The following is a 57671-nucleotide window of genomic DNA, read 5'->3' on the forward strand; positions in this document are numbered from 1 at the left end:
GACCTTCATCGTCAAGCAATCGCTCCCGTGAATGTCCAGCCCATGGTTGAAGGCAACATGCTCTACGGATTCGACCAAAAAGGAACCTTCATCGGAGCAGAACTGCCTTCGGGGGAACGCCTCTGGGAAACGGCGTTGCCACTCGCCGAGCGACCGGTGCAAACGGGCACGGCGTTTCTTATCTCACCGCAGGGCGATGACCGCTACGCTCTCTTTACAGAACAAGGCGACCTGGTATTGGCGGACCTCAGTCCGAAAGGGTTTCGTGAGATCGATCGAACGCATTTGATCGAGCCGGCGGGAGTCGCTTTTGGACGAAAAGTTGTCTGGAGTGCTCCCGCTTACGTCGGCTCACGGATCTATGTTCGCAATGACAAACAAGTGCTTTGCTACGACCTGGGAAGCTGAGCGGATCTCTTCGTGGTAGACGCATCACGAGCAAGGACGCTTCTCGAAATGCCTCGCCGATCGCGTCCATCGACCGCTCGGTACCACAGAGAGAAACCTTGAGTCCTACATTTTCTATAGGGTCGTCGATTCCAATTCGAGGAGCACTCCATGAACGTTGCGTTGTATGCAATACGAGAATGCATTGCCACAAAGCGTTTTGATTCGGCAATGACAATGTTCGATTTTTCATTGCGTTCAGTCCGCTGATCTCAGCGACAACGCCAAAGATGTCAATTGGTTCATGCTGGCTTGGAAGTTGGTTTCGTGATGAAAGTTTTGCTTCAGACGCTGCTACTTGGTTGTCTGGCTGCAGGCGGTTTGGCAGCAGACTTGCGCGCCGAACGTTTCAACGTGGGACCAGATGATGACTGGTTCTCGCTACTCAACGGAGACGCTCTGCAACCCGGTGACACTGTGTCGCTGCAATCTGGTATCTACAGCGATTCAAGGCGGCTGGTGCTTTCGCACCGCGGCACACCAGCCAGTCCAATTGTCATCCAAGCAATGGGGGGTGCTGAGGTGGTGTTTCGCCGACCCGATGCCCGGCAGAACACATTCAACCTCGAAGGAGCTCAATATCTAACCCTTCGAGGTTTGTCGATCACCGCTGGTGCGGCTGGGATCAGAATCCGCGGCACAACAAACCATCCGGCCAAAGCGATCACAGTGGAGGAGATGCACATCCACCACATCAATGGTGTTGCGGTCACCTGCAACCATCCAGGCGACGACTATTCCGGGATGATCTTTCGCCGGAACCACATTCATCACACCGCGGGACACGGCGAGGCGTTCTATCTGGGCGGCAACAATGGATCGGCCATCTTCCATGATTCCGAGGTGAGCGAGAATTACATTCATCACTTGGACGCTCCCGAAATCAGTCAAGGAGATGGGATCGAGATCAAGCAAGGCAGCTACGGCAATTTGGTCGCACGCAATGTGATCCATAACACCAACTATCCCGCAATCACCGTCTATGGTGCGTCAGGACGGACGGTGAATCGAGTCGAAGAGAATGTGATTTGGAGCACGAATGACAGTGCCATGCAAGTCGCTGCTGACTGCGTGGTCCGCGGCAACTGGATTGCGAACGAAGGGCACTGTCTTTACAGCCGAAATCACCAGCAAGCGGTGGTCGGAAATCTGGACATTGATGGCAACATCCTCATCGCCAAAGGAACCGCATCCGCCATCCGGATCATCCACCCTCGCGACTCATCAGGATCCAATCAACTCAGTGGACCAGTCCGCATTCATCGCAACCGAATTGTCGTGAGTGAACCAGCTACCGCCATTCGTATTCCAAACGACAAGCTCATCCAAACCGGTGACAATGTTGTCAATGAAGTGCGTCTCGAACAGCGGAACGTGACCGCAAGCATGATTGAGCCGTCAGCGTTGTCCTCTGTTCTCACCGCCGAGCATCCCGTCTGGAAGGTCCTGACGAACGCTGACCTACTGAGGCAATTCCAGGCACGTTGCACCAAGCAGACTGACTGAATTGGTCTAGTCTGCCGAGCATCCCTTTGGCAATCTTCGCCTGGTCCCGCATTCACTGATAACTCAGATTTCTCAAAACCGCCTGGGCCTGTTTCTGACAGCCAAGTTTACAGCGGAAGCACCATTCCCGCATTGAAGCAGTGTTATCAGCGATCAAGAGAAGGCCCCGGTCCACTAAAGCCGCGAGTTAGTTTTTTCGATGGGGTACGTTTGAGACTTCAATCGGCGATCCGATCGGCCCGAATGTGACTCGGTCACGATCCCCGCTTGAATTGGATTTACTTGTAGTTCAAGCCTTCATCTTTAAAGGCTCGTTTGACGTGATGAAGCGTGGGATGCTTCTTCACGATTCTCTCGGCCGCGTCGTTCGCAAGGCGTTCACCTTTTTCACCACCGATCGCAACTCGGAGTTCTGACAGCAACTTTGCTGCTTGCTGGTAACTGGTTGTCGACCGCTTTTGGATCAGCTTTTCCGCTTCCGATATCGCTGCAGATGGATCTTCGCGTATTTTCGCAAGGCGTTTCTTCAGTTTGCGTTGCTCAGCGGCCAGCTCTCGTTTCTTTCTTTGGTCGGATTCTGCAGAGGCTTGTTCTCGAAGCTCGGCAAGCGTTCGAGTGCCCTCCGTTGTTGGCCACGTCTCCATGCCGGAAGCGTTTCGAATGGCGGCTAACGACTCGGCTCGAACAGCGACTGCATCTCCTTCAAGGACTCGCCGCATGAGCTTTTGAAGATCGCCACGAGATTGCTCGGTCAGCCACGCGTCGAAACTCGCTTCTCCGTCACTAGGGCGGTTGGTCGCATCAGAAGATTGGGTGCTGGCCGCGGCAAGTAAATCACGATCAATTTGATAGAAGTCGGCAAACTCAGCGAGCTCAGCCGGTAAGCTTTTCAGTCCAGCAGGTACGGGTGGTTCGAGGTCATCTTCATCCCAGTTGAAAGCAAGCCAACCTAGATAGAACGCCCGGATATCGCCAGCCATCAAGGCTTCGCGAATTCTCGGTAGCTGCTCCGTAAGATGGTCGAATTCGAAATAGTCTTCGGCGTAGGTTCCAGCGTCACCATCGGGCTGGATTGACAGCACGCCTCCCTTTCCGCGTTTGTCTTTCTTCCATTCAATGCGATACTTCATCGCGTACTCGTTGAATTGTTTCTGTTGCATCGGCAATCCAAATGGCAGCCGGAACATCAGCTTGCGAATCCCGAAGTTTGCGTAGTGCAGGTGCACGTCGTACCCACGCCGCATCATCTCAAGTGCATCGCCGCGAAAGTCACCGTAGTGGTACTCGTTCTGAAAGCTCCAACGTGTGACCTCTGCCCGCGTCGACTGGTCCTGCATGTATTCGAGTTGCTTGTCGTTCAACGGCTTATCCACCGCGGCGAAGTGGATGTACTGATACTCACTCATTGTTCGTGACTCCGTTGCATTGCGGACGCTCAATCGACTGCAAGGTGATGGGCATCACTTCACAATTCAAGATGAATAGAGTTTTTGCACGGTTTCCATCGGCAGGAATAGATGGGACTTCATCTTCAGTAGCGAGATGAATCCGAATCTCGAATAGAAATCCGCGGCCGATTTGTCTTTCGCATCAACGACGACAACCGCGGCGGCGATCTCTTTCGCCGATCGGGCACAACGTGATAAGGCGTCTGCGAGGAGCAATCGCCCAAGTCCTGGATGCCCTACATCGCGGGCTAAACGCCCGATCAAAATTCCGGGTACCTGTGGATAGCGAGGTAAACTCTTAACTGCTTCCTCGGGCAGGCCCCTCAGTTCCACCGATGTTGCGCAAAGTGTGTAGTAGCCGACGACACGATTGGGTTCCCCCGACGCCGTGAAAACGATAACTGCGGCCACTTTCCGGTTGACGTCTTGGCTAGCGAATCGCACCAAGTAGTCGTTGAGAACATCGACGCCGCAATCAAAGTCTTTTCGATTGTGCTTTTTGGTGAGTGCCTCGCAAACGTATTCGCTCACCGACTTGTCACCTTCTTGCGATGTTCCTTCGCGGCAGCTCGCAGCTCTTTGTTTGGTGACGGTGGTGATAGAAGTGCATCGACAAGCATACGGCTCTGGGTTCGGTCAAGCTGAACCCGCTCGTGCTCTTCAATAACCGCCTTGGCAGCTTGTTCCGCGTTGCCCAGCACAAAATCGGACACACTGCGCCCAAGATAGGCTGCAGCGCGCTCAATAAGCGCCTTCTGCTCAGTGGAGAGTCGTGTCTCAATGCGGGCGGATTTGGTTTCCATCGCTATTTCCCGAAATCGGATTGTTACAGCCTCTTAAGTGTACGGCAGAATTCCGTACAAGGCAAGCTGATTTTATAGGAAGCAAAACGGCGATCTACGTCACGCTCTGTGATCTGAAACAGCCTCCGCTAAAATACGATTCTCATTACATGCGACTCGATTGCATCCACACTGTTTCTGGAACCATTCCTTATGCATTCGCCCGCGGTCACGGCCATCTATGCGCGGAAGTCTCGTCCGAACGAGAGTGTGCTTGGTTCCTGTGAAGTGCAAGCAGCCATCTGTCGTGACACCGCCGAGGCGTTCAGCTGGGAGATCAAAGAAGTCTTCGCCGATGATGGTGGTTCGAGCGAAACGCTGGATCGGCCTGCGATGTCTCGACTGATCGAGCAGATTGAGCTGGGCGTGATTCGACGACTGATCGTGGATCGTGCAGATCGATTGTCACGCAAACTCCACGTGACTGCCCAACTGATGGAACTGTTTGATCGCTATGAAGTGGATTTGATTGTCGTCACCGATCCGAACTTTGGTTTGTCGGCGGCGAGTCGACTGTCCAGCAATATCGTGGCAGCGGCCAGCGAGTTTCAACTCGAGATGACTCGGGAACGCATGGCCGATTCACGCGCGGTGCTGAAGTCGAAGGGCAAACGCGTGGCGGGACCGGCACCGTTTGGATACCGCGCCGATCCATCAACGAAGCAGTTGGTTCAGGATATTGAAGAGGCAGTGATTGTTCGCGAGATCTTTCAATTGGCGGCTGACGGCGCAACACCGAGCTCGATCGCGGCGCTTGCGAACTTGAGGCGTTGGCCAGACGGAAAAGGCAAGATTGGGAGTTGGAACAGCGGGAGGATTCGCGACTTACTCAACAACCCGGTGTACGCCGGTGAGATACGTAACGGAGACTCGACGCTGCCCGGTTCGCATCAAGCAATGGTTTCGAAGGATACCTTTGAAGCTGCGCAGCGACATCTGAAGAAGCGACGCACACAAACGAGTGCAAGCCGCAACGCGTTGCCGCCTGTGTATTTGACGGGTGTTGTGATCTGTGGATCTTGCAACCGTCCGATGTCGACCAGCACTTCGCAGCGCAAGCTCGACGCTACTGGAAAAGTGCTGTATCGCTACTACCGCTGCCGCAGCGAATCGGGCGGTCGGCCTCCGTGTCCTGGTGTGAGTGTCAAAGTGCACGACCTCGAACAAATGCTTGTTCAATCGTTGGCAGACATTGACGGTATGGATGGCCAGATACCGCATCGATTCCGCGAGCACTTTGCACAGATGCCGGAGAAAGAACAGCTCGAGACTTTGCCCAAGGTCTTCGAGCAGATCGTCTACAAGCACGATGAATGCAAGATCCAGATGACGTTCCGTCCGGACGCTTTTGACCTACCCGACGTCGACGTTTCTTAACGGTGCGAACGTGGCATATTCGGCGTGAGATTTGGCCAACAGAGAGTTCGCGCGCGAGCCAAGGGTTTTTGGAGAGAGATCCCCGCTGAGGAGCGGTTCGCGCGTAGGTGCAAAAGTTCGCGCGCGAACCTCTCTGCCGATTCAAGAGAGGTTATAAGGGCGACTCTTCGCGGAGTCCGTTGGGCAGCATCAAAGAGAGATCAGGCGTTAACCCTGGTGGCTCAGTGAAACAGAGAGAATGAGATCTCACACCGGTATTTGCAGGGGTTCCGGCGTAATCTTGGGTTTCCCGCCCGCCCGAGAGAAGTTCGATCGCGGACGCGCGAGAACTTGAGAGCGAGGACGATTATCGCGTCGTGCCGCGAAAATCGGGGCCAAAACGAACAACGCCCACCGGCCATTTCTCGGCTCTGCGGGCGTTAACTATACGGTTGAAGTTCCGTAGTTTTTCAAAAAGCTCCCCCGACAGGACTCGAACCTGTGACAAGGCGGTTAACAGCCGCCTGCTCTACCAACTGAGCTACAGGGGATTGCGAGCCGGTTTCGACTCGTGTGGGGCGAATGTTAGCTACTGCTCGGCGGCGATTCAAGGCGGGTTTTCTCTGGATTTTCATTCCTTGAGGATTCGTTTTGACGACGCTTGCGGATTCGGAACCGGAAAACTGCTAACGTGGACATGTGTACGCCTGCTTGCGGGCTGACGTGTACGCTCGGCTTCTCTCGAACTGAATTCGCCATGCGACCTGACGTTCCCTCCCCTCGGCGTGATTTGGCCCATCGCAGCGATTCGGTTCCAACGAATCATTCGCCCGCGATGCAGTCACCGGCTTCCGGTGCATGCAGGGCCGCCGAACGAGTTGAATTGGCGACTCTGACTGACTTGGCGACCCGGCGTTGGAATCGTCTGCACCAGTTGTTGCCCGAAGTGGCCGAGCGTTGGACGCCGGAGACCGTGGGCGAATTTTGGCGGGGCATGGGTTTCGGCAACGAACCTGTGTTGGCTCCGGTCAGCAGCCGATTGGGCAATCGTCCGGTTCGACATCGGGCGATGGCCCGGCAATTGGCGGCGTCCATGATGGATGCTCGGCAGCGACGACAATCGGTGGCCACCGTGGTGAAGTCGGCTGCCGACCCTTGGGTGACTCATGCGGCGAGCACGTTCGATGTGCCGCTGGTTCGGATAAATCCGGATGACACGTCGTTGGAGCGGTTGCTTCCACCGAACGACCGAATGCGGCTTTGCATGGAACGAGACGAATGGATCGTCGCGTTGGCCGACCGAATGGATGTGTTGCACCTGCGCCGAGGTGGCAAGATTGAACGGGCCGTGCTGAAGCGATTGGAGGTGGACCCGTTCGGTGTGCGAGTGGCGATGGAGGATGCGAAAGCAGCCAAACGATTGTTGGCCGCCGGTGCGTTGGGACGTTTTCTGCCTCGGTCAACGGAGGACCTTGAACGCGAGCGAGAGCAGGCTGGCAAGCGTGAGAGTGGGTTGGAGGCTAACTCGTTGAATTGGAACGACGAGGAATGGTTGGTGCATTGCACTCGGCGTTGCGATGGGCCTTGGCCGGGACAGTCGTGGTCGCAATACCGCGATGAGATGTTGCTGGGTTCGGATGAGGCGGCTTCGCGTGAGCCGTTGGATACGCTGCGACGGATTGTGAGGATGCGTCGTCTGATCTCGGGAGCGACAACGTCGAAACAGACGCACCGCGTGGTTTGCTTTTCGGCGGTGCCGTTGCCGGAGTTGCTGCGTCGGCGAACGTTTCGATCGCATGTGTCTCGTTGGGATTACGAGCCGTATGGAATCGCGATCCGGCGGCGTGCTGCGATCGATTGCGGATTGAAGCCGGTGGTTTACGGAAGGGCTTTTGAAAGAGATGCGATGGCCGAAGAAGATCGGTTTTTGTTTCAGTCCGCCGGCCGAGATGGCGAATGGCAATCTGAAAAGGAGTGGCGCGGGCTGGGTGATTTGGATCTTGCGTCAGTCGATCCGGCAGACGTGCGAGTGTTTGTGCGGAGTGAGCGCGAGGCGGCAAAGATCGCTGCCGTGAATGGGTGCGATTGGCAGGTGATTTTTGTGAGCGGGATGCTGCGGCAGTAGCTGGGATTGAGAGTTGAAGGTTCCGTTGGTGAGCGAGGTGCCTTGGAGGCGGAGTCCGTTTTGAGTAGGAACATTCGGCGGCGGGGTGGCGTTGGTTGTGGAACAGTTGGGGACAACTGTTCTACTCTGAGGTCCGAATTCTTAGCGAATTCGGCTACGGGCTTTTGCGACCATGGTCCGGATGCTTGACGAATCCGGCTACGGGGTTTGGCGATGTAGGGAGATGAGCTCGAGAGACTACTTAGCCGATGTGCGTTAGCACCGGTTGTCGGGGACTGGCGAGTCTGTCGGCCAAACCGAGAGGAGTGAGCTACGACATGGGTGCTGCGTGTCGCTCGGGAGCGTCGTGTCGGTCAATCATGTCGCGAAGGTTTGGTAGGCACCGGCCAACCGCGGCTAAGGCCGTTCGGCTACGGGGCGGTTTGGCAATGTAGGAATGAGAGCTCGAGAGACTACTTAGCCGATGTGCGTTAGCACCGGTTGTCGGGGACTGGCGAGTCTGTCGGCCAAACCGAGAGGAGCGAGCTACGACATGGGTGCTGCGTGTCGCTCGGGAGCGTTGTGTCGGTCAATCATGTCGCGAAGGTTTGGTAGGCACCGGCCAACCGCGGCTAAGGCCGTTCGGCTACGGGGTTGGGCAGGCTTGGTGCGGCGACGCGTTAGTAGGCCAGGGTTGGCTGGGGGCCTTTAAGCGACCTGGTTTGGTAGATCTGGCGAGCGGGTGCCGAACGTCGGTTCTTAACTGTGCGAGCGGCGACGGTGTTGGTTTGGCCGTGAACGTTTTGACTGATGATGGATTCGCCTTCGTGCAAGATCACACCGTCGGTCGAATGCCCCATCGTTGCACCGGAGCAGGAGTCACATCCGCCGCAAGAATCGCATCCGCCCAAGTCGGCTGGCGGAAACAGTGGCCGTCCACCCGCACAGCTGTCACATCCGGTGCTGCAACCATCGTCGCATTTGTATCCCCAGATGCTCTTGATGCCCGTGAAGACGGCTCGACACTTCCCGCAGGATTGGCCGTTGAAGTTGCCGCACGAATCACACGGGTCGTAGCAATCGGCGGGTTCGTTGATCCAGGGGTCGATGTACAGTTCGCCGCAACCGTCGCAGGCTCCGCATCCGTCCCCGCAACCTCCATCGCATCCGACGCCAGGACCGCATGGTCGACAGGCATTCCACATGGGGCCTACACAACCAGTGGTCGCAAACAAACAGACCAGGGTCAACACGACAGCACAGGAGGTTTTCATCGGGACAATCCGTGTCTCGAACAGGTGGGGGACCAAAAATGAGGCAATCAAAGGACTTGAATGATTTGCCTGGTTTCGTCATCGACATCTCAGCCGGAAAACTCCACCTAATTTGACATGGGTTCGAGAAATGAGTTGCGGGCTGGAGTCAGTGGGCGGCGATTTGTGTGGACGCGGGGTGGTGTTCGGGAGCGTCAGGTCGCTCGGTGGTGCGGTGGAGGTTTGGTAAGTACCGGCCAACCGCGGCTAAGGCCGATCGGCTACTTGGGCGGAGCCCGTTTTGAGTGGGAGCGTTCAGAGGCGGGGTGGGGTTGGTTGCGGAACAGTTGGGGACAACTGTTCTACTTTGGGGGCCGAATTCTTGACGAATTTGGCTACGGGCTTTGCGACCATGGTCCGGATTCTTGACGAATCCAGCTACGGGGCGGTTTGGCGTTGTAGGGATGAGAGCTCGAGAGATTACTTAGCCGATGTGCGTTAGCACCGGTTGTCGGGGACCGATGAGTCTGTCGGCCAAACCGAGAGGAGCGAGCTACGACATGGGTGCTGCGTGTCGCTCGGGAGCGTCGTGTCGGGCGGTGGTGCGTTGAAGGTTCCGTAAGCATCGGCCAACCGCGGCTAACGCCGGTCGGCTATTCGGAGCATAGGTAAGTCGCTTGCTGATGGGGACGTGCAGAGAGCAGCAGCGAGATCAGCCTGGTGGCCAGGTCATTTTGCGGCCGCCCAGGAGGTGAAAGTGGACGTGGGGGACTTCTTGGCCGCCATCGGATCCGGTGTTGACGACGAGCCGGTATCCGTCGCTGAGCCCCTCCGCCGCGGCGACTTTCGAGGCCACCACGACGCAGTGCCCCATGACATGTTCGTCCTCGTCCGTCAGATCCGCGAGCGAGACGATCTCGCGTTTGGGAATTACCAAAATGTGCGTGGGGGCTTTCGGTGCGATGTCACGAAAGGCCAGGCACAGGTCGTCTTCGTGGACGATGTCCGCGGGAATTTCTTTGGCAATGATTTTGGAAAAGATCGAGGGCATGATACTTCGCCGGATGAGTTTCCCTGGGCATCATTTTGCGGCCCAGGAACGAAAGAAAGGTTGGCTTAGGGTATCTTCGCAGTGTTTGGATTTCTAGCACGACCGCAAGCGAGCACCACCGATGAGCCAAGCCAGACGACAACGTTTGCAAGCCTTGTTGTATCCCTTGGCGTATCACTCGCGATTCTGTCAAAGCGAATTGGCGGATCTGGTCGAGGAGACTCAGCCAGCGTTTGTGACTCGAACGATCAACGCGGTGGTGCGAGCGGGTGTGTTGGAAAAGGTCCAGGACGAAGACGATCTTCACTACATGTGGACCTCCACCCAGCCGATCGAACAGATCGACCGTTGGATCCAAGATCACATTCATGGTGATCAAGTGAAGGAACGGCCGGAAGAAGAACGACCGCGTGAACGGTTGCTGCGTGAGGGGGCCGCGTCGCTTTCCAATGCGGACCTGTTGGCGATCTTGATCCGCGTGGGTGTGGTGGGTGAGTCAGCAACGACGGGCGGAACCAAACTGGCCAATCATTTTGATGCGGAGTTGGACGCGCTGCGCGAACAGGGTGTCGCTGAGTTGAGGCACATCACGAAAGCGGTGACGAAGGCGAGCTATTGCCAAATCATGGCGGGCATCGAACTGGGACGTCGCGCGACCGAGGCGGCTCGCGAGCGTCCGGTTCCAATCGTAAAGATCACCAGCACGACGGAAGCGGTCGAGTATTGCGCGCAGAAGTTTGCGTACTTGGCGGGAGATGCGGTTCAAGAAGAGTTCCACATTGTGACGCTGGATACAAAGCACAAACCAATTCGCACGCACCGGATCACAGTGGGGACGCTGGACAGTTCGTTGGTGCATCCGCGGGAGGTGTTTCGACCGGCGATTCGTGATGCGGCCGCAGCGATGTTGCTGGTGCACAATCATCCGTCAGGGGATCCAACGCCGAGCCGCGAGGATCACGCAGTAACGAAACGTTTGACGGAAGCGGGCAAGTTGATCGGGATCACGGTGTTGGATCACATCGTGGTGGCGAAGGAACGGTGTTTGAGTTTGCGCGAGTGTTGATGAGAGCCAGTGGCTGAAACCAGTGTCGAACGTTTGTCCCCAAACGTTTCGTGAGTGGATGTGGCGTTGGTGAGCGAGGTGTCTCGGAGGTAGAGCCCGTTTTGGGTTGGGATGTTCGGCGGCGGGGCGATGTTGGTTCCGGAACAGTTGGGGACAACTGTTCTACTCTGGGGTCTGAATTCTTGACGAATTCAGCTACGGGCTATTACGAACATCGATCGAATTCTTGACGAATTCGGCTACGGAGTGGCAGGGCGTTTTGGTGATGTAGGAATATGAGCTCGAGAGATTACGTAGCCGATGTGCGTTAGCACCGGTTGTCCGGGACTGCATTGGATCGATGTTGTCGTTGGCGAGTTTGTAGGCCGTACCGAGCGAAGCGAGCTACGGCGCAGGTTCGCTTGGGGTGTCGCTCGGGAGCGTCGTGTCGGTCGATCATGCCGGGAAGGTTTTGTTTGAACCGGCCAACCGCGGCTAAGGCCGATCGGCTACTCGGAGGAACGAGCAAGCGTTGGATGGATTGAGAGTGGAACGTTTGTCCCCAAACGTTTCGTGAGTGGATGTGGCGTTGGTGAGCGAGGTGTCTCAGAGGCAAAACCCGTTTTGGGTTGGGACGTTCGGCGGCGGAGCGATGTTGGTTCCGGAACAGTTGGGGACAACGGTTCTACTCTGGGACTGAATTCTTGACGAATTCAGCTACGGGCTATTACGAACATCGATCGAATTCTTGACGAATTCGACTACGGGGTGAGGCGCTGTCTTGCGGGACGTGCGGGAGTGCCTTGCTGGTGGGTTATTGCGGCAGGAGCTTGGCGGCTTGGGTGCAGAGATCGGCGGCTTCTTGTTCGGTGGGGGCTTCGGCGATCAGACGCACAATTGGTTCGGTGTTGCTGCCGCGGACGAGCAACCATCGATCGGACCACTGCAGACGCAGCCCGTCTCCGGTTGCGGCTTCGGCATCCGAGAATTGCGACTGAAGTTTTTCAAACACCTTGGGCAATTGATCGGCCGAGACACCCGCCTTGCTCTTGTGAATGCTGAGTTGAGGAAGCTCATCGGCCAGTGCGCTGAGTGGTTGGTCGGTTCGTGCGAGCAGGGCCAATGTTTGTGCCATGCCGACGAAACTGTCGCGAACATAGCCGACCTTGGGATCGATCGGTCCGCCGTTTCCCTCGCCCCCGTAAGCCGCCTCTTTGGCGATCATCAAATCGCACACGTTGGCTTCCCCGACCGCGCTTCGGAACGTTTCAACGCCATGTTGTTTGGCCACCAATGTGCTCATGGAACTGGTGGCTCCGTTGATCACGATCGGTCCCGACGTGCGCCCCGTTTCCATCGCTTGCCGAACGCACAACGCCAACGTGCATTCCTCGCCAATGTAACGACCGGTTTCATCAATCAGTGCTAGTCGATCCGCGTCGGGATCTTGGCAGAATCCGACCACACAGTTTCGGCCAGTAACATCCGCAGAGATCCCTTGCAGGTTTTCGGCTGTTGGCTCCGGAGTGTGTGCGAACTTGCCGGTTGGTTCGGCCCCCATGGCTTCGACGGTGCAACCGAGTGATTCCAACAAACGCACGCCGAGCAGCCCACCCGCGCCATGGTTGCTGTCGAGCAACACGCGAAACTGTTTGGCTCGGATGGCTTCCACCTCCACGGTTGCCAAGACCTTTTGCAGGTGGGCTTCGTGGGGATCGTTGACGCGTTGGACGGAAGCGACTTGATCATACGTTGACCAACGATTGGTGCCCGCAAAATAGGCCTCGCGGATTTTGGCACCTGACTTGGCGTCGAGCACTCGTCCATCGGAACCAAACAGTTTGATGCCGTTGTATTCGGGTGGATTGTGCGACGCGGAGATCGCGATTGCTCCGGCGGCACCAAGGTCTCGAACGAGAACACCAATGGTCGGCGTTGCGGCGACATCCGCGTCGAGAACTTCTCGGCCAGAAGCGGTCAATGCAGCAACGATGGCGCTGCGCAGCATGGGCCCGGTGGTTCGACCATCACGTCCGACGATGATCTTGCCTTCTGGCATGGAAGCGGAGAAAGCGGCGGCGAATCGCAGGGCGACTTCGGGGGTCAGTGTTTCGCCGATGATGCCGCGGAGACCGCTGACGCTGATGATCAATTCACTCATGAGGATGGTCGGAGTTGAGGCTTTTTGAGGGGACGAAGTTAGGCGTGAAGTGTTTCGTTGGGTTGCGAAAGGTGGTCACTGGCTGATGCCACATGCTGGCAGGGGCGTTGTGGTCGGGCAGCGATGTGTGCTCGTGAGTTCACGTATCCATTGTGCATGAGCATCGGTTGTTGCGGCCGTTTGGTGGTGCGTCGTTTGCTTGCGGCGTAGTTTGTAGGCCGTACAGAGCGAGGCGAGCTACGGCATGGGTGCTGGTTGTTGCTCGGGAGCATCGGGTCGGTCGGTGGTGCGGTGAAGGTTCGGTAGGCACCGGCCAACCGCGGCTAACGCCGATCGGCTACTGGGTGGAACGAGTGAGTTGCGGAATGGTGGAGAGTCGAACGTTTGTCTCAAACGTTCCGTTGGTCGATGTGGCGTGGGTGGGTTTGGAACGGGGTGAGCCGGTTTTGAATTGGAGTGTTGGTTTGCGGAGTGGCGTTGGCTTCGGAACAGTGGGGGACAACTGTTCTACGATGGGGGCGGAAACTGAATCGGGTGTGGGTTGGAAAGCCTGAATTGCGATGATGGGCCGCATCGTACCAGCAAGGTCGGAATTGGCGTATATTCACTCGAGAAACTTTCACGACGAGCTCGCCGTGATGTGAGATTTCGCTGCTTTTTTCTTTCCAACTCTTCTTCTCCGTTTGCCATGCTGACTGTTCTGCGAGGAAGCCGACTGATCGACCCGTCGGTTCCGGGAACCAAGTCGAGCGGCGAGATCGCGGATCTGTGGTGGAAAGACGGCCGGATCGTCGAGGCACCTGAACCGGGCGTCGTCGCGGATGAAACCATCGACGGCAGTGGTTGTCTAACGATGGCGGGTGGGATCGATTTGCACACCCATATCGGCGGCGGCAAAGTCACGCTGGCCCGAATGTTGTTGGGCGATCAAATGCCGCCGTGGCGTGAAGCCAGACGATTCGACGGCGACGACCCTGCGTCTTGCGAATTTTTGCCATCGGCCTCGGTCACCGCGTCTCGTTATTTGGACATGGGCTACACGACCTGTTTTGAGCCCGCGGTGATCCCGTGCAACGCTCGGTCGGCTCATGCGGAAATGGCGGACGTTCGAGGATTGGACACCGGCGGTTACTGCTTGCTCGGCAACGACGATGTGCTGCTGAGTCTGATCGCAAGTGGCGAACCGCAAGAAGTCATCAACGCTTACGTGGCATGGATGGTTCAGGCGACTCGTTGCATTGCGGTGAAGGTGGTGAACCCAGGCGGCATTAATGCGTTCAAGTTCAACGAACGTGAAATGGATGTCGACACACAGCATCCCAAGTACGGCGTGACACCGGGACAGATCATTCGCACGCTTTGCCGAGCCGTGTCGGAGATCGGATTGCGTCATCCACTGCATGTCCACTGCAGCAACTTGGGAGTCCCAGGCAACATTGAATCGACGTTGGCCACCATCCAAGCCGCCAATGGATATCCGATTCATTTGACACACGCACAATTCCACAGCTACGGCACCGAAGGCCCTTACAAGTTTTCTTCCGCTGCGGCGAAGCTTGCCGATGCTTTGCGTGCCAATCCGAATGCGACGTTGGATGTCGGTCAAATTCAATTTGGTCGAACCGTCACGATCAGTGCGGATGCCATGCATCAGTTCGAAAACCGCAACCATGCCAAGCCTCGCAAGTCGGTGATTTTGGACATCGAGTGCGAAGCCGGCTGCGGCGTCGTGCCGTTCCGATACGCACGTCGCGAGTTTGTTCACAGTTTGCAGTGGGCGATCGGGTTGGAGTTGTTCTTGATGGTGGACGATCCCTCGCGAGTTTTCCTCACGACGGATCATCCCAACGGCGGACCGTTCACGGCCTATCCTCACCTGATCGCTTTGCTGACCAACAAGTCACTTCGCGAAACGGCACTTTCGGAGATTCATTCCGATGCGTCCGCAGCCAGTTCATTGGGTGGCATCGATCGAGAGTATTCATTGCATGACATTGCCGTGATGACGCGAACGGCGCCGGCGTCGATCCTGGGTTTGTCCGATCGAGGAAGCTTGCAACCGGGCTGCATTGCCGATGTGGTGGTTTACGAAGAGAGCGACAACGTCGAAGCCATGTTCCAAACGCCTCGCGATGTTTTCAAACAAGGCCGGCGAATTCGCTCGCGAGGCAAAGTGATCGACTCGAGCCAACCGATGCCGCGAGACCAAACGTTGGCGGCGCGGGTCGAAGTCGACTCGCGGTACGTTTCCAAGTTCCGCGACCTGCACGCTCGGACAGGCACTTACGCGATGGATCGTTTGCAGATTTCCAAAGGTGAGATGGATGATGTGATCGGAAGTGAGCTAGTGGAAATGGTCAAAGGAGGCGGCCAGCATGTCTGAATTGAATGCCACCTCTGATTCGGATGCTGTGATGCAACTGCACGGTGTGACCATCGAAGACACGTTTGCCGAAGCGTTTGATATGAAGGCAACGCGGTTAATTTTGACCGCGGATGATCGTCGATGGTGCGACGAATCTGCCGCGGCAATGTGCGGGTTTGGAACCAGTGTGATCGCGTGTGGGATCGAAACCGCGGTCGAACAAACGTTGTCGCCAGAGCAGACTCCGGATGGTCGTCCGGGCGTAGCGATTTTGGCGTTTGCGGTTTCAGGTAAAGAACTGGAGAAACAAATCCCGCGTCGCGCAGGCCAGTGTGTTTTGACTTGCCCAACGACCGCGCTGTATGCGGGAATTCCGGGCGGCCGCGACGTGCATCCCAAACGGGTGCCCATCGGAAAGTCACTGCGTTACTTTGGCGATGGGCACCAAATCAGCAAACAGGTGCAGCAATTGGATCCCGATGGCAAAACGCGGCCCGTTCGGTACTGGCGAATTCCAGTGATGGACGGTGAGTTTGTGTGCCAACATGACGTGGGGCGGGTGGATGCCATCGGTGGTGGCAACTTCATTTTGGTCGGGCGATCGATGAACTCCGTCACGGTGGCTTGCCGTGCGGCGATCGACGCGATGAGAGAGTTGCCTGGCATCATCACGCCATTCCCCGGCGGCGCGACACGCAGCGGTTCGAAGGTGGGATCGAAGTACGCGGCACTGTTCGCGTCGACCAACGATGCGTTTTGCCCAACATTGCGTGAGGTGGCCTCGTCTGAGCTGCCCGCCGAAGCCAATGCAGCGATCGAAATTGTGATCGATGGAATGTCGTTTAGCGAGATCGCGGAGTCGATGCGAGTCGGCATCACAGCGGCTTGCGAAGCGGCAGCTTCCGAAGGATTGCTTCGCGTGACCGCGGGGAACTACGGCGGCAAACTGGGCCGACATCATTTCAAGCTGAAGGACCTCTTCTCCGGTGAAAGCCTTGGTCAACCGGAGGGTTCGCCATGAGTCAAATTCATTTGCGGTTGCGATCCGAGTTGTCGGCCAAGGTGGATGCTGCCTCCATTCGTTTAGATGAATGGGCTTCGAAGTCGGCGAAGGAAATTGAGCGTGTGTCGCTACCAAGTTCAACGGGTTCGGTGACGGTGGGCGATTGTTTCAGCGTCTCGGTTCAATCGGGATCGGAGATGCCACGGTTGGTGCTGGAGGGCTGTCTGAAGTCGGTGACCGGGATCGGCTTTCAACACAAGGTTGGCGAGATCGTTTGCGAGTCCAATGTTGGTGATTACGCGGGGAGTTGTTTGTTAGGTGGCCGAATGATCGTTCGCGGTGACGCGGGAGATCACCTGGGTGGGCCGATTGGGTCGCGTGGCGTTGGGATGAATGGCGGGCAACTGATCGTTGAAGGCTCGGCGGGAGACGATGCTGGGCATCGAATGCGTCGTGGCGAAATCTGGATCGGCGGCGATGTGGGCGATCAGCTGGCAGGATGGATGGTCGCTGGGACGATCGGTGTGAAGGGCGATGCCGGCGAGCAGATCGCGTACGGGATGCGTCGGGGAACGCTGATCTTTGGGTCGCGGGTGGCACTGGATGAGCGTCGATTCTCGAAACCGATTCCGTTTCGGTCGGCGTATCTAGGATTGTTGGAACGCGGTGCGGCGACGAATTGGCTCCATGCGGATTTGCTGGACCGGTTGGAGGTTTGCCGTGGGGATCGGAATATCGATGGACGCGGCGAGGTTTGGATGCCGCGCGGGTGATGGATCGAGAGTTGAACGTTTGTCCAAAACGTTGTGGTGTTTGTCTGCAGTATTGTTGTTGGCTCCGGAACAGTTGGGGACAACGGTTCTACTCTGAGTCCGAATTCTTGGCGAATTCGGCTACGGGGTGGCAGGGCGTTTTGGCGATGCAGGGATGTGCACTCGAGAGACCTCTTAGCCGTTGTGCGTTAGCACCGGTTGTCAGAGCCGCATTACGTCGACGTTGTCATCGGCGAGTTTGTAGGCCGTACCGAGCGGAGCGAGCTACGGCACAGGTTCGCTTGGGGTGTCGCTGTGGAGCGTCGGGTCGGTCAGTGGTGCGATGAAGGCTCGGTAGGCACCGGCCAACCGCGGCTAACGCCGATCGGCTACTCGGTGGAATGAGCGAGTTGCTGGATGGATTGTGAGTTGAACGTTTGTCCCAAACGTTTTGGTGTTTGTCTGCGGTTTTGTTGTTGGCTCCGGAACAGTTGAGGACAACTGTTCTACTCTGGGGCCCGAATTCTTGACGAATTCGGCTACGGGGTGGCAGGGCGTTTTGGCGATGCAGGGATGTGCACTCGAGAGACCTCTTAGCCGTTGTGCGTTAGCACCGGTTGTCCGGGACTGCATTGGATCGATGTTGTCGTTGGCGAGTTTGTAGGCCGTACCGAGCGAAGCGAGCTACGGCGGGGCGTGCGCGGGTGTTGCTCAGGAGCGTCGGGTCGGTCAGTGGTGCGATGAAGGATCGGTAGGCACCGGCCAACCGCGGCTAAGGCCGATCGGCTACTTGGTGGAATGAGCGAGTTGCTGGATGGATTGTGAGTTGAACGTTTGCCCCCAAACGTTGTGGCGTTTGCTTGCTCGGGTGACGTTTATTCCGTAACAGTTGGGGACAACGGTTCTACACTGGTTCCGAATTTGGCTACGAGGTGACAGGCGTGTGCATACGAAAACAGGGGACTCCTTGGATGGAGTCCCCTGTGTCGTTTGATTTGGATTTCGTGGAAGCCGATCAGACTTCGGCGAGCTCGTCGGCTTCTTCGTCGCTCCAGCTTTCTTCGCTTTCAGGTGCATCGACCAATCCCAACTCTTCGAATTGGTCGTCGCTTAGTTGGACGTAGTTGAGTGAGCGGAGCACTTCGAGGACTTCGCTGCAGGTTGGGAACATGCGACCCGAGTCACGTTTGTAATCGTCCATGGCCTTCATGAACTCGACTTCTTGTTCGCTGTAGTCTCGCTCGCAGGTGGTGGGGTCGATATGACGACGACGTTGTTTCTTGCGGCGAGGTTGATCCATCATGCCCGCATCGCTAGCGGTGGCATCACCTGCACGTCGTTCGCTTCGACGTCGGTCGATGGTCACGACCTCATCACCGGCTTTCTTCGTTGCGGCGGATGCTTTGGACGATGTCTTGGCGGTCGTTGGCATGGATATCCTCGTGCGATAAGAACCAGTACGAAAAGTCATCAGAGACGAAAGACTCTGTCTCTCATGAAAATCTTGAAGCGTGTGACCGAGAGTTCTTGGCCGTACAATGAGTAGCACGCGGGTGAGGCTCGGGTTGAGCGTTCCGTGAAGTTTGCCGATCAGCGAGACTCTTCCGGCCGAAAACATGCCGGATGTGCGGATTATGCCGGCAATTGTCGTGGGCTCGCAACTTTTTCAAGGATTTGACTTCAGAATGCGGCAAGGCAGGCTCACGACTCGGCACTTGGCGGAATTCCCCAGCCGCCAACCGCTGACCATCGTGGCCATGGTCGCTTTGGTGGGTCTCGCCCTCGACCATCAACTCGCCCAAAGCATCTCGGTATGGATGGTCGCCACCGCAGTCACAACACTGGCGTGGTTGCTCATGTGTTGGCGAACGTCGAAAAACGAGTCGCCAAGACATCAGCTGCTGCGGACCGCGTGTTGGTTGGGCATCGTGTGTTTTGTATTTGCCGCTCGACATGCGTCGGACGAGGCTCGGTACCGCGGGGCGACGATTGACGATGTTCTGACAACGGCGGAAGAGCCAACGGTCATGGTGGCGATCGTGGACGAACCGGTTCGGTTGCAACGCGATGCACTGGAGAACGCCATCGCGCGCGTCGGGGTCAATGCAAATTCAGATACAAGCGGCAATCTGCCACCCTTTCAAACACGGTTGATTGTTCGTACAGAAAGTCTGCGTCGAGGGACTGAACAGGTCCCATTCACCGGACGCGTGATGGTCATGGTGGACGGCGAACGCGAAGACTTGTTACCGGGAGATCGTGTCAAGCTCTATGGACGGATTCAGGCGATTCCGCCGCCGACCAATCCTGGCGAACGCGATCCCAGAGTGGCCGCTCGTCGTCAAAACGTTCACGCCAGGATGCGAGTGGATTCGGCTGGCCAAGTCGAACGAATTGGGGCGGAGGGCGGCGCGTCTTCGTTCTCACTGGTGACACGGTTGGAACGTTGGATGGCGGAACGTGCTGCTTCGGCGCGGCAGACAATATTGCACCAGGTTGATTCCTCCCAAAGAGGCTTGGCATTGGCGTTGACCCTGGGCCAGCGCGACGGTTTGGACCGGACCACCAATGAACGCTTGCTGGTCACCGGCACGGCTCACCTCTTGTCAGTCAGTGGTCTGCATCTGGGAATTGTGGTGTTGCTCGCGGCGGCGGTGGCCGGGTTGCTGCGATTGCCCACCGGAGCGTCTGTGACACTGATCGTGGTTGTGATGTTGTTCTACGTTACAATCACGGGCGCGCGACCGCCGGTGACTCGCGCGGCAATCTTGCTGTCCACGGTGATCTTGGCTCGGTTGCTGGCTCGCCCTCATCATCCTCTCAACTCCCTTTCGTTGGCCGCGATTTTGTTGATGTGGTGGATGCCTTCTGAGATCTTCGGCATTGGCGTCCAGTTGTCGTTCTTAGCGGTGGCCACGTTGTTGATGTGCGGCCAACCCTTCGCGAAGGCTTTGACACCGGCGGCGGAAACCATTCGTGTGGAAGAACGTTTTGATGAGTTGGCCCGAGACTCGCATGCCCGTTGGCGACGCGTGCTGTTGGTCACCGGTGCCTACGTCGGACGGGTGCTGTGGTACAGCGGAGCGGTCACGATCATGGCCTTGCCGTTGGTCTGGTCTCAGTTCCACGTGGTGTCGCCTGTCAGCGTGATCATCAACGTGTTGCTATCACCCTTGATGGCGTTGGCTCTTTCGGCAGGAGTCGCCACGGTTCTGGCGGGATGGTGGTTGCCATCGCTCGCATGGTTGCCCGGCCAACTCTGCGGCCAATTGTTGTCCATCATGCAAGAGATGATTGACACGGCAGCATGGATACCAGGTGGGCACGTTTGGTTGCCGTCACCTCCCACGGCTTGGGTACTGGCTTTCTATGTTGGGCTGCTGATCTGGACGGCTATCCGACCATCGTTGTCATTACGAATGATCCCGCGGCGAATCACGGAGACCGGTTTACTGATCGGATGGATCGGGGTCGCCTACGCCTTGGCAACCAATCCGGCGGCGCTGCCCAGTGGAACGCTGGAGGCGACCTTCGTTGACGTCGGACATGGAACCGCGACCATTCTGCGGCCCAATCAGGACGAAACATGGTTGTACGACTGCGGCTGGATGGGAAATGCCAATGCGACCAGCCGAGGCATCGAAGACGCGTTGTGGGAGCTGGGCGTGACACATGTCGACGGCATCTTTCTGTCGCACGCGGACGCGGATCATTTCAATGCACTACCTGGGTTGGCCAATCGATTTTCGATTGGGTGCGTGGTGGTGCCACCGGAATTCTTGAATGGCGAGGGATACGCTCTCGAACAAGTCCGCCAAACGATTCGTCGGCACAAAATCTCCGTTCACACCGTTTGTCGCGGGCAGCGGCTGAGTCATCCCGACCCAAGCTGGTTGGACCAGATCGAGGTGCTGCATCCGCCTGAGAAGCGAGTCGATGGCAATGACAACGCGAATTCGATGGTGCTGAAGATCCGGACTCCCGACCGCGACCTATTGCTGCCGGGTGATTTGGAACCACCGGGGACGGCGGTGCTGACCAACACGCCACGTCCGCGACCAGGCGGCGTGATGATGGCACCGCACCACGGCAGTCTAAGAATGGACGCCGAGGCGGTTCTGCGGTGGGCTCGACCATTAGAAACCGTTGTCAGCGGCGGTCGACGAGCGGCCCAACCCGAAGTCACCGAAATGCTTTCGGCGGCGGGAGGCGGCGTCCATGTGACCTCCCTCGAAGGAGCCATCCGCGTTCGCATGAGCATCGACGGAGACCTTCAAATCCAGGCTTTCTCGACCCAGCCGTGGTAAGCGAACCGCTGCAGGCTGACAATTTTTCTCGTCGGTGTACGATACAGCCATCATGGACATTTTGCGTCAAATTTCGGTCACTTGCTTCTCGACCAGCTATCTCGTGGTGCTGGTATTAGAAGCACTGCGTTTCCTCGGTCGGGTTCCCGGTCGGGGTTTGGCGGTGATCGTGATGATGTGTCTGGGGATTTTCACCCATGTGACCTATCTGATGCTGCGGGCCGCCGCGATCAGTAGCGAAGACAACATCGGACGATTGGCGACTTGGACCGATTGGTCCCTGATGGTGGCGTTGGGATTGGCCATCGCTTTTTTCGCTTTCTATCTGCGTCGTCCAGACACCGTGATTGGGCTGTTCTTCTTGCCGGCCATCTTGGCGATGATCGCGCTGTCGCAAATGGTCAGCCATATGCCGGCGTTCGAACGCAGCGAAGCCGTGGAGGTTTGGCGAGGCGTGCACGGTGCCTCGATGATGCTGGGTTCCGCCGCGGTGTTGGTTGGTTTTTTGGCGGGGATCATGTACTTGGTCCAGTCGCGAAGATTGAAACGCAAGCAGGCCGGTTCGGCATTGCGACTGCCCACCCTGGAAACACTTCAAAATCTCAACCGAAATTGTTTGGTGATCAGCACCGCAGCGGTTGGGCTGGGATTGGTTTCCGGTGTGGTCATGAACTGGAATCGTTTGGGCGTGATTCCATGGACCGATGGTGGCATTGTTCTGTCCGGCGTGCTGTTCCTATGGTTGGCATCAGCCACCCTGATTGAATACTTCTACGCACCCGCCAGCCGTGGTCGGAAGGTGGCTTACCTGACGCTCGCCAGTTTCGGTTTCTTGGTGCTGGCGATGACCGGAGTGTTGTCGACCTCCCATGGAGCCGACCGGTCCGAGGCTTCTGAACCCGTGGTTGAGACAGAACTCGGCAAGCCCGCGACAAACAGCGATTCCAATGATGCCGGTGAATTGATGACGCCGCGAGGCGAATCATGACGCTGAAGATGATTGGATGCAGCCACCACGATGCTGCGGTCGAAATTCGCGAACAGCTCTCATTCACTGATGGTGAGGTGAGTCGTTCGTTTGATTTGTTCGGCCAACGTTTCGCGGGAGCGGAGTTGGTTGTGCTGAGCACCTGCAACCGGGTCGAACTGTATGCGGCGGGCGGAGAATCACCTGCCGTGCAGCCGGACGATTTGATTGACCTCGTCGCCGATTGTTTGAACCAATCGCGAGACTTCGTTGCGAATCACATGATTTTGCGCGAAGGCCGCGAGGCGGTGGAGCATCTGTTCTTGGTTGCCGCTAGCTTGGACAGCATGATCGTGGGTGAGGCGCAGATTCTGTCTCAGGTCAAACAGTCTTATGACTTGGCGAACGATGCCGATCGCACCGGACCGATCACGCACAGCGTGTTTCAGGCTGCGAACCGAACAGCCAAAAGAGTGCAAACAGAAACGACCATTCATCGTCGACGGCTCAGCGTGCCCAGCGTCGCCATTGGCGAAGTGGTTCCGGAAGTCTTCAACCGACTGCAAGGCAAACGAGTGGTCTTGTGCGGTGCCGGCGAAATGGCCGAGGAAACACTGCGATACCTGAAGAACGGCGGCGCCGACAACCTTTGTGTGGTGAACCGAAGTCAGGAACGTGGCCAAGCCTTGGCGGCTGAGTTCGGTGCCGAATCGGACGCCATCGAAAGCTTGCCGGAACAAATCGTCCAAGCGGATCTGCTGATCGGCACGACGTCGGCGGAGGAGCCTTTGGTGGACGCCGCAACGTTTGCAAAGCTGAATGCCAAACGCGAGGGCCGCATCATGCTAGTCCTCGACCTGGCCGTGCCCCGCGATTTCGATCCGGTCATTGGGGAAGAGCCCGGCGTCTATCTGTATCAAATCGACGATCTGCAAGCCGCTTGCAATCGCAACCGTCGCGAACGCGAAAAGCAGTGGCCCAAAGCGAAGAAGATCATCGACGAAGAGGTGGATGGTTTCTTTCAGTCACTGCAGCAACGGGCAACCGGGCCGGTCATTCGTCGACTTCGCGAGCGTGCGGACAAAGTCAAAACCGAAGAGCTTCAAAGGTTGTTCGGAAAACTAAATGGCTCCACCGATGCCGCGATGCAGAAAGAGATCGAAAAATCATTTGACCGTCTGACCAACAAGCTGCTGCACCCGCCGATGGCTTCCCTGCGAGACGACGCCGCGGATGGGCACTCGCGAGGCTTGTTGGAAGCGCTCCGTCACCTGTTCAATCTGGGCGAAGACGCCTGACGATCGATCCCGGATCGAATGGGTAATTGTCGGTTCGGCTTCCGGCGGAAACGGACCTACCAGAGAAGTCGTGGAAGTTCGGTCGCATTTCTGCACGGCCACAACATCCATAGATTCCTCCGGTTAAACTGCCGTTTTGCCCGCCCCTCGCATCCCTCCCAGAGTTCACCGAAACCATGAATCGCATCCTTTGCCTGCTGACACTCGTCGTATCCTGCACCGCCGCTTCCGCTCGAGCCGATGAGGGCAAAACGAAGTTGGCCAAAACCATTCAAGGCGCAAAAACCGTCACCTTGTTCGATGGCAAAACACTCGACGGTTGGCGTGGACGCGAAGATTTGTGGTCGGTCGACCAAGGTGCGATCTTCGGCCAAACCACCGACGAAGATCCGATCCAGCAGAACACGTTTCTGATTCTCGATCGCCCGGTCACCGGCAGCTTCGAGTTGACGTTGCAGTTCAAGATGATTGGCGGCAACTCAGGCATTCAGTACCGCAGTAAAGTGGTCGACGAAGAGAAGTTTGTGGTCAGTGGTTACCAAGCCGACATCGACGCAACCAATCGCTTCGCGGGCATTCTGTACGAAGAAAAAGGCCGCGGCATTCTGGCGACGCGAGGTCAACAAACGACCATTTGGGCGACTGGTGAGAAAACTACGGAAGAATTTGCATCGGCCGACGAATTGGCCAATAGCATCCACCTGGGCGAGTGGAACGACTATCGGATTCTCGTTCGAGATAATCAACTGGAACACTTCATCAACGAGACGCTGATGGTTCGTCTGGTCGATCAAGAACCCGGTAAAAAGGCCGACTCGGGCATCATCGCGTTGCAACTGCATCGTGGTCCCGCCATGAAAGTTTGGTTCAAGAACATCCAAATTCGCGAATGGAAATGACGCCGAGCGGGTCGGCCCATTTCCGAGACGCTACCATGGGGTTGGAGTGTAAACATGACCAAATCCCTATGGCCTACGGGCGAAAACACCGACGTGCTGATCGAAGCCGCACGCAAAGGTGACGCCGACGCCGTCAATCAACTGCTCGACCGACATCGCGGCCCCATCCGACGATTGGTGGAGGTCCGTCTGGATCGTAAAGTCCAACGTCGAGTGGACGTCAGCGATGTCGTGCAAGATGTTTTGACCGAAGCCAGCGGTCGCTTGCAGAAGTACCTGGACGATCCCGTCATGGCGTTCCATCTGTGGTTGCGCCAGATCGCTTGGGATCACATCATCGACACGTATCGTCGTCACCGTGTCAGCGCGAAACGCAACATGGATCGCGAGCAGCCCATCGCGGGAGGCGGCGGAGCGGTCGATGAATCGTCTGTCGATCTGGCTATCCAGCTTTGCGATCCAGCGATGACACCGGCCGCCATTGCGACGCAGCGCGAGATCGCATCGCAGGTCGAAGCCGCCATCCAAAAGTTGGACGAGGGCGACCGCGAAGTGATTTTGATGCGTCACTACGAACACTTGTCCAATTTGGAAATTGCCGAGGTATTGAATCTGAATCCTCCCGCGGCCAGCATGCGTTATCTCCGCGCGGTTCGTCGTTTGAAACAGGTGCTGGAGGATGAACAAAATGATTTCCACCCCGTCGATGACGATCAGGATTGATGCCGAATGGCCTCTGAGTCACAGTCCTCCGGCGCCGGTCCGGCCGGAGCTGATCGATCGTCTGGTTCGGAACACGATCAGTACTTGGCGGATGTGCTGGCCGATTTGACCGACCGCATTTGTCGTGGCCAGGCGGTTGATTTCGAGGCGACTTGCGAGGAACACCCGACACTGGCAGGTGAACTGCGAAAGCTTTGGGGTGCGGTGCTGGTGACGGACACCGCCGGGGTTGCTCATGACGAGATCCCGGCATCGCCTGAGAAAAACGCGGCGGCCGAATCCGATTCTTCGACTCATTGGCGGACGTTGCGTTTGCCAACGACGATGGGCGACTTTGATTTGCTCGAAGAAGTCGGACGCGGTGGCATGGGCGTCGTCTTCCGCGCTCGCCAGAGATCTTTGGACCGAGTCGTTGCGATCAAGATGATCTTGCGAGGCCGATTGGCCAGCGATGCGGATCTGCAGCGGTTTCTGGCGGAAGCTTCCGCGACCGCCTCTCTCGAACATCCCAGCATCGTTCCGGTCTATGAAGTCGGCGACATCGAAGGTCGGCCGTTCTTCAGCATGAAGTACATCGAGGGACAAACCCTTGCTCAGAAAGTCGCTTCCGGACCGATGGCACCGCGGGAAGCCGCCAAACTGGTCGCGGAGATCGCTCGTGCGGTAGCCGTGGCCCACGACGCTGGGATTTTGCATCGCGATATCAAACCCAGCAACATCCTGATCGCCAACGACGGCCGTCCGATGATCACGGACTTTGGTTTGGCCAAACAAGTCGGGGCGAAGTTGGATCTGACGCGAACGGGCATGTTGGTGGGAACGCCGGCTTACATGTCACCCGAACAAGCCGGGGGTCGACGCGGCGACGTTGGCCCGGCGAGCGATGTCTACTCGCTGGGTTGTGTTCTGTACTTTGCATTGACCGGACGAGCTCCGTTTGTGGCCGAGACGCCAATGAAGTTGGTGATGTTGGTCACGGAGCAGGATCCCACACCGCCGCGTGCGTTGCGTCCCAGCCTGGACCGTGATTTGGAAATGATCACGATCCGTTGCTTGCAAAAACCAGCCGACCTTCGCTACCCGACGGCGAATGCTTTGGCGCAAGACATCGAAGCCTACTTGGCCGATGAACGTGTGTCAGCTCGCAGCGGTCATTTCAACCAAGTACTCGCTCGCGTTTTTCGCGAAACGCACCATGCGGCGGTGTTGGAAAAGTGGGGACTGCTTTGGATGTGGCACTCGTTGGTTCTGTTGGTTGCCAGCGTGATGACTTGGCAAATGGCACTGGCTGGAATCCAAGAGCGATGGATCTACGTCGCGGTGTGGGTCATCGGCTTGGGAGCTTGGGCAGCGGTATTTTGGAAAATGCGACAACGCATGGGCCCCGTCACGTTCATCGAACGCCAAGTCGCCCATGTTTGGGGATCCAGTTTGATCGGGACCGCCATGCTATTCCCTTTGGAATGGTGGTTGGGACTCGAGCCGCTGAGTTTGGCACCGATGTTGGGTGTGATCAGTGGCACTATGTTCTTGATCAAAGCCGGCATGCTCAGCGGTGCGTTCTATGTGCAAGCGATCCTGTTGTTGATCACTTCGGTCGCGATGGCAGTGTATCCATCAGCAGCCCACCTGATTTTTGGCGTCGTCGCCGCCGGTTGTTTCTTCGTTCCGGGATATCAGTACGAACGCAGGCGACGACAGTTGGAAGTCGCTTGAGCTGCCACGCAGGCTGCGGCGATGGCAAGCAACGGGATGGCGGGTGATCGCATCCGAGCGTTGCTCCAATAGACACTGTGCACGCCGGTGAGAGCGATCACCAAAGCAATCGCCGGCCACGCGTTGGCCTGAAGCCATTTCCGCCAGTGCTTTCCCACACCGATCAAGGCCAGCAACAACATCGCGGTCTGATAAAACCCAACGGTGTACACCACCTTCGCGGACCGATCCGACGTTCTCGCGGGGAACGGATGCCACAGTCGAGCCGCCCGAACCAAGCTCGACCATACGAACAGAGCCGGACGACCAGCGATCGTCTCCTTCGCCATTTCATATGCCACACGGTCGTCGGACACTTCATCGTCGCCGCGTTGGCGAGCTTCATAGGTGGCAAAGAATTCGGACGGATCCCATGGCTTTCGATTCCACGGCATCACGTTCGAATCGGTTTCCAAGTAGTCGTAAAACGAATCGTTGTTCGCAAGCAACAACGTGTAACCACCATGCGTGGTCGCCCAAACCGGATGGCCCAATTCGTTCCAATTGCGAAGCGTCCACATTCCAACCGCTGCGACGACGATCAGTGCCGCCACTCCGACACGAACCGTACGACGAATCACACATGTCGGTCCAACCAGCAACATCGCTGGCAGCAGCATGACCGCCCAAACCAAAAACGTGGGTCGGCAAAGAATGGTCGCGGACAACAAACAACCGAACACCACCGCATCCATCATCGGTCGACCGGCCGACACATCGCACGCATTGGCGGGCGTCCCATCGTCAAAGCACTGATCGATCGGTTTGGGATTCAGTCGCGCCACCCACCACCACCAAACCATCACTGCTAGCGCGGTCGCCAGGGTTTCCGTCATGATTAGGGTCGATTGCCATAGCAACATTGGATCGACCGCAACCAACCCCGCCGCGAACCAAGCGACTCGACCGGACCACCATCGCCGAGCGATGTCCCAAGTCATCGCGGTCGTGAGTGTACCGAGTAGCACATGCAAACATGCCACGGCCCCTAAAGAGAGCATCCCTTCGGGTGTCACCAGCCACGACAACAGCCAAGGATAAAGCGGCGGGCGAAACGCGGTGGGCGTTGCTTCGCCACTCTCGCCCATCAATCCATATGTCCCGGTTTTAGCCAGCGATTCCGCGATCACCCGATAGGCATCCGGATCCGCTTGCAACGAGTCAAACCGCAACCAAACCACGACACCACGAATCACAATCGCCGAGACGATCACGACCAGCAGTTGCATCCAAAGTCGCCGGTGCGGTGATCGCGTCATGAAGTTGGTGGGTTTGAATTTGGATGAATGCAAAGCCGATTCGAAGCTAAGCCCCGCTCAGCAACCGCAACCGAACAGGTGTTCGCGTTCGGTTGCCAGCATTTGTTCCCTGCGTTGGCGGACTTACGCGTGCATTTGGTCAGCTTGGGTCGTAAGCCAAGTTCGGTGAGAGCCAACGTTCGACTTCCGAAACCGGCCAACCCTTCCGCTGAGCGTAAGATTCGATCTGATCCTTCGTCATGCGATCCACGGTGAAGTACTTGGCATCGGGGTGTGAGAAGTACAAACCGCTCACACTGGCACCCGGCGACATAGCGAAGCTTTCGGTCAGCTCGATGCCGGTGTTCTTCTCGACCTCCAACAAGTCAAACAACGTTCGCTTTTCGGTGTGGTCGGGGCACGCTGGATAACCGGCCGCCGGACGAATGCCGCGGTACTTCTCAGCAATCAGATCTTCGTTGGACAGGTCCTCTTCTTTGCCGTATTGCCACTGCTGGCGGACTTGTTGGTGCAGATATTCCGCGAATGCTTCGGCACATCGATCCGCAACGGCCGAAACGATGATGGAGCTTTCGTCATCGAGATCTTTCTTGAACTGCATCGACAAGGCTTCGGCACCCAAACCCGCCGTCACCGCGAATCCGCCCAAGTAGTCCTTGCGTCCACTATCAACCGGAGCGATGTAGTCGGCCAACGAACGGAAGTCTTTCTGGCCGCGACGTTCCCATTGTTGACGCAAACAATGGAATCGCGTGCGTTCTTCCGTTCGGGATTCGTCGGTGTAAACGATGATGTCATCGCCGTCGGTCGCTGCGGGCCAAAAACCGTAGACGCCCTTGGCCGTGATCAGCTTTTCGGCGATCACGCGGTCGAGCATCTTGTTGGCCTTCTCATAAACCTCTTTCGCGATCGAGCCAACCGTTTCGTCCTGGAAGATCTTTGGGTACTTGCCTTTCAATTCCCAAGTCATGAAGTAAGGCGACCAATCGATGTAGTCCCGCAGTGTTTCCAATGGGAAATCCTCCAGCACTCGCGTGCCCGTGAACTCTGGCTCATCGATCCGAACCGAGTCCCAATCGGTTGCAAAGCGTTTCTGCATCGCTTCTTCGTAGGACACCAACGTTTGCTTTCGTTCGCGGAAACTTTGAACGAGTTTTTCTTGCTCGACGACGTTGGCTTCCAAGAACGATTCTCGCGAATCTTTGCTGAGCAATTTTTCGACGACGCCAACACTGCGACTGGCGTCCAGCACGTGCAGAACGGGCCCGTCGTACGCCGGTGCGATTCGCACCGCCGTGTGCTTGGCGCTGGTAGTGGCTCCACCGACCAACAAAGGCATCTTCATCCCGCTGCGTTTCATTTCGCGAGCTACGTGAACCATCTCATCGAGGCTGGGTGTGATCAAACCCGACAAGCCAATCATGTCAGCGTTGTGTTTGACTGCTTCTTCCAAAATGACTTCGCTGCTGACCATCACACCGAGGTCGATCACCTCGTAGTTGTTGCACTGCAGCACCACGCCCACGATGTTTTTGCCAATGTCATGGACATCGCCCTTGACCGTGGCGATCAAGAACTTCCCGCGAGCCTTCTCGTCTTGCGTTCCCGCCTCGACCTTTTCCTGTTCCATGAACGGTTCAAGGTAGGCAACGGCTTTCTTCATCACACGAGCCGACTTCACGACCTGCGGCAAAAACATTTTGCCTTGCCCGAACAAGTCACCAACGACGCTCATGCCGGCCATGAGCGGACCTTCGATGACTTGCAAACACTTGTCGTAGTGCTGGCGTGCTTCTTCGGTGTCCTCGACGATGAACTTGTCGATGCCTTTGATGAGCGCGTGTTTCATCCGGTCTTCGATGGACAATTCACGCCATGCCAGATCCTCGCCGGATTTCTTCTTGCCTGACCCTTTGACGGTTTCAGCGAATTCCAACATGCGATCGGTCGCGTCTTCACGACGATTCCAAAGCACGTCTTCGACGTATTCCAGCAAGTCCTTTGGGATCTCCTCGTAGACTTCCAGTTGTCCCGCGTTGACGATGCCCATGTCCAACCCGGCTTTCACCGCACGGTACAAGAACGCGCTGTGGATGGCTTCGCGAACGACGTCGTTGCCACGGAAGCTGAAGCTGATGTTGCTGACACCACCGCTGGTTTTCGCACCGGGGCATTCCTTCTTGATCCGCTCCACCGCGTTGACGAAGTCGACGGCGTAGTTGTTGTGCTCTTCCATCCCCGTCGCGACGGTCAGGATATTGGGATCAAAGATGATGTCTTCCGGTGGGAAGTTGATCTTGTTGACCAGCAAGTCATAGGCACGTTTACAGATCCGAACCTTGTTGTCCTCGTCGGCTGCCTGGCCCTCTTCATCAAAGGCCATCACCACTGTCGCGGCACCGTACTGGCGAACCAGTTTGGCTCGACGCAGGAATTCTTCCTCCCCGTCTTTCAGCGAGATCGAGTTGACGATTGCTTTGCCTTGCACGTTTTGCAAACCGGCTTCGATGACTTCCCAGCGACTGCTGTCGATCATCACCGGAACAGCAGCCACCACCGAGTCGCCCGCAATCAAACGCAGGAATCTCGTCATGGCTTCGACACCATCAAGCAAAGCATCATCGAAGTTCACGTCGATGATGGTCGCACCGTTTTCAACTTGTTCTCGCGCCACCTCGACGGCTTCGTCGTATTCTTCGTTGCGAATCAAACGAGCGAATTTGCGGCTACCGGTGACGTTGGTGCGTTCCCCCACCATCGTGAATGGGATCTCGGGACGCATCACCATCGGCAACTGACCGGACAGTCGAGTCCACACGGGACCGCCGGTGTCTTCTTGTTTGGGTTTGCACTTGTTGACCCGTTCGGTCATCGCGCGGATGTGATCCGGTGTCGTGCCGCAACAGCCGCCCAGGATGTTGATCCAACCGTTGTCGGCGTACTCGCCCACGATCTCGGCCATCGGTTTTGGATCGAGGTCGAACGCACCCATTTCGTTGGGCAGACCCGCGTTGGGGTGACACGAAATCGGCAGCCCAGTGGCTTTGCTCATCTCTTCCACGTGCGGACGCATGATGTCCGGACCGAGGGCACAGTTCATCCCGACCGACAGCAACGGGAAGTGTGACAATGCGGTGACGAACGCTTCCACACTTTGTCCACTGACGAAGGTGCGGCCACCTTTGTCGAACGTGCCGGACACCATCACCGGAACTCGCCGTCCGCCTTCATCAAAGTAACGCTGAATCGCGAACAAGCAGGACTTCAAGTTCAGCGTGTCGATCGCGGTTTCCGGCAGCAAGATGTCGACGCCGGCTTCGCACAGTGATTTGACTTGGGCGTAATAGCTGTCGGCCAGCTTGTCGAACGTGGTGGCTCGAAAGGCGGCGTCTTCCACATCGGTGCTGATCGCCAACTGCATCGTCGTCGGTCCGATCGAACCCGCGACAAAGCGCGGCTTGTCCGGTGTCTTTTCCGACCACTGATCAGCGGCTTTGCGAGCGCAGGCGACGGCGGCAACGTTGATCTCGTTGACCAGTTCAAGCGGCAGATCAAATTCGACCATCCCGATGGGCGACGCGCCAAACGAGTTGGTTTCGACGATGTCGGCGCCAGCCTCGAAGTACTGCGAGTGAATCCCGGTAATCTTGTCGGGATGCGTCAGACAAAGGATGTCCGAAAAGTTCTTGAGGTCTTTGTGGTGGTCGGCAAAACGATCCCCCCGCACGTCCGCTTCTTCCAATTTCAGACGTTGGATCATGGTCCCCATCGCACCGTCGAGCATCAAAATGCGTTCGCGGATGAGTTCAGCGAGGACTTGATCGGTGGAGGAGGCTTGTAACATCGACAACCCAAAGGGAGAGACGGGGAATTCTTCAAAAGGCTCCGCAAAAGACGATCTTTTCCGGCATCTTTGAACCGATATCTTCGTCGCATGCCAACAAACGGGCAACCCGAACGGCGGAAACCACCGCTTTTTTCGGGAGCGATCGCACCTTAAAACCGAAGCGTTCGTGCACGGCGATAACGAGCACGGTTTCGTCGGGCTTGCGAGTTCATCGCGGGCACGGAGGGTGCTTTCTCTCGACACGACAAACACCCAACAGGTTCCCATGTTGGCGTCGCTCGATAGGATGGGGCTCGCGGCGGATTCACGCCCCGCGGAGCTTCCCCACGCCCATTTCTTCTATAGAGAAAACCAGCATGTTGATTGATTCCCACCACCACCTCTGGGCCTACGATTCGGAAGAATACGGTTGGATCAACGACCAAATGAGCGTGCTGCGTCAGGACTTCCTGGCACCACAACTCCGCGAGATCGCCGCCGAAAGTGGTGTGGACGGATTCGTCAGCGTGCAGGCGCGTCAGTCGATGCGGGAAACCGAGGCTCTGCTGAAAATCGCCCACGACGAACCGTTGATTCGAGGCGTGGTGGGATGGATTGGATTGGCCGATTCCGACGTGGAAGCACAACTGGAAAGCGTTTCGGGGCGAGAAAAGTTGGTCGGCATGCGGCACGTGGTCCAGGACGAACCCAACGATCGTTTCTTGGACGGCGAAGCATTCAATCGCGGTGTTGCGATGCTAGCCCAACACAACCTGGTGTATGACATTCTGATCTTTGCCAAACAGCTTCCCGCTGCGATTGATTTTGCCGACCGTCACGAAAGCCTGCCGATGGTGGTGGATCACATTGCCAAACCCACCATCCAAGGCGGCATCATGGACGCCGGTTGGGAAGCCGGTTTCCGCGAATTGGCGCGCCGTCCGCACCTGACCTGCAAGTTCTCGGGCGTGGCGACCGAAGTCCGAGACGCCGAATGGAACATCGACACCGTGCGGCCGTATTGGGACGTGGCTTTGGAAGCGTTCGGGCCAAAGCGTTTGATGTTTGGCAGCGATTGGCCCGTGTGCCTGCTGCGAACGGGTCACAAGCAATGGCTCGACACCGTTCGCGATTTGGCATCGGAGTTGAGTGCCGATGAACAAGCGGACTTCTTCGCCGGCAACGCGATCAAGGCCTACGGGCTGGATGCCTGAAGATGCGTGCGGATTGGCGAGGATTCGGAGCGTGATGGGTGCGATTGCCGGATGCAATTGTTGAACGTGAGGTCACGGCGGAGACCGCCGTGCTACAGGTTTTGTTTGCGAGTTCGTCGTCCGGCGGGGCCTGGCCGACAGTAGGCAAAAACTCAGCCGGTCATCTCGGGGTTGAGGCTGGGGTCATTGTACATCTTCATCTGCCGGTAGGTCTTGTGGCGTTTGCGGCCGGCAAAGAGATCATCCATCAGCGTTTGCAACGAGGCAGACAAATCTGCGTGTTGGACTTGGCAAAGCAACCAACGCGTTTCGACCTTCGTTCGATGTTCCGCGTCCACATCTTTTCGCTGCAGGTGTTCCGCGTAGTGGTACATGCGCAGCGACATGATCGACAAACGGTCGATCGCACTGCCGGGGGTCTCGGTGTTGATGGGAGCGTCTTCTGAGACAGCCACACCGGACTGATGGATCGACTCGGTGATCGCGTCGTCCAGCTTTTCGATCCAATCGTTTCGCTGTTGGTTCAAACGATCGATCGATCGTTTGACCTGGGCGATACGAGCGTCGGTCACGTTGGGATTGCGTGCGACGTCTTCTTCGTGCCAGAGCTGAAAATTAAAAGCGTGCTGCTGGCAAACCCAAGCGAGCCAACCCGAGTTCGGGTTGGCGATGGGTTCGTCATGCCACCGGCGGACGCAATCGATTTGCAATCGCGTCCAGTCTTCAACTTGGCCGGTGACCGTGGGAAGGCGGCCTGTTTGATTCGCGGGGCCGCTCACCGGATCAAACTTCTTTTTCGTCGATCCAGTTCATCATGCGACGCAGGCCGAGACCGATTTGCTCGACACCGTGCTGACGCTCGTTGCGACGTGTGGTCTTGAAGAATGGTGCACCGGCACGGTTCTCGCTGATCCACTTGCGAGCGAATTCGCCTTTTTGGATCTCTTCCAAAACGCGTTTCATCTCGGCTTTGGTTTCCTCGGTGATGATGCGAGGACCGGTGACGTAGTCGCCGTATTCAGCGGTGTTGCTGATGCTGTAACGCATGTAGCTCAAACCACCTTCGTACAACAAATCGACGATCAGCTTCAGTTCGTGCATGCACTCGAAGTAAGCCATTTCAGGTTGGTAGCCGGCTTCCACGAGCGTGTCGAAACCAGCTTTGACCAATTCGCTGACGCCACCGCACAAGACAACTTGTTCGCCGAACAAGTCGGTTTCGGTTTCTTCCGCGAAGGTGGTTTCGATGACACCACCGCGGGTGCCGCCGATGCCTTTAGCGTAGGCCAAACCGATTTGCTTGGTGGTTTCCGATGCACCGTCGCCCAAGGCGATCAATGCGGGAACGCCGCCGCCCTTTTCGTATTCGCTGCGAACCAAGTGGCCGGGGCCCTTGGGAGCGACGAGCAGGGTGTCGATGCCTTTGGGAGGCGAAATTTGACCGAAGTGAATGTTGAAACCGTGCGAACACATCAACACGTTGCCTTCGGACAGGTTGTCGCGAATCGACTCGTTGTAGATGTCAGCTTGAACTTCATCGGGAAGCAACACGTTGACGACGTCGGCTGCTTTGGTGGCTTCCGCGATCGACATGGGTTTGAAGTCGTGCGAAACGGCGAGGTCGTAGTTGGCACTGCCGGGACGCTGACCAATGATGACGTCGCATCCGCTGTCGCGGAGGTTTTGAGCTTGGGCGTGGCCTTGTGAGCCGTAGCCAAGAATCGCGACCTTTTTGCCCTTCAAGTGGGACAGGTCGGCGTCGTTTTCGTAGTAAATGGTGGCTGCCATGAGAAAGTCACTCAGGGTGTGGGGGAAAGAGATTCGGAAGGGGAGATCGAAACGGTGCCCGGCTCAAGCTTGGACGGGTTCCGCGGCGGGTTCGCTGGAAGTGATTTGCGAACCGCTGCGAACCATCGCGATGCGGCCCGTGCGGACCAATTCGACGATTCCGTAGCGATCGATTCGTTCGATGAAAGCCTGGACCTTGTTGGCTCGACCGCTGATTTCGATCATCACTTCCCCTTCGCCGACGTCGACGATTTGTCCGCGGAAGATATCGACCAATTCACGGATTTCACTGCGGACTCCGCCTGCGGGAGCCGTGACTTTGACCAGCAACAGATCGCGTTCGACGTAGTCGTTGGCGCTGATATCCAATACACGGACGACGGTGACGATTTTCTCGAGTTGTTTGCGGACTTGATCGAGAACTTGGTCGTCGCCGACGACAACAAACGTCATTCGCGAAAGCGTCGGGTCTTCGGTTTCACCGACTGCCAACGAATCAATGTTGTAGCCGCGCGAAGCGAGCATTCCCGAGATGTGAGCTAGCACTCCGGGCACGTTTTGAACGAGTGCCGAGAGCAAATGACGTTGGTTGGGACTGGCCATGAAAGTGCCTGTGAGTCGCCATGTAAGAGAAAAAAGATCGCCAATCGCGTCTGAGACGCGACAAATACGTGGAAAGGGTCGCGATCAAGAGCGACGCATGATAATTTTGGAGGTTGACGCTGCCAAGGGCCACGCTCCAAAGCCTCGAAATCGTCGCCGGATCGACCTGTCCAGACCCAATTCAGGCAGCCGATGTTCGCTCCAAAATGCTCCTGAAAACCTCTCTGAGATCGCGAAAGCGGCGGGCAAGCTCAAACGGGAGGTTGGCCGTCGCACCACTGGTCAGATTGGGCGTTGCGGGCCTCGGGCGTTCATTGGCTCCGGTGGCGTGAGTCCGGCACCTATGAAATCGGGCGTTGGAATTCGGGCGTTTAGAATTCGGGCATCTGAAACTCGAACCTGACGCCCCGGCGATTGTCACTCCTTCATCCAATTTTCCTTCTCCCCACACTCGAACGGCCAACCGATGAGCTTTCGCATTGATTTGCCGGTCTATCGCGGGCCGATCGACCTGCTGCTGTATCTGGTTCGACGCCAAGAATTGTCGCTGACTGAAATGTCGCTGGCCAAAGTCGTCGACCAATACGTCGCTCATCTGGAGGTGTTGCAAGAGCTGGATTTGGGCGAAGTCGGTGACTTTCTCGAGCTGGCGGCGACCTTGGTCGAGATGAAGAGCCAAGCCGTCTTGCCAAAGATCGAGGAAGAAACCGAAGAGGAAGCCGTCGAGGACACGCACGAACAACTCGTGGAACGACTGCTTCAATACAAAGAGATTCGAGACGCGGCGGCGGTGCTGGATGAAATGTCCACTCGCTGGCAAACTCGTTTCGAACGCGTCGCAGATGACTTGCCCACCCGGCGAAACGATCCCGCCGACCAACCCATCGTCGAACTCGAAATTTGGGACTTGGTCAGCGCCTTCGGACGGATCATGCGTGAATCGGCTGGTCCACCGGCCACCGAAGTCATCTACGACGACACTCCCATTCACATTTACATGCAGAAGATTCACCACCAACTGGCGGAACACGTTCGCGTGCCGTTGGTGGACCTGGTTCCACCGGGGCAACACAAATCGGCCTACATCGGCTGGTTCCTTGCCATGTTGGAACTCACCCGTCACCACGGCGCGGCGGTGGATCAAAACGAACAAGGCGAAATTGAAGTCGTGCGAACCGAAAAGTACTCGGACAGTTTGAACGTCAACGAGGTCGACAACTACGGAACCCAGTCGATCGACAACAGCAACATGCCGATCCGGATGCGTTGATGGTCGACAACATTCCGCTTCTCTCGCACGTCCACAACGGACTGACGATCGAGGGCTATTCCCGCGCAGCGGTGCAAACCTGTTGGCGCGTCAACGAACTGAAGTTGCTCTTTGATGTCGGAGTGCAACCGTGGGACTTCATGGGTACATCGACCATGTTCATCTCCCATGCGCACTTGGATCACATTGCCGCGTTACCCGCCTACGTTTCGCGGCGGCGGATGATGAAGATGGATCCTCCGGTGATTTACCTACCGGATTCCGCCGTGGACATGGCTTGGAAGATGCTGCAAACGTTTCGCAGCCTGGACCGCGGTGCGATGCCCTGCGAGTTGATTGGCCTGCTCGATGGCGACGAAACCAAGATTGGTCGCGAATACGTTGTTCAGTCGATGAAGGTCCATCACACGATCGATGCGTTGGGATTCATCGTTTACCAACGTCGACACAAGCTCAAACCGGAATACCTGGATCTGCCCGGCGAGAAGATTCGCGACCTGAAGATGTCAGGCACGGAGATCACCACCGAGCAACGCGTCCCCGTGTTCGCTTACACCGGTGACACCTCGCCGAAAGGATTGGACCACAATCCCGAGTTCTACGATGCGAAAATCTTGATCAGTGAATTGACTTTCGCGGCACCGGAGCATCGCCGTGCCAAGATTCATAAACATGGTCACATGCACGTGGATGACTACCGCGAACGAGCGGATCAATTCCAAAACGAATTGGTGATCGGTTCTCACGCGAGCACTCGTTACACCGACGCACAGATCAAACGGTTTGTCAAAAAGGCGTTGCCCGGAATGTTGGATGATCGGCTGAAGCTTTGGATCTGAGATGACGTCACTTCCGCCGGGAGGTTGGCCAACACCACAGTCGCTGTACGTGCATGTTCCGTTTTGCAGGCATCGATGTGGCTATTGCAATTTCAGTGTGATCTCCGGGCGAGATGATCTGCAGGATCGTTTCTTGCAAGCGGTTGAACGGGAGTTGACGTCGACTCCCGGTGCATCCCGGGCCCAGCTTCGAACCATCTTTCTCGGCGGAGGCACGCCCACGCGATTGTCGCCCGATCGTTTGAAACGTTTGCGTCAATCGATCGACGACACCTTCAGCGTTGCCGATGACGCGGAGATCACGGCGGAAGCCAACCCCGAAGACATCGATGAGGCGTGTCTGAATGCATTGCAAGACATCGACGTCAATCGCATCAGCCTCGGCGTCCAGTCGTTTGATGCGGACAAATTGCGTTGTTTGGAACGAGGCCACAATCGCGAATCCGCGTTGGCGGCAATCGAAGCGGCGGCCGAACGAATTGGAAACGTGTCGATCGATTTGATCTTTGGTGCCCCGGGAGAAACCTTGGAAAGCTGGAAGACTGATCTAGCGATCGCGTCGCAGTCACCAATCACGCACGTGTCCACCTATGCGTTGACGTTTGAAAAAGGCACCTCGTTCTGGTCACGACGATCACGAGGCGATTTGTCCGAAGTGGATGAATCTCTCGAACTGCAAATGTACGAAGCCGCCCAACATCAGTTTTCCCAGAACGCTTGGCAACAATACGAGATCAGCAGTTTCGCGAACGGTCCGCATCGTTGCCGGCACAATTTGGCTTACTGGGCGGGCAACGGCTGGCTCGCGGTGGGACCGGGAGCGGCTCGGTTTGTGGATGGCAAGCGGGAAGTCAATCACCGCAGCACCACGACTTACATCAAACGCATGTTGAACGACGGTGTTGCAACCGACGAAATCGAAGCCATCACGTTGGAACAATACGCGAGAGAACTGGCGGCCTTCGGAGTGCGTCAGCTCGACGGGATCGACCTTGCCATGGTCCATGATCGCACTTCGATCGACTTGGAAACGGTGCTTTCCCAAACGCTGACCAAACTTCAATCGATGGAACTGGTCACGTATCACAATCACCATCTCAGACTCACCCAACGCGGCATCCTATTCGCGGACACCGTCGCAACCGCTCTGCTGTCCGAGCCCGAGTGAACCGTCGTCCTCAACGTCCTTGCTTGTTGTGATGAATGACGGGTGAGAGCATTGGTTGATGTTGGAAATCAGTTTGGCAGGGAACGTTGCCTGGCGGAACAATTGTTCGACTCAGGTGGATTGGCGTTCAACCCTGGTTCCGTTTGCGATACTCCGTCGGCGACATGTTCATGATGCGTTGGAAGCTTCGGCTGAAGTGGGCGTGGTCGTAGAAGCCGCATCGCTGAGCGATGGAAGTCACTCGGTCGTCTGTTTCCCGCAACTTACGAGCCGCGTTTTCGACCCGCACGCGAATCAAGTATTGGCGTGGTGAGCTACCAAACGCTAATCGGAACCGGCGTTCAAAGTGGCTGGCCGAGAGGCTGGCCATCTCCGCCAAGTGCCCGGTGGGAATGTCCTCGCGATAGTGCTCGTGAATGTACTGCATCACTTGCTCCATCGAGTCGGCACTGCCGGATTGCATCCGTTCGACTTGGCGGGAAAAGCCAGCGACACCGATCACCCGACCGCGACGATCTTTCAGTGGGATCTTGCTGGTGGTCACCAAGCGTGGCGAACCCGCCTCTTCCGGTGCACTTTCAATTCGGTTGATGATCGCTTCTTTGGACCGCATGACCTGCAGATCATCCTCGCGGTATTCGTCCGCCCGCGTCTTGGGAAAGAAGTCGTGGTCCGTCTTTCCGATGGCCTCGTCCTCTGAGTGGATGCCGCAATATTCACATCCACGACGATTCAGTGCCATGAATCGACCTTGGCGGTCTTTCACAAAAAACGACACGTCCGGCAGCCAATCAAACAACTTTAGCACCTGTTGACCGGGTGCGAGTCGGTCAAAGAAAGCCTCTTTGTCGAGTGTCTTTTTCATGCTGTTTTTTTACACAAGAATAATCATTGCATGCAAGACAATCGAGGTGGACGTGAGAAGAATGTCCGATGAATTGACAGCCTTTGGACGACCACAAGCGAGTTCAAGTCTATACAGACACGAGCCGTCCCTCGGATTCTGTCCCCACGTCGGCAATCCCTCCCCACCTCTGCCAATCAACCATGTTCGTTTCGAATCGAAAAACCATTCCTCTGTTGCTGGCTTGTTGGGCGGTTGCGGCCGTTCAAGGTCGAGCGGCGGACGAAATTGATTTCAACCGTGATATTCGCCCCATTCTTTCGGACCGTTGTTACTTCTGCCATGGACCGGACGAAGCCAACCGCGAAGCGGGGCTACGACTGGATGACCGCGAAGAAGCGGCTTATGTGCTGGAAACCGAAGAACTGCTCGACCGAATCGACAGCGATGATCCGTACATGCAGATGCCACCTCCGGATTCGAATTTAGATTTGTCGGCGGAGCAAAAGGCTCTGCTGCGGCGCTGGATCAACGAAGGGGCTCCCTACGCGACCCATTGGTCGTTCGAAAAACTTCCTACTGAAGTCGAGGTTCCCGAAGTCAACCATGAAACGTGGTCACGTCAAACGTTGGACCGTTTCGTGCTCGCCAAAATCGAAGACGCCGGTGCCAAGCCCAATGCCGAGGCGGATCCCCTGCGTTGGTACCGCCGCGTTACGTTGGACCTGACCGGTTTGCCGCCAACAATCGAAGCCATCGAGAAGTTCGAGGCTGCAGTCAGGATCGACCAAGAGAATGCCTACGAAGAAGCCGTCGATGAGCTGTTGCAATCGCCTTCGTTTGGCGAGCACATGTCCATCGCATGGTTGGATGTCGCTCGGTACGCCGATTCATACGGTTACCAAAGTGACAAACTGAACACGCAGTGGCCTTATCGTGATTGGGTCGTGCGAGCCTTCAACGAGAACCTTCCCTATGACGATTTTCTGACCTGGCAAATCGCCGGGGACCTGCTCGAAAATCCCACACGGGAACAGCAACTGGCCACCGCCTTCAATCGGATCCACCGTTTGAATAACGAAGGCGGCGCGGTTTTTGAAGAGTGGCGCATTGAGAATGTGGCGGACCGAGTCCACACGTTCAGCACGGCGGTCATGGGTTTGACGTTGGAGTGTGCACGGTGCCACGACCATAAATACGATCCGATCTCAGCTCGCGAATTTTATTCGTTGTCGGCATTCTTCAATTCGATTGATGAAAGCGGCGTTTACGACCGCACGGAAAAAGTCCCGTGCCCGTCTCTATTGCTTCCCACCGAGGAACAGTCCGCTGAGTTGGCCGCCGCTCGCGTCGAACTGACCAAACAAGAAGAACGCTACGCCGACGAAGTCGACCAAGCAAAAGAACGTTTCCAGTTGGTGACGCCCCAAACAGTCGTTCCAAACTCCATTCCGGATTTGCGGCTTGCTTTGTCGTTTGATCGCAAATTCAACAACTCGATCAAAGATCTTTACCATCCATCGGAGTCGGATCGGGCCTGGGCCGCGATGGTCGATTTGGTGGAAGTCAATGACTCGGACATCCCCCGGCTCGATGCTTCCATCGCCGATGACGACAAAGCTTTGACAGCGAAGGGCACTCAGGACGACCAGGTTGACTCCTCACCGACTCGTAGAGCGTTGAAGCTTGACGGCGAACGCGGTGTGACGACTCACGGAATCGAACCACTGGATCGCTGGATGCCGTTCAGCATTGTGGTCACTCTGAAGGACACTGAACGTTCGACCGAACGAAGCTTGATCGTTCACCACACCCGAGGAACGGACTGCGGCTACAACGGCTACGACCTGACCATCCAAGATGGCCATCTCGAATCACGATTGGCTCGCGTTTGGCCCGGCAATGCAATCAGCGTCAAAACGGTGAATCCCATTCCGGCCGATCAATGGCATCAAGTGTGTGCGACCTACGATGGGTCCTCCACCGCCGCTGGACTGAAGCTGTACCTCGACGGCCAGGAGCTTGAGACCATCACGTTACGGGATGCAGTCAAAAAATCCGCCAACGTCAAAGTGGATCACGGCGGTGAGTTTGTGATCGGGCAGCGTTTCCGTGCTCGCGGTTTTGCCGGAGGCTTGATCGACGACGTCCGTTTGTACGATCGTGACCTGACCGCGCTCGAACTCCGCGTGTTAGCAACCGGCGAACCTCAATCGGCGGACGCGGCAACATACGTTTCGGCATTCGATGAAAAGGCTCGAGAGGCCTTCGCCAAACTGCGTCAATCGCGGCATGCGTTCGTGATGGCCGAAGAGGTGATCCAAGAGGTCCCCATCATGCGAGAGATGCAGCAACCACGCGAAACTCACTTGCTGGCTCGAGGGGAATACAACGCGGAAACCAATGAATCGACTCGTGTTCAACGGGAAGTTTTGGGTGCTTTGCCCATTCCCTTTCCGGAAGATGCACCGCAAGACCGGCTTGGTTTGGCCCGTTGGGTCACGCACCCCGATCATCCGCTGACCGCTCGCGTGGCCGTCAATCGTTTGTGGGGCAACTTCTTTGCCGAACCGTTGGTTCGCACCCCTGAAAACTTTGGCCTGCAGGGCGATCTGCCCACACACCCGAAGTTACTTGACTGGCTGGCCAGAGACTTCGTCGACCATGGATGGGACATGCAACGACTGTGTCGCAACATCGTATTGTCGTCGACCTATCGCCAAGACTCACGCTGCACTCAGGAGCAATACGACGCGGACCCCACCAACCAACTGCTGGCTCGCGGTCCTTCGTACCGCCTCGCGGCCGAACAAATTCGCGATCTTGCACTCGCCGCGGCAGGCTTGTTGAATCCAGAGATGGGTGGACCGCCGGTCTCGCCCTACCAACCCGGCGAAGATTTGTGGCGTGAATCCAACGGCATGTCGCCACCGTACCAACAGTCGGTCGGCAAATCGCTGTATCGACGTTCGTTGTATTCGGTTTGGAAACGAACCTCGCCGCTACCCAACATGATGGTGTTTGACGCGACTTCACGTGAGGTCTGCACGGTGAAACGTTCGCGGACCAACACTCCGCTTCAAGCCTTGGTGCTGCTGAACGACGAACAGTTCATCGAGGCCGCGCGTGTGCTCGCTTCGACGGTGCTGGACCAGGCGTCGCTTTCAGATCGCATTGACGCTGCCTTTTTGCAGTTGGCCGGTCGCCACCCTGACGCGACCGAAATGGAACAGCTAACGACGCTGTATGAACGCGAGCAGAAGTTCTTCGATGAGAACCCGGATGCAGCCAAGGCATTTCTGTCGATCGGCGAAAGAGACCTACCGAAAAACGTGACGCTGAAGGATTTGGCCGCCACCACTTCGCTTTGCCAAGTGATCCTCAACCTCGACGCCACCATTTGGAAACGCTAAGTCAAATTCGCGTTTCGCATTCATCCCCACCCAACACTTCGCATCCATTCTGCGAGCCATCTCATGACACCTGATTTCGCCCTGCAATCGCAACGTCGCGTTTTTTTGAAACAAGCAACCTCAACCGTGGGTGCTGCGGCCCTGGCGCACTTGCTCGGCCGAGAAAACGTTTCCGCAGCCACCGCGTCGCCTTCGACCAATGGTTTGCACTTTGCTCCGAAGGCCAAGCGGATCATTTACCTGTTTCAATCCGGCGGTCCCGCCCAACAAGACTTGTTTGACCACAAGCCGATGCTGGAACAGATGCACGGGAAGGAATTGCCACCCGAAGTCCGCGGCGGTCAACGATTGACGGGGATGTCCGTGAATCAAAGTTCGCTTCCCGTCGCGGCATCCAAGTTCAAGTTTTCACAACACGGCGAATCCGGGGCTTGGCTCAGTGAGTTGTTGCCATACCACCGCGACATCGTCGACGACGTGTGCTTCATCAAATCCATGCACACCGAGGCGATCAATCACGACCCGGCCATCACGTTCTTCCAAACCGGTTCGCAGATTGCCGGCCGGCCGTCCTTGGGGTCGTGGATCTCTTACGGTTTGGGCAGCGAAAACGATGAACTTCCCGCGTTTGTGGTTTTGGTCACCAAAGGGCAGGGCGGGCAACCGCTGTACTCACGGTTGTGGGGCAACGGTTTCTTGGATTCGAAATATCAAGGCGTCCAATTCCGAGGTGGTGAAGATCCGGTTTTGTATCTCTCCAACCCCAACGGCATCTCTCGGGATCACCGCCGTCAACAATTGGATGTGATCAACCAACTGAACGCGCATCAATTTCAACGTGAGTTTGATCCGGAGATTGAATCTCGAATCGCGCAATATGAAATGGCGTTCAAGATGCAATCGAGTGTTCCAGACGCGACCGACTTTTCCGATGAACCGGAATCGACGTTTGAAATGTACGGGGAAGACGCTCGCCAACCGGGAACTTTCGCCGCCAACTGTTTGCTGGCACGGCGGTTGGCTCAGCGTGACGTTCGATTCATTCAGTTGTACCATCAAGGATGGGACCAGCATTCGAACCTTCCCAAAGGCATCACCGGCCAAGCGAAGGAAACCGATCAAGCATCAGCGGCACTTGTGAAGGACCTGAAACGCTTGGGCATGCTGGATGACACACTTGTGATTTGGGGCGGCGAATTTGGTCGCACGTCTTACTCGCAGGGCACGCTGACGCCTGGCAATTACGGTCGCGACCACCATCCACGTTGCTTCACGACTTGGATGGCCGGCGGTGGGATTCGACCGGGGGTCAGCCACGGAACGACGGACGAATTCAGCTACAACGTCGTGGAAGATGGCGTGCACGTGCATGACTTCAACGCGACGATCCTGCATCTAATGGGCATCGATCACGAACGATTGACCTACAAGTATCAGGGTCGCCGATTCCGATTGACCGACGTGCATGGTCACGTGGTTCAAAACATCTTGGCTTGAGACGACGATTGGTTGGCACCAATCGAACGCTGGGCGATTGCTTTCCGCACCTCTTCAGTGAATCGATTGGCCAATGGCTAGCTCGGTGAAGGTTTGGATAGGCTAAGAGCGTCGCGCCGCAATGTGACGCTTCGCCACAGCTGTTCGGTTTGCCAAGGCCTGCAATAATCCAATGAGTTGGCTTGCAGTGCCATCGCGATTTGCCGGGAAAACTCGGCTCCTGGTGTGGCTCGCATCTCAACGTACCCATCAACGTTTCCCCCAGGAACTTCCCCATGATGGACGTCGAAATCCTGAGCCGTTTGCAGTTTGCTGGAACGATCATGTTCCACTATCTGTTCCCGCCATTGTCCATCGGGTTGGGGCTGCAGTTATTTCTCTGCGAGTTGTCGTACTACCGAACCCGGAATCCAGTTTGGGAAGCCGCCGCGAGGTTCTGGACGCGGATCTTCGCCGTGAATTTCGCGATGGGCGTGGCGACCGGGATCGTGATGGAGTTCGAGTTCGGCACAAACTGGGCGGCCTATTCGCGATTTGTGGGCGACGTGTTTGGTTCTGCCTTGGCGGCGGAGGGGATCTTCGCGTTCTTTCTTGAAAGTGGTTTCCTAGCGGTGTTGGTGTTTGGTTGGGATCGGGTCGGTCCGACCATGCATCTCTTCAGCACGCTGATGGTGTTCTTGGGGTCGATGTTCAGCGCGGTGTGGATTGTTGTCGCGAATAGTTGGCAGCAAACACCTGCGGGCTATCACATCGTTTGGCACGACGTGCAAGGCGAGTCCATGCCTCGCGCGGAGATCACGGATTTTTGGGCGATGGTGTTCAATCCATCTTCGGTCGATCGTCTGACACACACCTTGATCGGTGCGTTGGTACTCGGTGCGTTCTTTGTCGCGTCGGTTTGTTCGTTCTATCTGTTGAAGAATCGACACGAAGACATCGCACGAAAGTGTCTTTCGATTGCTCTTCCGACTTCACTGCTGTTCACGTTCTTGGCGGCGATCACCGGTCACGACTCCGCTCAAAAATTGGTCGAAACCCAGCCCGCCAAACTGGCCGCGCTGGAAGCTCATTTCGAAACCCGTAATGAACCAACGGGGCTCTACCTTTTCGGATGGCCCGACGCGGAACAAGAGACCGTTCACATGGGGATCCAAGTCCCCAACTTGCTGAGCTTGATGGTCTACAACGATCCGACGAAGCCTGTTCCGGGCATGGATCAAATTCCCAAAGACGAACGCCCACCGGTTTGGTTGCCATTTCAAACGTTCCATTTGATGGTCGGTTTGGGAACGATGATGATCGGAGTCGCGGCGTTGGCGTGTTGGTTTTGGTTTCGGCAAACGCTTGATTCCAAACGCTGGTTGCTGTGGGTTTTGGTGTTCATGCCGATCGCCGCCATGACGGCGAACCAAGCCGGGTGGATCACGGCTGAGGTGGGACGTCAGCCCTGGATCGTGTACCCATCCGTGCAGAACGGGGTGGAGATGATAGGCCTCAGAACGGCGGACGGCCTAAGCGAATCAGTGACCGCCGAACAAGTGTTAAGTTCGATCATCTTGTTTGGAATCATCTATTCCATGTTGTTCGCGGTTTGGGTGTTCGTCCTGAATCACAAAATTCAACACGGTCCTGAATCGGTGGAGGCGTTGCTCGCACATAAAGCGGGCCTGCGTCCGCAAAGCATGTCGGAGCAATTCGAACAAACGGGGAAATCCCACGGCGGTGACTTTCTGGAGGAGGACTCCCAATGAGTTACGACACGCTCACGTTCATCTGGTTTGTGCTGCTTGGTGTTCTGCTCTGTGGTTACGCCATCTTGGACGGCTTTGATCTTGGCGTCGGGATCCTGCACCCATTCCTCGCCAAAGATGACCGTGAACGACGGTTGGTGATGAACTCCATCGGTCCCCTTTGGGATGGAAACGAAGTCTGGTTGGTGACGTTCGGTGGTGCTTTGTTCGCCGCATTCCCCGTGGCTTACGCGACCGTGTTCAGCAGTTTTTACACAGCGTTCTTCCTGCTGCTCACGTGTCTGATTGGAAGAGCGGTGAGTCTGGAGTTTCGCTCGAAGGTTCATTCCAACGCTTGGCGTCGGATTTGGGACACTGGCTTCTTTCTGTCATCGACGTGTGCCGCATTGTTGCTAGGAATTGCGGGCGGCAATGTGATGCAGGGGATGCAGCTGGGTGCCAAGTATGAATATCAAGGCAGCTTGCTGGAACAACTCAGTTGGTACCCGTTGCTGGTTGGCCTGCTGACAGTGGCGTTGTTCGCACTGCATGGCTGCATCTATTTGTACTTAAAAACTGAGCACGAACTGCAGCGAAGGGCGAAAGCGTCAATCACGCCGTTGTTCTATGCCTTCGCGTTGCTGTATGCGATTGTCACGCTGGCAACTTGGTGGCATGTTCCTCACGCAACCGAGAACATCGCCAACTACCCGCTGCTTTGGATCGTTCCGATCTTGAACGCGTTGGCCGTGCTGAACATTCCCCGAGCCATGCACCTTGGCAAACCTGGCTACGCATTCTTTTCATCCACGATGGTGATTTTGGCGCTGGCGTCTTTATTCAGCGTGGCGATCTATCCCAATTTCATGTTGTCGACGATCGACCCCGAGTTCAGCATCACGCTGCAAAATGCTCGAAGCAGTCAAAACACGTTGCAAACGATGCTGATCATCGCCGGATTGGGAATGCCTTGCGTGCTGAGCTACACGGTGATCATCTATTGGATTTTCCGTGGTAAAGTTCGGCTGGAACCCAATAGCTACTGATTGCTCAATTCACCGGTTCACACGATCTGGTCAAGCAACAAACCGGACAGTGAACGACCGCGTGCAGGCGAAGCGCCGAACAACGACTGCAGCTTGCTCAGTGATTCTTTCGCCACACCGTAGGCATCCAGGGCGTGAACATTCTGGCTATCGAAGTCTCCTCCCGATGCCAGTTGAAACAGATCGTTGAGCACGACCTTCGTGGCTTCCAAGGTGGTGCCCGTCAGCGCCGCGTATCGATTGGACTCGTAGGACGCCTCCGCTGATCCATTTGCCGAGATTGTGAAGTTATCGAAGCTGCCTCGAAAGTTGTTGGCCAAGTCGAACGCGAGTCGGACACCGTCTTGCTCAAACTCATATCGCCCATCAACTCTTAAAACGTCCTTCCCATTGATCTGCAATCGTTCTTCGCTGGCGTTCGCACGATAGGTGGTGGGCGTTCCGGTGCGGCGATGCGGGGTTGAAAGCGAGTCGACATCAAACGTGTCGAACGCTCCCACGTATCCGTTGGTGAAGGCGACATCGATGGACTGTTCACCGACGGACACCTCAAAGGTGTCATCGTTCGAGGTGTAAAGCTGCCCGTTGATGGTTGCTTGCCCGGCCTGGCCATACGCGTAACCATCCTCATCACCACCCGATACCGCGAATTCATCTTCGATGGATGACAACGTAATCGTGTCCAACGCACCTTGGAATCCACTGGTGACATCAAACGAGAATTCAGCCGATTCAATCGTGAGGTCAAACTCGTTTCCGTCAGCAACAAAAGCTTGCCCGTTGATCGTTGCTTCAGCATCGACGCCATATGCCGTTCCCGTTTCGTCACCCCCGGACAGATCGAAACTGCCATCGGAGGTGGTGACGGTGATTGGATCGAGCGTTCCGGCGAAACCGGGCTGCAATTCAAACGTGTAGGAACCCAATGCGTCCGCGTAGGCGACTTCATTCCCGTCGGCCGTGACGCTGGTTCCATTCAGCGTGAGTTGGGCGTCCGTGCCCGCGGCGTTGCCGTTTCCATCGCCGCCGTTGGTATCGAAGCTTCCTGATACGACATCAATCTCGACAATTGCATCGGAGCCGTAGCCGTCGCTTCGCAGTGTGAGATCCCCGTTGGACACGGAAGCGACCACTCCCGTATCGCCGGTTCGCGAATTGATGTCGTCTCGGATTGATGTCAACGACTGGAAGGTGCTGACACTGAAACGAGCCGTGCCCAGCTCGCCAGTCAAATCAAACGTTCCGGATGCTGGTGCCGCATTCAAGAAGCCTTCGTAAACCAGTTCGGCTTGGGTCGCTGCCTGATCGACTGTCCCGTTGATGGTGTTGGTCGAGCGTGGCTCGGACGACACCACGTTGAAGTTTGAGACTTGAGACGCATTGGCTCCATCGACGCTGGTGTACTGCGTGATGTCATCAAGCTGGACCTGAATGCTTTCTGACGAACCGACTTCTTGACCACTGAACTGCAGTGTGTTTCCATCGAGCGTTGCGGTGACGCCGGTCGATGCCGTTTCTGCATTGATGCGATCACGTACGGACGAAAGGGCTTCTCCTTGAGCAATCGCGAATTGCTCACTGCCCAAATCACCGGTCAACGTGAAAACCGCCGTGTCAGCGACCGTTCCCGCGTTGCCTGTGTACTGCAGCTTGGCCGTATCCGACGCGGTGGTGACCGAACCCGAAAGTTGAACTTCGGCACCGTCTGCAATGCTTTGCAAATCGAAGCGAGGGATCTGGCCCGCATTGACGCCTTCGACGGTCGGACGGAACTGACGCACGACGTTGGAAAGTCTCAGCTGAGCGTCTTCGCCACGTTGCTGCGATTCCAACCGCAGTTCGTTTCCGTGCACTTCCGCTATGACTCCGGTGAACGCCGAAACGTTGTTGATTTTCTCCGCGAACGACAGAATGGATTCACCACGCGTGACTTCGACGCTGTTGGATCCGAGTTCGCCTGTCAAATCGAAAGACGCCGACCCCGTCACGAATCCGCCAGTCGTTCCGCGATAGGTCAGTCGAGCCACGGATGCTGATGTATCGACACGGCCTTCGAAAGTCTCCGAGATGCCTTCGGGCAATCGGCTGATGTCCACCGAATCAATTTGAGAAGCGTTGACGCCGACCAGTTGGTTCTCGCCATACGAACGTCCGGTGCGAATGGGACGAACCGTCGCTTCCAAAGCACCGCCACCGCGCGACGTCAGCTGAAGCTTGCCATTCACCTCACGAGCCGCAACGCCGTAGTTTTTCGAGTTGATCTGCTGAGCCATTCCGACGATGGATCGTCCCGGTTGGAATTGAATTCGACGATCGGATTCGCCGACTTTCAAGTCCAACGCACCACCACTTTGCAGCCGCGCAGCATCGTTGATCAAAACAGATGCCTTGCTGGCCTCTTGTGACAACCCACCGGAGAATCTCGCGGACGCGTTGGGTGGCAATGACAGGATTTCGAGGTTTTGAATTTGCCCCTCGTCCAAACCTCGAATCACTGCATTGCTCGACCCACCCAAAGTCAGTGGCTGCCCTATCAAGTCACTGATTTCGGAAAGCGCGGTGTCAATCGACCCTTGAAATTGCTCGAACGAAGCACCCTGACGTGCCGCGCCGAGTAGCTTCTCACTGATACCGGCCACCAATGAATTGATTCGATCCGACGTCGTATCGACGCGTCGAACGAGTGTTTCGCTTTCGGTCTGACTGGGTGCGCGAGCACTCAGCTTGAAGTTCTCTACCAAGAGAGAACGGCCTGCGAAACTGGCGGTTGAGCTGGAGCTGATTGTCATCGTAGGGGTACTTGGTTTCGAACAGCACGCTGTTCAGTTCACCTAAGAAGGAACCCCCCGGCTCCACGACGCTTCGCACGAAACGTCACCTAAAACCTATGTTACTTTTTCGCATGGGGTCTGAAAAATCTGGCTTTTCATCCGAAATTTCGAACTTCGAATTGGACGCGTCACGTTCTGTGTGCACCTTGCCGAGTCGAAGTCTGCAACGCTTGCATGAATTCGAGATCGGAATTCAATGAAGTTTCAAGGAGGTTGTTGCTTCAGAGGTTCTTCGCGTCTGGACAAGCGCCTCATACCACCGTTTTCTAGCGGGCTCTCAGATCCAACCTGGAGTCAGCGTTTTGACATTCTTGATCCAACTCATCGGACTGCCGCTGGCAGTCGTCTTGGGGACACTGTCCGCCATCCTGTTCACGCTTGCGTTGACGTTGTTGCTTCGCTTCCGCAACGCACAAGTTTTGGCAGCGTTCCAACCGCTGGCATGGCTTCCCGTGGTCGCGGGTTTGGTGTCGTCGTTGACCAGCATGCTGTCATCGATCGGTTTGCAGCTTGGTGAAGACGACGCCATGGTGGGCAGCTCGAGCTTGCTGCTGCAGATGTCGCTGGTCCCGTTGCTGGCGTCATTCGTCGCCAGCCTCCCCGCAGTTCTGGTGGCAAGTTTTGGGCGTTACCTGCTTGTTTGGAACGCCAGTGGCCTACGCTGGTTTCCGGCCAGACCAGAAACCAATTCCAACACCACCCAAGAGTTGGACTCCGACGCATGGGTGGCTCGCGAAACGGATGACTACTTGGACAAACTGGTACGGCCTCGATAGTCACCGCGATTGCTCCGCCATCCCTCGATGCAGAATGGACGCTCATCGAATCGTTCAGGATGGTGTGTTCTCGATTGCGCAGCGGCTAAGCTGTTGGGTTTGCGGTGGGCGTCGGATCGTCCTTTCTGAGTGTCCGTCCGCCGCCGAGCCATCTCCCGGGTCCGTCTCCGGGATCACAGAGTCCGACTTGGAAAATCCCAACATGGAAAAAGTGCTGATCGTCATCGGCGACGCAACCGAACTGCTGGACACGATGTATCCATACTACCGACTGCAGGAAGCTGGATTTCAACCGGTCGTGATCGCACCTGAAAAGCGTCTCTACCAACTGGTTTTGCACGAAATCAAACCGGGCTGGACGATCACCAAAGAATGGGAAGGCTACACGCTGGATTGCGACGTGCCCTTTTCCAAAGTGAAGGAAGAGGACTACGCGGGAATCTTCTTTTCCGGCGGTCGAGCACCGGAGTACATCCGCTACGACGAAGACCTCGTCCGAATCACACAACACTTCTTTGACACCAACAAACCCATCGCCAGCGTTTGCCACGGCGTCGAGATCCCCGCCTACGCCGATCGCGTCCGCGGACGCCGCATGGCCACCGTTGCGAAGTGCCAATTCGACCTAGAAGTTTGCGGCGGGATCTTCGTCGACGAACCATGCGTCATTGATGGCAACCTCGTCAGCGGACGCACTTACCGCGACAACGGTTTTTATATCGGACCATGGATCCAACAACTCGAAGCCGCTCGCGATTCCAAGCGCTAGAACTTCCGTTGGCATCATACGAATTGATGGACCAGCCACGCCGTGCTCATTGGCCAATGCGGTTGAAGTACCAGACTTGGCTGGACCAATCCGCGGGTGGATGCAAACGAACCTCGGGGCCTGGCACATAGTCGCCGGCTGAGTTCTGACCCTGAGCCTCGCGGGTCAAAACGCCGTCTTCCGGTGCCCATCCGTTGACCAACTGAAAGCCACCATTGCCGGCCGGAATGAAGAACCACTGCTGGCTCGTCCAAGCCTCGTTGAGAGCCTGCATCCCGACGGTACCGCCAGGCAGAATTTGGTTGGGATCGTCTCTGGGTGCGGGTTGCCGAGTCAGGTAGTCCGCTCCGTCATCCCACAGGTTTCGGATTCGATAAGCACTGGCGTCGATCCGTTCGAGTTCCCACTTCAAACTGGACCAAGTCTCGGACTGTTCGTCCAATCGCTCCGCATAGACGTCCGTGCCCGGAACGTATTGGCCATCTGAATTGGGTTGACCAAAACGAGCCAGGTAGGACGTTTGCCAGTCCCAACCGCTGGTCACTCGGTAGGTGTTGAATGATCGATCGAGCAACGTCGCTTGCATTTGCAAATAGGCCAACTTTGGCGAGATCGGAACCACGCCATCACCGCCTGCGATTGGCGTTGCAAACATGGACGTTCCGGGTGGCACGATCGTGTCTGAAAAACCCGGTCGACGATCGGCCAAGGTCAGAGTGAAGTCCGTGTTCTGCAGCCATGATGTTTCATCGGTGTAGTCCCACATCAAGAACGACTTGCAAGCCGGTTGCTCCAATGCAATCTGCAACAAATTCGAAAACACGCGAGCTTGTCGTTGAAGTTGTTCCGATGTCGGCGGACTGCCCGCCGGGTCTTGGGTGTGCACGGCGGCCACATCGCACTCGGTGATGAAGACCTGAAAACCCTCGTTGGCAAACCGCTGAAAGTTTTCACGGATGCTGTCGTAATTGGGTTCGTAGCGGAGGTCCAGCCAGTGGTTTTGAAAGCCCACTCCGTCGATCGGGACGCCTTGGTCTCGTAGCCGTTTGCACAGCGCCAACAACCGATCCGATTTATCGTTGACCGTTTCGGCAGAATATTCATTGAGAATCAGCAACGCGTTTGGATCGGCATCATGAGCCCACTCAAACGCTTTTGCGATGTATTCCGGGCCCATCGCCGCGTACTCCTTGTATGGCACGAAGTTCTCACCGGTACCCAGCCCGATGCGAAGCCCGTCGTCGTCCATCACATCGCCGTTGTCGCCGATGACTTCATTGACCACGTCCCAAACCCAGACCCCGCCGGATACGCTGCCCGCCATCGTGGAGGTGTACTGCTGGAGAACTTCCTCGACCTCTTCGTCCGGTAAGTTTTGAAACCAGGGCAAGCGAACGTTTTCGGTTGGATAGACCAACACATGAGCGTGAACCTGCATTCCATTTTGGACCGCCCACGCCACGTTGCGCGTCAAACCAGACGTATCGATTGGCTGAGTCGGGTCGGTCCACGGACCAAACGGCATGAAAGCCTTGGCCGTGACGGCGTTGAATTCCGATCGAGCCAAATCAAGGACCGGCGTGTTGAGCGACTGAGTGTCATACCCACCCATGACTCCGCCGATCGCGAAATCTGGGGGAGCCAAGTCTTTCAACCGATCGCCGGGAAACGTCTCCTGAGCAGCTAATCGCGAAGGGACCTCCGCCGCAAGTAACAACAGCACCAAGCACGAGCCAAGGAGGGAAACACTTTTGATTGAGAGCATGGTGCGACGGCCAGAGGAATCGTGCGGGACATGGAGATCCGAGGGATCTCACGTGCGCCCGATTGTAGACCGACCTGATCAAAGATTCAGGCAAATCGATGGCACTCAGAACTTCCAACTGGCCTCGAGAAACACGGCATCGTGGAGATCGTACTCTACGGCTTCCCGCTCGTACTCGAGCGAACGATTGAATACGTAGCCGACCTCCATGCCCCAACCTCGATTGCCGGTCACGAGAGTTTCATAGCCGCCAAACACTCGCAATCCATTGACGGTCAACTCGTCTTTCTGACCATCTCGCGCGCCGCCTTCTCGTGTGACCGCCCAGGTGTTGCCGCCGATCGAACCACCGACAAACGCCCAACCCTCGGCCTGTCCTGGTTGCACCCACAAACGTCGGTTGATCTGCGGACGTGGCATCATCAGATCCACCTTCCATTGCGGAGATGGTGTCCAAGTCAGTCCGAACGCCGGCAAAACGCCGAGGTCGCTGCGATCGAAATAGACCGCCCCGAGAGCCAGACTCAGATCGTCGCGACATTGCCAATTGACCAGTCCCAGCCCGAACAGCCGAAACGCGTTTTTGCTGGTCGTGAAATCGCTGCGAACCGCCGGAGTCGCAATCACGATGCTGGAGACTCGCTCGTTCCACCGCTTGCGATGGAAAAGACTGACACCGGTGCTGTAGAGCATTTCCGGCACATCCGTTCCTGTCGGGCCGTCGAAGTGTTCCGCTCGGAAGAAGGGACGAACGCCGAGCAAATGATCAAGACTGCCAAGCGGGATTCCCGTACTCAGCCGGAGTTCCCAAAAGGTCTCCTCCAATCCTCCCCGCTGTCCGGGCCCCAGCGAGCCATCACTTCCGTCGGTTAGAAAGCCACCCAACAGTTCACCACCTTGGAAGAACCCTCGACGAAAATTTTCCAACTCAATTTCGGGTGGCGGCCCGACCAATCGCGGATCAGGTTCGGCCAGCAAAACAGACGGTTCCGAAAGAAGCGTCTGACCGTGGATGGTTGCTGGAAAACACCAGAAACCCACGCAGATAGCAACGAGTCTTCGCGAAAGAAGCAGGCTCCTGAAACGCCAAGCGGCGTCAGGCCGATGTCGCGTGTCCTCATCCATGAGGTTTCACTCGTCCAAATGAAATAGGGCTGACAGGAATCGAACCTGCACTCCCGAAGGAACTAGATCCTAAATCTAGCGCGTCTGCCAGTTCCGCCACAGCCCCGTGGCGACCAGACCGGATGTCTGGTCGGAATGTTGAGAGCACCGGCGACGAACATTGACAGTGAAGTCAAACATCGTTGCAGGGTGCAACTCCAATTATTTCGCGTCGAACTCAGCTGGCGCCTGGTTCGCCACCTTCTGCAGCGACGGTTGGCACAACCCAGACTTTCAGGCTGGCATCGACTTCGCTGTGCAGGTGAACTTTGACCGTGTACAGACCCAGCTCTTTCAAAGGACCTTCCAAGCGGATTTGGTCTTGAGCCAGGGTGATGCCGTTGGCTTTGAGAGCGTCGACGATTTCGTGAGGCCCAACGCTGCCGTACAGGTGACCTTCGTCGTTGGCGTTGGCTTCGATTGTGATCGACTGCTTGGCCAACTCGTCGGCTTGCTCGCGGTAGCTTTTCAGCTTTTCCAATTCGATCGCACGCAACTTCTCACGGTGCTTCTCGACCATTCGTTTGTGGTGGTCGGTGGCGATCGTCGCCAAGCCTTGCGGCAACAGGTAGTTCAACGCATAGCCGGGTTTGACTTCGACCAAGTCGCCTTGGCGGCCGAGGTGCTCAACGTTGTGGATCAACAGCAGTTCGATGCCGCCGTTCTTTCCTTTTGGAAGACGTTTGAAGTGGCTATTCGCACGCCGGGTCGCTGATTTTGACATGGTACTGGTCGAAGGAAAAAGGATTTTGATTCAGGATCGGAGACGCAGCGTCACACACTGCGATGCATCACAACGTTTGCTGGCTGTTAGAACGGAATGTCCGGTTCGTCGTAGCCGGGTCCGTCTCCGGTCGGTTGAGAATCGTTGGGGGAAGGAGTATTGGAATTGACGTAGTTAGATCGTTGCGATTCCACCTGGGAACCACCGCCCGAACTGGAGCGGGCGGGTGCGGGTCGTCCGCCACCGGAGTCGTTTCCTCGACCACCGATCATTTGCATCCGTTCACCGATCACTTTGACCTTGGAACGTTTCTGGCCGTCTTTTTCCCATGTGTCCTGTTTCAGGCGGCCTTCGACAAAGATTGGCGAACCCTTGGAAAGGTATTCTCCGGCAACTTCCGCGGTGCGTCCAAACAGCGTGATGTCAAAGAACGAAACGTCTTCGACCCATTGGCCATCGGAGGCTTTGCGTTTTTCGTTGACCGCGATTGCGAATTCGGCGACGGCCATGCCACTGGGCAAGTAACGCAGATCAATGTCGCGGGTCAAATTGCCCATCAACATCACGCGGTTGTAACTTGCCATGACTTAGCCCTCCGGAATTGCGAACGTGCGATCAGGCGTCGGCGGTTTCGGCAACCGCTTCTTCGCCCTCGGCTGGTGCGTCTTCGCCACCTTCCGCGCCGGAAGGACCAGCGAAGTGTTCGCCGCGAGCGTTGGCCAAGATGGGTTCCACCAATCGTGGATCCAATTTAATGGTCAATTCACGAATCACGGGTTCAGCCAACGCGAAGGCACGAGCCAACTTTTGCAGGTTGGGACCTTCCATGCTGAAGTAGATCAGGTAGTAGGTGCCTTTTTGGTGCTTGTCGATGGGATAAGCGAGTTTCTGCTCCATCCACATCCGGCTGACCTGCACTTCACCGCCATTCTCGGCGATCAACTCTTCGAGTTGTTTGGCAACGCCACCGGGATCGCGGGCGTAATGGTTGCTATCGAGGATGAACAGCGTTTCGTAAGTGTTGACTTTTGCCACGGGACAGATCGCGGGAGGTGCGGGAATGGGAAAAAAAGTGACTAAGCGCCTTTGGCGGCGTTGAAACGGTTCATGGCCTCGGTCACTCCGTCGGCCACCCAACTGGCGGTGGCGTCACAAGAGCGAACAATGGCATGTTCCATTTCTTGTTGTTCAGTTTTGTCAAACTTTCCCAAAACATAATCGGACACTTGCCACTTTGCCGGCGGTCGTCCAATTCCAATCTTCAGTCTCGCCCATTGATCGCTGCCCAGGTGGCGAATGATGTCCACCAGGCCTTTTTGACCTCCCGCGGATCCGGATCGTCGCAATCGAACGCGACCGGTATCGAGGTTCAGGTCATCACAAATGACGAGGATGTCTTCCAGGGAAAGTTTGTAAAATTCAATTGCCTTGCGGACACTTTGCCCACTGGCGTTCATGTAAGTGTGCGGGCAAAGCACCAAGACCTTTTCGTTCTCAATGCGACACTCGCTGATTTCTCCCTCAAATTTGGTCGTCGGGGGAGAGCCGACATACCGACGCACCAAGGCGTCGGCGACCATGAATCCTATGTTGTGGCGGGTTTGATCGTACTTGCGACCAGGGTTCCCCAAGCCAACGACCAGCTTCACTCTTCTGCTTCGCCCGAGCCTTTGCTGATCACTTCTGGTTCCGCCAAAGCGTCGCCAGCTTCTGCGATCTCTTCATCGCGTTTGGCTTCCACGTGAGCGATGACCATGTCGCCATCGGTCACCAACTCAACGCCTTCTGGCAAAGTCAGGTCGCTGGCGGTTTTGTGTTGTCCAACACCCAGATCGTTCACGTCCAAGACCAAGCTGTCAGGAA

45 protein-coding genes and 2 tRNA genes (2 of these 47 running past the window's edge) are annotated in these 57671 nt (G+C 56.5%); 24 read left to right on the forward strand and 23 right to left on the reverse strand.

All coding sequences use genetic code 11. The annotated features are described in order from the left end of the window. Nucleotides 1-408, forward strand: partial view of a PQQ-binding-like beta-propeller repeat protein gene (locus tag LOC70_RS02600; RefSeq protein ID WP_230251662.1) — the final stretch only. Its footprint begins 951 nt before the window's first position; 408 of the gene's 1359 nt are visible here — the last part of the coding sequence; its start codon lies off the left edge, out of view; it ends in the stop codon at nt 406-408. 309 nt (nt 409-717) lie between these two features. Then, nucleotides 718-1953: a right-handed parallel beta-helix repeat-containing protein gene (locus LOC70_RS02605; RefSeq protein WP_230251663.1), complete on the forward strand. Its 1236-nt coding sequence runs from the start codon at nt 718-720 to the stop codon at nt 1951-1953. Between the two features lie 278 nt (nt 1954-2231). Here LOC70_RS02605 and LOC70_RS02610 read toward each other — a convergent pair whose 3' ends face one another. From LOC70_RS02610 to LOC70_RS02620, 3 genes are all read right to left on the reverse strand, one after another. After that, on the reverse strand, nt 2232-3359 hold the full coding sequence (locus tag LOC70_RS02610) for a hypothetical protein (RefSeq protein WP_230251664.1): 1128 nt from the start codon (nt 3357-3359) through the stop codon (nt 2232-2234). Between the two features lie 66 nt (nt 3360-3425). Then, nucleotides 3426-3812, reverse strand: coding sequence for a hypothetical protein (locus LOC70_RS02615; RefSeq protein WP_230251665.1), 387 nt, complete (start codon nt 3810-3812; stop codon nt 3426-3428). Between the two features lie 116 nt (nt 3813-3928). Further along, nucleotides 3929-4204, reverse strand: a complete 276-nt coding sequence (locus LOC70_RS02620) for a type II toxin-antitoxin system TacA family antitoxin (RefSeq protein WP_230251666.1) — start codon at nt 4202-4204, stop codon at nt 3929-3931. Between the two features lie 192 nt (nt 4205-4396). Here LOC70_RS02620 and LOC70_RS02625 point away from each other — a divergent pair, with 192 nt between their 5' ends. Next, entirely contained in the window at nt 4397-5620 is a 1224-nt protein-coding gene (locus tag LOC70_RS02625) for a recombinase family protein (RefSeq protein ID WP_230251667.1), read from the forward strand. A 457-nt stretch (nt 5621-6077) separates the two neighbouring features. Here LOC70_RS02625 and LOC70_RS02630 read toward each other — a convergent pair. Continuing rightward, nucleotides 6078-6150 (reverse strand) — tRNA-Asn (locus LOC70_RS02630). Between the two features lie 206 nt (nt 6151-6356). Between LOC70_RS02630 and LOC70_RS02635 the strand changes: the two genes are divergently transcribed. Next, the gene (locus LOC70_RS02635) at nt 6357-7724 is read left to right on the forward strand and encodes a hypothetical protein (protein WP_230251668.1); all 1368 of its coding nucleotides are present in this window, start codon (nt 6357-6359) and stop codon (nt 7722-7724) included. A 659-nt stretch (nt 7725-8383) separates the two neighbouring features. Here the strand turns inward: LOC70_RS02635 and LOC70_RS02640 are convergent. Next, on the reverse strand, nt 8384-8977 hold the full coding sequence (locus LOC70_RS02640) for a hypothetical protein (protein ID WP_230251669.1): 594 nt from the start codon (nt 8975-8977) through the stop codon (nt 8384-8386). 691 nt (nt 8978-9668) lie between these two features. After that, nucleotides 9669-10007, reverse strand: coding sequence for a histidine triad nucleotide-binding protein (locus LOC70_RS02645; protein ID WP_230251670.1), 339 nt, complete (start codon nt 10005-10007; stop codon nt 9669-9671). A gap of 121 nt (nt 10008-10128) precedes the next feature. Between LOC70_RS02645 and radC the strand changes: the two genes are divergently transcribed. Next, a complete protein-coding gene (gene radC / locus LOC70_RS02650; RefSeq protein ID WP_230251671.1) occupies nt 10129-11073 on the forward strand; it encodes a RadC family protein in 945 nt (314 codons plus the stop codon). 793 nt (nt 11074-11866) lie between these two features. Here radC and glmM read toward each other — a convergent pair. Then, nucleotides 11867-13213: a phosphoglucosamine mutase gene (gene glmM / locus LOC70_RS02655; RefSeq protein ID WP_230251672.1), complete on the reverse strand. Its 1347-nt coding sequence runs from the start codon at nt 13211-13213 to the stop codon at nt 11867-11869. A gap of 688 nt (nt 13214-13901) precedes the next feature. Between glmM and LOC70_RS02660 the strand changes: the two genes are divergently transcribed. From LOC70_RS02660 to LOC70_RS02670, 3 genes are read left to right on the forward strand one after another with little or no spacing between them, the layout of a single operon-like run. Next, nucleotides 13902-15596, forward strand: a complete 1695-nt coding sequence (locus LOC70_RS02660) for a formylmethanofuran dehydrogenase subunit A (protein WP_230251673.1) — start codon at nt 13902-13904, stop codon at nt 15594-15596. 31 nt (nt 15597-15627) lie between these two features. After that, the gene (gene fhcD / locus LOC70_RS02665) at nt 15628-16599 is read left to right on the forward strand and encodes a formylmethanofuran--tetrahydromethanopterin N-formyltransferase (RefSeq protein WP_230251895.1); all 972 of its coding nucleotides are present in this window, start codon (nt 15628-15630) and stop codon (nt 16597-16599) included. Beyond that, nucleotides 16596-17354 carry a formylmethanofuran dehydrogenase subunit C gene (locus LOC70_RS02670; RefSeq protein WP_230251674.1) on the forward strand — a complete coding sequence of 253 codons (759 nt, stop codon included), beginning with the start codon at nt 16596-16598 and terminating at the stop codon, nt 17352-17354. The genes fhcD and LOC70_RS02670 overlap by 4 nt, the downstream gene beginning before the upstream one ends. A 994-nt stretch (nt 17355-18348) precedes the next feature. Here LOC70_RS02670 and LOC70_RS02675 read toward each other — a convergent pair. Continuing rightward, nucleotides 18349-18765, reverse strand: a complete 417-nt coding sequence (locus LOC70_RS02675; protein ID WP_230251675.1) for a hypothetical protein — start codon at nt 18763-18765, stop codon at nt 18349-18351. A gap of 253 nt (nt 18766-19018) precedes the next feature. Here LOC70_RS02675 and LOC70_RS02680 point away from each other — a divergent pair, with 253 nt between their 5' ends. The 6 genes from LOC70_RS02680 to LOC70_RS02705 all read left to right on the forward strand — a co-directional run bounded on the left by LOC70_RS02680 (nt 19019) and on the right by LOC70_RS02705 (nt 27243). Beyond that, the gene (locus LOC70_RS02680; RefSeq protein WP_230251676.1) at nt 19019-21640 is read left to right on the forward strand and encodes a ComEC/Rec2 family competence protein; all 2622 of its coding nucleotides are present in this window, start codon (nt 19019-19021) and stop codon (nt 21638-21640) included. Nucleotides 21641-21689: 49 nt separating this feature from the next. Further along, nucleotides 21690-22628: a cytochrome c biogenesis protein CcsA gene (gene ccsA, locus LOC70_RS02685; protein ID WP_315857194.1), complete on the forward strand. Its 939-nt coding sequence runs from the start codon at nt 21690-21692 to the stop codon at nt 22626-22628. Continuing rightward, nucleotides 22625-23905 carry a glutamyl-tRNA reductase gene (gene hemA / locus LOC70_RS02690; RefSeq protein ID WP_230251678.1) on the forward strand — a complete coding sequence of 427 codons (1281 nt, stop codon included), beginning with the start codon at nt 22625-22627 and terminating at the stop codon, nt 23903-23905. The genes ccsA and hemA overlap by 4 nt, the downstream gene beginning before the upstream one ends. Before the next feature lie 176 nt (nt 23906-24081). Further along, nucleotides 24082-24804: a 3-keto-disaccharide hydrolase gene (locus tag LOC70_RS02695; protein WP_230251679.1), complete on the forward strand. Its 723-nt coding sequence runs from the start codon at nt 24082-24084 to the stop codon at nt 24802-24804. A 54-nt stretch (nt 24805-24858) separates the two neighbouring features. Beyond that, on the forward strand, nt 24859-25527 hold the full coding sequence (locus LOC70_RS02700) for a sigma-70 family RNA polymerase sigma factor (RefSeq protein ID WP_230251680.1): 669 nt from the start codon (nt 24859-24861) through the stop codon (nt 25525-25527). Between the two features lie 6 nt (nt 25528-25533). Next, the gene (locus LOC70_RS02705; protein WP_230251681.1) at nt 25534-27243 is read left to right on the forward strand and encodes a serine/threonine-protein kinase; all 1710 of its coding nucleotides are present in this window, start codon (nt 25534-25536) and stop codon (nt 27241-27243) included. Here LOC70_RS02705 and LOC70_RS02710 read toward each other — a convergent pair. Together LOC70_RS02710 and metH are read right to left on the reverse strand one after the other, a co-directional pair. Next, a complete protein-coding gene (locus LOC70_RS02710; protein WP_230251896.1) occupies nt 27204-28541 on the reverse strand; it encodes an ArnT family glycosyltransferase in 1338 nt (445 codons plus the stop codon). The genes LOC70_RS02705 and LOC70_RS02710 overlap by 40 nt on opposite strands. A 139-nt stretch (nt 28542-28680) precedes the next feature. Beyond that, nucleotides 28681-32385, reverse strand: coding sequence for a methionine synthase (gene metH / locus LOC70_RS02715; protein ID WP_230251682.1), 3705 nt, complete (start codon nt 32383-32385; stop codon nt 28681-28683). A gap of 359 nt (nt 32386-32744) precedes the next feature. Between metH and LOC70_RS02720 the strand changes: the two genes are divergently transcribed. Continuing rightward, nucleotides 32745-33581 (forward strand): amidohydrolase family protein, encoded by an 837-nt coding sequence (locus LOC70_RS02720; RefSeq protein WP_230251683.1) that lies wholly within the window; start codon nt 32745-32747, stop codon nt 33579-33581. A gap of 152 nt (nt 33582-33733) precedes the next feature. Here LOC70_RS02720 and LOC70_RS02725 read toward each other — a convergent pair whose 3' ends face one another. The 3 genes from LOC70_RS02725 to ilvN form a co-directional block, all read right to left on the reverse strand. Next, nucleotides 33734-34360 (reverse strand): DUF4254 domain-containing protein, encoded by a 627-nt coding sequence (locus LOC70_RS02725; RefSeq protein WP_230251684.1) that lies wholly within the window; start codon nt 34358-34360, stop codon nt 33734-33736. 4 nt (nt 34361-34364) lie between these two features. Continuing rightward, nucleotides 34365-35369, reverse strand: coding sequence for a ketol-acid reductoisomerase (gene ilvC / locus LOC70_RS02730; protein WP_230251685.1), 1005 nt, complete (start codon nt 35367-35369; stop codon nt 34365-34367). A 63-nt stretch (nt 35370-35432) separates the two neighbouring features. Next, complete coding sequence (ilvN, locus tag LOC70_RS02735) at nt 35433-35972, reverse strand: acetolactate synthase small subunit (RefSeq protein ID WP_230251686.1); 540 nt, start codon at nt 35970-35972, stop codon at nt 35433-35435. Nucleotides 35973-36438: 466 nt separating this feature from the next. On the opposite strand from ilvN, the gene LOC70_RS02740 reads away from it, so the two are divergent. Genes LOC70_RS02740 through hemW form a run of 3 tightly spaced genes read left to right on the forward strand, consistent with a single transcriptional unit; the run spans nt 36439 to nt 39249 of the window. Further along, a complete protein-coding gene (locus tag LOC70_RS02740; RefSeq protein WP_230251687.1) occupies nt 36439-37242 on the forward strand; it encodes a segregation and condensation protein A in 804 nt (267 codons plus the stop codon). Continuing rightward, nucleotides 37242-38081: an MBL fold metallo-hydrolase gene (locus LOC70_RS02745; RefSeq protein ID WP_230251688.1), complete on the forward strand. Its 840-nt coding sequence runs from the start codon at nt 37242-37244 to the stop codon at nt 38079-38081. Before LOC70_RS02740 ends, LOC70_RS02745 begins: the two co-directional genes overlap by 1 nt. Nucleotide 38082: 1 nt before the next feature. After that, on the forward strand, nt 38083-39249 hold the full coding sequence (hemW, locus tag LOC70_RS02750) for a radical SAM family heme chaperone HemW (protein WP_230251689.1): 1167 nt from the start codon (nt 38083-38085) through the stop codon (nt 39247-39249). A gap of 127 nt (nt 39250-39376) precedes the next feature. Here the strand turns inward: hemW and LOC70_RS02755 are convergent, their stop codons facing one another. Next, entirely contained in the window at nt 39377-40114 is a 738-nt protein-coding gene (locus tag LOC70_RS02755) for an AraC family transcriptional regulator (RefSeq protein ID WP_230251690.1), read from the reverse strand. A 182-nt stretch (nt 40115-40296) separates the two neighbouring features. Between LOC70_RS02755 and LOC70_RS02760 the strand changes: the two genes are divergently transcribed. The 4 genes from LOC70_RS02760 (at nt 40297) to cydB (ending at nt 47779) form a co-directional block, all read left to right on the forward strand. Next, a complete protein-coding gene (locus tag LOC70_RS02760; protein WP_230251691.1) occupies nt 40297-43506 on the forward strand; it encodes a DUF1553 domain-containing protein in 3210 nt (1069 codons plus the stop codon). 63 nt (nt 43507-43569) lie between these two features. Continuing rightward, on the forward strand, nt 43570-45003 hold the full coding sequence (locus tag LOC70_RS02765) for a DUF1501 domain-containing protein (RefSeq protein WP_230251692.1): 1434 nt from the start codon (nt 43570-43572) through the stop codon (nt 45001-45003). A 275-nt stretch (nt 45004-45278) separates the two neighbouring features. Next, complete coding sequence (locus LOC70_RS02770) at nt 45279-46754, forward strand: cytochrome ubiquinol oxidase subunit I (protein WP_230251693.1); 1476 nt, start codon at nt 45279-45281, stop codon at nt 46752-46754. After that, nucleotides 46751-47779 carry a cytochrome d ubiquinol oxidase subunit II gene (gene cydB / locus LOC70_RS02775; protein WP_230251694.1) on the forward strand — a complete coding sequence of 343 codons (1029 nt, stop codon included), beginning with the start codon at nt 46751-46753 and terminating at the stop codon, nt 47777-47779. Before LOC70_RS02770 ends, cydB begins: the two co-directional genes overlap by 4 nt. 17 nt (nt 47780-47796) lie before the next feature. On the opposite strand, the gene LOC70_RS02780 is transcribed toward cydB, so the two are convergent. Then, the gene (locus tag LOC70_RS02780; RefSeq protein ID WP_230251695.1) at nt 47797-50568 is read right to left on the reverse strand and encodes a flagellin hook IN motif-containing protein; all 2772 of its coding nucleotides are present in this window, start codon (nt 50566-50568) and stop codon (nt 47797-47799) included. A gap of 344 nt (nt 50569-50912) precedes the next feature. Here LOC70_RS02780 and LOC70_RS02785 point away from each other — a divergent pair, with 344 nt between their 5' ends. Both LOC70_RS02785 and LOC70_RS02790 read left to right on the forward strand, forming a co-directional pair. After that, complete coding sequence (locus LOC70_RS02785) at nt 50913-51386, forward strand: hypothetical protein (protein WP_230251696.1); 474 nt, start codon at nt 50913-50915, stop codon at nt 51384-51386. Nucleotides 51387-51588: 202 nt separating this feature from the next. Continuing rightward, on the forward strand, nt 51589-52155 hold the full coding sequence (locus LOC70_RS02790; RefSeq protein WP_230251697.1) for a DJ-1/PfpI family protein: 567 nt from the start codon (nt 51589-51591) through the stop codon (nt 52153-52155). 46 nt (nt 52156-52201) lie between these two features. Here LOC70_RS02790 and LOC70_RS02795 read toward each other — a convergent pair whose 3' ends face one another. The 8 genes from LOC70_RS02795 to LOC70_RS02830 all read right to left on the reverse strand — a co-directional run. Further along, nucleotides 52202-53920 carry an endo-1,4-beta-xylanase gene (locus LOC70_RS02795; protein ID WP_230251698.1) on the reverse strand — a complete coding sequence of 573 codons (1719 nt, stop codon included), beginning with the start codon at nt 53918-53920 and terminating at the stop codon, nt 52202-52204. 105 nt (nt 53921-54025) lie between these two features. Then, entirely contained in the window at nt 54026-54898 is an 873-nt protein-coding gene (locus tag LOC70_RS02800; RefSeq protein WP_230251699.1) for a DUF6268 family outer membrane beta-barrel protein, read from the reverse strand. A 171-nt stretch (nt 54899-55069) separates the two neighbouring features. Next, a tRNA-Leu gene (locus tag LOC70_RS02805) sits at nt 55070-55151 on the reverse strand. Between the two features lie 111 nt (nt 55152-55262). Further along, a complete protein-coding gene (gene rplI, locus LOC70_RS02810) occupies nt 55263-55808 on the reverse strand; it encodes a 50S ribosomal protein L9 (protein WP_230251700.1) in 546 nt (181 codons plus the stop codon). An 86-nt stretch (nt 55809-55894) separates the two neighbouring features. After that, nucleotides 55895-56392 carry a single-stranded DNA-binding protein gene (gene ssb, locus LOC70_RS02815; protein WP_230251701.1) on the reverse strand — a complete coding sequence of 166 codons (498 nt, stop codon included), beginning with the start codon at nt 56390-56392 and terminating at the stop codon, nt 55895-55897. Nucleotides 56393-56423: 31 nt separating this feature from the next. Beyond that, a complete protein-coding gene (rpsF, locus tag LOC70_RS02820) occupies nt 56424-56843 on the reverse strand; it encodes a 30S ribosomal protein S6 (RefSeq protein WP_230251702.1) in 420 nt (139 codons plus the stop codon). 41 nt (nt 56844-56884) lie between these two features. Further along, nucleotides 56885-57457, reverse strand: a complete 573-nt coding sequence (gene pth, locus LOC70_RS02825; protein WP_230251703.1) for an aminoacyl-tRNA hydrolase — start codon at nt 57455-57457, stop codon at nt 56885-56887. Continuing rightward, nucleotides 57454-57671: the final stretch of a 50S ribosomal protein L25 gene (locus LOC70_RS02830; protein ID WP_230251704.1), read on the reverse strand. Its footprint extends 400 nt past the window's final position; only the last 218 of its 618 coding nucleotides appear in the window; its start codon lies off the right edge, out of view — the gene reads right to left on this strand; the stop codon is at nt 57454-57456. The genes pth and LOC70_RS02830 overlap by 4 nt, the downstream gene beginning before the upstream one ends.

The organism is Rhodopirellula halodulae (assembly GCF_020966775.1).
GTDB classification, from domain to species: domain Bacteria; phylum Planctomycetota; class Planctomycetia; order Pirellulales; family Pirellulaceae; genus Rhodopirellula; species Rhodopirellula halodulae.

Coding starts and splice junctions, on each gene's coding strand:
- LOC70_RS02605 (WP_230251663.1), top strand. CDS start 718: ATGAAAGTTTTGCTTCAGACGCTGCTACTTGGTTGTCTGGCTGCAGGC.
- LOC70_RS02610 (WP_230251664.1), bottom strand. CDS start 3,359: ATGAGTGAGTATCAGTACATCCACTTCGCCGCGGTGGATAAGCCGTTG.
- LOC70_RS02620 (WP_230251666.1), bottom strand. CDS start 4,204: ATGGAAACCAAATCCGCCCGCATTGAGACACGACTCTCCACTGAGCAG.
- LOC70_RS02625 (WP_230251667.1), top strand. CDS start 4,397: ATGCATTCGCCCGCGGTCACGGCCATCTATGCGCGGAAGTCTCGTCCG.
- LOC70_RS02635 (WP_230251668.1), top strand. CDS start 6,357: ATGCGACCTGACGTTCCCTCCCCTCGGCGTGATTTGGCCCATCGCAGC.
- LOC70_RS02640 (WP_230251669.1), bottom strand. CDS start 8,977: ATGAAAACCTCCTGTGCTGTCGTGTTGACCCTGGTCTGTTTGTTTGCG.
- LOC70_RS02645 (WP_230251670.1), bottom strand. CDS start 10,007: ATGCCCTCGATCTTTTCCAAAATCATTGCCAAAGAAATTCCCGCGGAC.
- radC (WP_230251671.1), top strand. CDS start 10,129: ATGAGCCAAGCCAGACGACAACGTTTGCAAGCCTTGTTGTATCCCTTG.
- glmM (WP_230251672.1), bottom strand. CDS start 13,213: ATGAGTGAATTGATCATCAGCGTCAGCGGTCTCCGCGGCATCATCGGC.
- LOC70_RS02660 (WP_230251673.1), top strand. CDS start 13,902: ATGCTGACTGTTCTGCGAGGAAGCCGACTGATCGACCCGTCGGTTCCG.
- fhcD (WP_230251895.1), top strand. CDS start 15,628: ATGCAACTGCACGGTGTGACCATCGAAGACACGTTTGCCGAAGCGTTT.
- LOC70_RS02670 (WP_230251674.1), top strand. CDS start 16,596: ATGAGTCAAATTCATTTGCGGTTGCGATCCGAGTTGTCGGCCAAGGTG.
- LOC70_RS02675 (WP_230251675.1), bottom strand. CDS start 18,765: ATGCCAACGACCGCCAAGACATCGTCCAAAGCATCCGCCGCAACGAAG.
- LOC70_RS02680 (WP_230251676.1), top strand. CDS start 19,019: ATGCGGCAAGGCAGGCTCACGACTCGGCACTTGGCGGAATTCCCCAGC.
- hemA (WP_230251678.1), top strand. CDS start 22,625: ATGACGCTGAAGATGATTGGATGCAGCCACCACGATGCTGCGGTCGAA.
- LOC70_RS02695 (WP_230251679.1), top strand. CDS start 24,082: ATGAATCGCATCCTTTGCCTGCTGACACTCGTCGTATCCTGCACCGCC.
- LOC70_RS02700 (WP_230251680.1), top strand. CDS start 24,859: ATGACCAAATCCCTATGGCCTACGGGCGAAAACACCGACGTGCTGATC.
- LOC70_RS02705 (WP_230251681.1), top strand. CDS start 25,534: ATGGCCTCTGAGTCACAGTCCTCCGGCGCCGGTCCGGCCGGAGCTGAT.
- LOC70_RS02710 (WP_230251896.1), bottom strand. CDS start 28,541: ATGACGCGATCACCGCACCGGCGACTTTGGATGCAACTGCTGGTCGTG.
- metH (WP_230251682.1), bottom strand. CDS start 32,385: ATGTTACAAGCCTCCTCCACCGATCAAGTCCTCGCTGAACTCATCCGC.
- LOC70_RS02720 (WP_230251683.1), top strand. CDS start 32,745: ATGTTGATTGATTCCCACCACCACCTCTGGGCCTACGATTCGGAAGAA.
- ilvC (WP_230251685.1), bottom strand. CDS start 35,369: ATGGCAGCCACCATTTACTACGAAAACGACGCCGACCTGTCCCACTTG.
- ilvN (WP_230251686.1), bottom strand. CDS start 35,972: ATGGCCAGTCCCAACCAACGTCATTTGCTCTCGGCACTCGTTCAAAAC.
- LOC70_RS02740 (WP_230251687.1), top strand. CDS start 36,439: ATGAGCTTTCGCATTGATTTGCCGGTCTATCGCGGGCCGATCGACCTG.
- LOC70_RS02745 (WP_230251688.1), top strand. CDS start 37,242: ATGGTCGACAACATTCCGCTTCTCTCGCACGTCCACAACGGACTGACG.
- hemW (WP_230251689.1), top strand. CDS start 38,083: ATGACGTCACTTCCGCCGGGAGGTTGGCCAACACCACAGTCGCTGTAC.
- LOC70_RS02755 (WP_230251690.1), bottom strand. CDS start 40,114: ATGAAAAAGACACTCGACAAAGAGGCTTTCTTTGACCGACTCGCACCC.
- LOC70_RS02760 (WP_230251691.1), top strand. CDS start 40,297: ATGTTCGTTTCGAATCGAAAAACCATTCCTCTGTTGCTGGCTTGTTGG.
- LOC70_RS02765 (WP_230251692.1), top strand. CDS start 43,570: ATGACACCTGATTTCGCCCTGCAATCGCAACGTCGCGTTTTTTTGAAA.
- LOC70_RS02770 (WP_230251693.1), top strand. CDS start 45,279: ATGATGGACGTCGAAATCCTGAGCCGTTTGCAGTTTGCTGGAACGATC.
- cydB (WP_230251694.1), top strand. CDS start 46,751: ATGAGTTACGACACGCTCACGTTCATCTGGTTTGTGCTGCTTGGTGTT.
- LOC70_RS02780 (WP_230251695.1), bottom strand. CDS start 50,568: ATGACAATCAGCTCCAGCTCAACCGCCAGTTTCGCAGGCCGTTCTCTC.
- LOC70_RS02790 (WP_230251697.1), top strand. CDS start 51,589: ATGGAAAAAGTGCTGATCGTCATCGGCGACGCAACCGAACTGCTGGAC.
- LOC70_RS02795 (WP_230251698.1), bottom strand. CDS start 53,920: ATGCTCTCAATCAAAAGTGTTTCCCTCCTTGGCTCGTGCTTGGTGCTG.
- rplI (WP_230251700.1), bottom strand. CDS start 55,808: ATGTCAAAATCAGCGACCCGGCGTGCGAATAGCCACTTCAAACGTCTT.
- ssb (WP_230251701.1), bottom strand. CDS start 56,392: ATGGCAAGTTACAACCGCGTGATGTTGATGGGCAATTTGACCCGCGAC.